The organism is Achromobacter sp. JCM 18799 (assembly GCF_055395645.1).
On the sequence record NZ_AP043866.1, the window covers coordinates 4209919 to 4264997 of the forward strand.

The window sequence follows — 55079 nt, forward strand, 5'->3', positions numbered from 1 at the left end:
TGCCCGCCGGCCTGTCAGCGGACGGACTGCCGGTGGGATTGGAAGTCGACGGGCTGCCAGGCGAGGACCGCAAGGTGCTGGCGGTCGGGCTGGCGCTGGAAAGCGTGCTGGGGCGCTTGCAGGGGCCGGGACGTTCCGGCGGCTGAGAGGCGCCTCATGCCAAAAAAAATCGCCAGCCCGTTTCAGGGGCTGGCGATTTTTCTTCGCGACTTGCCGTGTTGCGTCGGCGCTAGCCTTTCAGGCAGGTGCTCATGAAGGTCTTGCGCTTGTCGCCGGTCAGTTGCTGCGAGGTGGCCTTGGCGTTGCAGTCCTTCATCTTCTGCTGCTGCGGCGTGAGTTCCTTGGCGGGCGCGGCGGTTTCGCCCTTCAGGCAGCTGCTCATGTAGGCCTTGCGGTCATCGCCCTTCTTGCCTTCGGCGGACTTGTTGCAGTCGGCCATGCGCTGCTGCTGCGGCGTAGGCGTCTTGGCGGTGGCGGGAGCTGCGGGCGTCTGGGCAAGGGCTGCGCCGGCGAAACAAGCGGTCAACAGAAAGGCCGAGGCCAACTGGCTGGTACGGGAAAACATGGATTCCTCCCTTGGCGCCCGCGCGCCTGGACTCAGTCGCAAAGGCGGGCCGCACGATCCGCCGGCCCAATCGCCGGCCCGGTCATGATCGAACAAACCCGAACCCTGCGCAAGAGTGCGGAAAGTCAAGAATCGCCAAGGCCTTACACGCCCCTGAAACCGCTGCAGGCTTCCCCCGTGGACATGCCCCCCACGCAGGCGAATTTGCGACCAATCCAAGCACCCTGTTACCCATTCATCCCTTTGCCCCGTTGTGTACATGGCGGGAAAGGTGTGAGATAAGCATGCCCCCAAGGTAGAGGAGGCATTGACCGCCCTGCGGACCCGAACGGCATCCGACTCCGCGGCTGCACAGGAGACCATGATGAAACTTGCCCTTGCCTGGTTCGCGCTGCTTGCCGGCCTGTCCGGCGCCGCCGGCGCGCAGAGCCTGGTCTACGGCGTCACGCTGGGCAACGTCCAGGCCGTGCGCGACGTCAACCAGAACGTGTCGGCCATCACCGGGCTGCTGTCCAACCAGTCGGCGCGGCACATCAACAGCGCCATGCTGACCTTCGTGCTGTACGACGCGCAGGACCGCGAGATCGGCCGCGTGCGCGACGACGTCATCGGCCCGCTGGCGCCCGGCCAGATCAAGCAGATCCGGGCCGTCACGCCGCTGCAATTCACCCGCGTCACCGCGCTGGACGTCGACGCCCGCTAGACGCCCGTTACGGCCCGCCTGCCAAAAAAAACCCTGATTACTTCAGGGTCTAGACAGCGTGGCGCAAGGTCAAATATGGGAAAATTCGGTTTGTCGACTCAATAAAAGGGGCTTCCACACGAAGCCCCTTGTTGCGTGCGCCGACACGCCAGCACGCCTGGCTCCAGCTACGAGGAAGAAAAGATCATGTTTCCAAAAAGACTTACCGAAGGCTATCAATCTTTCCTGGGGGGCCGTTTCCCTTCGGAAAGCAGCCGATACCAGAAGCTGGCCGAATCGGGACAAAACCCGGAAATCCTGATCATCGGGTGCTGCGACTCCCGCGTGTCGCCCGAAGTCATCTTCGATGCCGGCCCCGGCGAGATGTTCGTCGTGCGCAACGTGGCGAACCTGGTCCCGCCCTGTGACCCTGACTCGGAATCCTCATACCACGGCACCAGCGCCGCGATCGAATTCGCGGTCAACGGCCTGAACGTCAAGCACATCGTGGTGCTGGGCCATGCCTCCTGCGGCGGCATCCGCTCCTTCTTCGACGACGCCAAGCCGCTGACCAAGGGCGATTTCATCGGCAAGTGGATGTCGCAGATCGAGCCCGTGGCCGAACGCCTGGGCCCCGGCACCGGCGACCGCCAGGCCAACCTGAAGCGTCTGGAACTGGCCGTGGTCGAGCACAGCCTGAACAACCTGATGACCTTCCCGTCCATCCGCCGCCGCGTGGAAAAGGGCGAACTGGAACTGCACGGCACCTACTTCGGCGTGGCCACCGGCCTGCTGTACCTGCGCGACCCCGCCACCGGCGAATTCAATCCCTGCCTCGAGGCGCCTGCGGCCGCGGCCTGAGGTTGGAGCGCGGGCGTGCCTTACACCCGGTACGCCTGCGCCAGCCTTTCGTAGTTGTTCTTCAGGATGATGCCCGCGTAGTACACGTGTTCGCGCATCAGATCCTCGGCCCGCGCACCGTCGCGGGCGATGATCGCATTGACGATGCGGTGATGGTCGTCATGCGACCGCAGGATGATGCCGTGGTCTTCCCACAGGATGATCCGGTCCGAGGCATAGGGAATCGCCTGCGCCTGCGTCGCGAAGCGCCGCACCCAGGGGTTGCCCGCCGCTTCCAGGATGCCGTTGTGCAAGGTGATGTTCACCTGCTGGTACGGCAGATGGTCCTCGGCCAGCAACACGCCCTTGCCCAGTATCCGGTCGCCTTCGTCCAGGCAATTCTTCAGCACCGCCACGGCATCGTTCGATAGCCCGCGCAAGGCCGCCTGGCGGCAGGCCAGCCCTTCCAGCGCCGCCCGCACCTCATAGGCCGCCACGATTTCGCCGATGTCATAAGCGCGCACCGTGTAGCCGCGCTTGGGCAGATGCTCCAGCAGACCTTCATTGCCCAGCGTCGCCAGCGCCGCGCGCACCGGCGTGCGCGACACCCCCAGTTTTTCCGCCAGCGGGATTTCTTCCAGGCGGGCGCCGGGGCTGAACTTGCCGTGCAGCACCCAGTCCCGCAGCGTGTCGGTAACGTGTTGAGATAGCGTGTCCATAGCCGCATTGTATACATGAAGAATACATAGGGGCGCCAGGCACCGCACGGGTTTTCGGAGAATCTCCGTAAAACACGATGTATATCAAGCAACACCTCGGGTAATCACCTATACCTGACACCCACCCATGTATACATAATCGCAAAAAATTCAAACCAGCGGCTCGGTCGCGCCCCAGGCGGACAGCACGCCACCAGGAGACAAAATGTCCAATGTATCCACGCCGGCCGGCACGGGCCCGGCTCCCCGTCTTGCGCTCGTCACGGGCGGCGGCGGCGGGATAGGCGCCCGCATCTGCCAGGAACTGGCCAGCGCCGGCTTGCGCGTCGTGGTCTCGGACGTGGACGCCGGGCGTGCCCGCCGCGTGGCCGACGAACTGGGCGCGCCGCACGCGTCGCACGCCTTCGACGTCAGCGACGAGTCCTCGGTCGAGAACGCGTTCGAACAGATCGAAGCGCAGCATGGCCCCATCGCCGTGCTCGTCAGCGCCGCCGGCCTGCTGCTGTTCCAGGAAAACGGCGAACGTCCGCTCATCAAGGACACCTCGCTGGACATCTGGGAACGCAGCTTCGCCGTGAACGCCCGCGGCGTGTTCCTGTGCGGCCGCGCCTACCTGCGCCGGCGCGAGGCCGCGCCGCTGGCGCACGGCCGCATCGTCACGTTCACCTCGGTTGCGGCACAGTTGGGCGGCTACCGCTCCAGCGCCTCATACATCGCGGCCAAGTCCGCGGTGCTGGGCCTGACCAAGGCCATGGCGCGCGAATCCGCTCATCTGGGCGTCACGGTCAACGGCATCGCGCCGGGCCTCATCGACACCGACATGCTGCGCAGCACCGTCACCAGCAGCGGCGCGCTCGCTGCCGCCGCGCAAGCCATTCCGTTGGGCCGCATCGGCACCGTGGACGACGTGGCCGCCGCCGTGCGCTTCCTGGCGTCGGAGGAAGCCGGCTACATCACCGGCAGCGTCATCGACGTCAACGGCGGCTACCGCATGCAGTAAGGCATTCCGGCGGCCAGGCCGGCAACGCAGCAAAGCGCCCCACCCAAACAAAGGCGCGCATCAAAAAAGAACGGGAGACAAAGATGAAGAAAAGCAGTCGCTACGCAGCCGCCGCCGCGCTATGCGCATGGGCGCTGAGCACGGGCGCGCAGGCCCAGCAGGAGCCGGGCATCACCGACAAGACCATCAAGATCGGTCTGTTCGCGCCCCTGTCCGGCAGCGGCATGGCCTACGGCTTTGACGTGCTGAACGCCGCCAAGATGTGGTACGCCAAGGTCAACAAGGAAGGCGGCGTGCACGGCCGCCAGATCGAACTGGTGATCGAGGACGACCGCTGCAACGCCAACGACCTGGTCGCTGCGGTGAAGAAGCTGAACGAGCAGGACAAGGTGTTCCTGCTGAACGGCGGTTCCTGCTCGGCCGCGGTGGTGGCCTCGCGCGAATACGTGGAGCGCGAGAAGGTGCCGCTGGTCATGCTCAACGCCTCGGGCGACGGCGCGCTGTATCCGCCGTCCAAGTACATCTATGGCGCCTTCTCCATTTCCCAGCACGCCGTGGGCGGCTCGATGGTGCAGTTCGCGGCCGAGCACCTGAAGGCCAAGAAGATCGGCTACATCAACCATGACGACGCCTACGGCGGCTGGAACCTGGAAGCCGCGCAGGCTCAGGTCAAGCAGCTGGGCGACCCATCGCTGCAAGTCCAGTCGGTGAACCCGAACATCACCGACGTGACCGCGCCCATGCTGAAGATCCGCGCCGCCAACGCCGACGTGCTGCTGCTGACGACCTACGCCCGCCCCGCCGCGCTCATCATCAAGAAGGCGCAGGAACTGGGCTGGAACAAGCCCATCGTCCTGGCGGTGAACGGCACCGCCGACCTGAAGCAGCTGGTCGAGAACGTGGGCAACAAGGACGCCTTCAAGAACGTCTACATCCAGGAAGTGCTGTCCGACGTGCCGGGCGGCGCCAAGCTGACCTGGGTGTATGACATGTACAAGCAGGCCTACCCCGACCTGGCCGCCAAGCCGGGCCACCCGCAGACCTACATGCCTTACGGCCTGCCGCCCGCGATGGCGGTGGTCAACGCGCTCAAGGCCGCCGGCCCCCAGCCCACCCGCGAGAAGGTGCTGCAGGCGCTGGAAACCATGAAGTTCGACTCCGGCGTCATGGCCGGTCCGATCGAATTCGGCCCGAACGACCGCGCGGCGCAGGAATCCGCCATCTACATCAAGTTCGACGGCACCAACATGTCGCTCGTGCCTGGCGCCTTCAAGAGCGTCTGGCAGTACCAGAAGTAAACCAGCGGCCCGCCATGGGCCTGGCCCGCGCGTTGGCGCAGCAGCGCGCGGGCTGCCGGAGAACATCATGAGCTTTGCCGATATCTGGCTGTTCCTGCAGCAGGGGGTGCTGTCGGGACTGGTGACGGGCAGCGTGTACGCGCTGCTGGCGGTCGCCGTAGTCATCATTTTCAAGACCACCGACGTGCCCAATTTCGCCCAGGGCGAGATCTTCATGGTCGGCGGCTACATCGCCCTGTTCCTCACCCTGGTGATGGGCTGGCCCTATCTCGTCGTCATTCCCATCACGCTCGCCGCCGTGGCCGTCCTGTCCGGCCTGTTCCAGCGCGTCGTGATGGAACGCGTCATCGCCTCCAAGGGCGTGGGCGTGCAGATGGTGATCGCCACGCTGGGCCTGGCCTATGCGCTCAAGGGGCTGGTGCGCCAGACCGGCCTGGGCGACACGCCGCGCTCGCTGCCGCCGCTGGCCTCGACCGACGCCATCATCATCGGCGACGCGGTGCTGACCCAGCTGGACCTGGTGATCTTCGCGGTCGCAGTGGCGGTGATGCTGCTGCTGTTCGGCATGTTCACCTATACCCGGGTCGGCCGCGCCATGCGCGCCGTGGGCATGAATCCCAAGGCCGCCCGCCTGGTGGGCGTGAACCTGACCCGCATCCGCATGCTGGTGTGGGCCCTGGCCGGCTTGATATCGGCGGTCGCGGCGCTGCTCATCACGCCCAAGATCCTGATCACGCCCGACATCGGCCACATCGCCATCCTGGCCTACGCCGCGGCCATCGTGGGCGGCATCACCAGCCTGCCTGGAGCGGTGGTGGGCGGCTTCGTGATCGGCGTGGCCGAGAACCTGGTGGGGCTGTTCATTTCTACCAATGCCATCGTGGTCGCGCCCTTCGTGGCCATCATGGTCGTGCTGCTGCTGCGTCCGCAAGGGCTCCTGGGCGGCAAATTGCAGGTGAAGAAAGTATGAGCAAGAAAATCGACCATGCGCTGCTGGCGCTGATGGCCATCGTGCTGGCGATCCTGCCTTTCGCGGCCAGCGGCTATGTCATCTATGTGGTGAACCTGCTGATGGTGTTCGTGGTGCTGGCGCTGGGCCTGCATCTGGTCATCGGCGAAACCGGGCAGTTCGCGCTCTCGCACGCGGCCTTCTACGGCGTGGGCATCTATACCGCCGGCCTCATCAACAACCTGTGGCATCCGCCCTTCTTCATTTCCATCATCGCGGGCGGGCTGCTGGCAGCCGCGCTGGGCTATGTGATCGGCGCGCTGGCGCTGCGCATGCGCGACATCTACCTGGCGCTGTCCACCTTCGCCTTCGGCGAGGCGATGCAGTGGGTGTTCCTGAACTGGCAATCGGTCACCAATGGCTCGAACGGCTTCCGGATCTCGCCGGCCACGCTGTTCGGCTATGAACTGGTGTCGGACGCGAAGGCCTATCCCTTCGTGGTGCTGATCGCCGCGCTGCTGCTGTGGGCCACCGTCGCCCTGTCCCGTTCGCAGCTGGGTTCGGCGTTTCGCGCCGTGCGCGAGAGCGACGTGGCGGCCCAGGCCATGGGCGTGAACGTCAACGCCATCAAGCGCACGGCCTTCACGCTTTCCGCGGCCTACGCCGGCATCGCGGGCGGCATGTACACGACCTTCGCTTCCTTCATCCACCCTGAGAGCCTGGGCTTCCAGACCACCATCCTGATCCTGACGATGGTGGTGGTCGGCGGCATCGGTTCGGTGCGCGGCGCCATCGCGGGCGCGCTGGCCTTCGGCCTGATCTCCGAGCTGCTGCGCCAGGCGTTGTCGTTCCAGGAAATCATCTACGGCGTCATCCTGATGGGTTTCATGATGTTCGCGCCCAAGGGCCTGTTCGCAGGCCGCGGCGCGCGCGGACGGGCTCCGGCGCCGGCCGCGCCCTTGCCTTCCGCCACGCGCCCGGCCGCGGCCAAACCGACCCAAAGGAGCGCCGCATGAGCAGCCATCCCTATCTGGACGTGCAAGGCCTGACCGTCAAGTTCGGCGGCCTCACCGCCATCAACGGCCTGTCCATGCAAGTGGAGCGCGGCCGCATCCATGCGCTGATCGGACCCAACGGCGCCGGCAAGTCCACCACCTTCAATTGCATCTCGCGCTACTACCGTCCCAGCAGCGGCAGCATCTTGTTCGACGGCGCCGACATCACCCGCAAGAAGCCGCACGAAATGGCGGCGCTGGGTGTGGCGCGCACCTTCCAGAACCTGGAGCTGTTCGGCGCGCTGAGCGTGCGCGAAAACGCGCTGCTGGGCACCTATGCGCATGGCGCCGACAACGCGGCCAAGCTGCTGCGCCCCGCGGCCGCGCAGACGCGCGAGCGCGTCGAACACCTGCTGGAGCGCGTCGGGCTGGCCGACTTCCTGGACACGCCGGCGTGCAGCCTGGACTTCGGCCGCCAGAAGATGCTGGAGCTGGCGCGCGCCCTGGCCATATCGCCCAAGCTGCTGTTGCTGGACGAGCCCGCGGCCGGCCTGCGCAATCGCGAAATCGAAACGCTGGACCGCCTGCTGACGGAGCTGTGCGAACGCGACGGCATCACGGTGCTGCTGGTGGAACACGTCATGCAGCTGGTGATGTCGATCTCGCATCGCATCACCGTCATGTCCTTTGGCGAGAAGATCGCCGAAGGCACGCCCGCTCAGGTGCGCAGCAACCCGCGGGTCATTGAAGCCTATCTGGGCAAGGGAGCCGCCGGTGGCTGATCATCTGCTTGAAGTCGACGCGGTATCGGCCGCCTACGGCAATATCCGCGCCCTGCAGGACGTATCGCTGAAAGTGCCGCAGGGCGCCATCGTGGCGCTGCTGGGCGCCAACGGCGCGGGCAAGTCCACCACGCTGAACGTGATCTCGCGCCTGGTGGCGCCCACCGCGGGCAGCGTGCGCTTTGCGGGCGAACCCATACACCGCCTGGCAGCGGACGCCATCGTCGGGCGCGGCATCGTTCAGGTGCCGGAGGGCCGCGAGATCTTCCGCGACATGAGCGTGCGCGAGAACCTGGAGATGGGCGCCTACCTGCGCACCGACCGGGGCGCGGTGCGGCAGGACCTGGACATGGTGTGCGACACCTTCCCGCGCCTGCGCGAACGCTACGAACAAAAGGCCGCGACGCTGTCCGGCGGCGAACAGCAGATGCTGGCCACGGGCCGCGCCATGATGGCGCGCCCGCGCATGATCCTGCTGGACGAACCGTCCATGGGCCTGTCGCCGCTGGTGGTCGAACAGATCTTCGACATCGTGCTGCGGCTGAACCGCGAGCAAGGCATCACCATCCTGCTGGTGGAGCAGAACGTGAAGCTTGCGCTGTCGGTGTCCAGCTACGCGTACATCCTCGAAAACGGCGAGATCGCGCTGGAAGGCGAGTCCGCCGCGCTCGCCAGCGACGAAGGCGTGCAGCGCGCCTATCTGGGCGCCTGAGGCGCCGAAAGGACCGACCATGATATCGATGCAAGACAAGCGGGTGCTCGTCACGGGCGCGGGCCGCGGCCTGGGCGCGGCCATCGCGCAGGGCTTCGCCAGGCAAGGCGCGGCCGTGATCGTCGCCGACGTGGACGCCGCACTGGCCGCCGCCACCGTGCAGGCCATCCGCGCCGCGGGCGGCAAGGCCGCGGACGCGGTGCTGGACGTGACGGATGCCCCCGCCGTGCGCGACTTTGCGCAACGGTCCGCCACCGAACACGGCAATCTGGACATCCTGATCAACAACGCCGGGATATCGGCGCGCGCCCCGTTCGACGATCCCAAGACGCCCGAGATCTGGGACCGCCTGATGAGCGTGAACCTGCAGGGTACGTTCAACGTCACGCACGCCTTCGTCGAACAGTTGAAGGCCACGCGCGGCGCCATCGTCAACCTGTGCTCCATCGTGGCCTACGGCTGCAGCATCTCGACCGCGGGCTACGTGGTGTCCAAGGGCGGCGTGCGCTCGTTCACCGAGGTGCTGGCGCGCGACCTGGCGCCGCACGGCGTGCGCGTGAACGCCGTGGCGCCCGGCCTGATGGAAACCGAGATGACGGCGGGCCAGCGCGCGCAGGCGCAGGGCACGGATTGGTACATGCAGCGCGCCCCCATGGCGCGCGCGGGACGGGCCGACGAGATCGTGGGTCCGGTTCTTTTCCTGGCCTCGGACATGGCCAGCTACGTGAACGGCGTGGTGCTGCCCGTGGACGGCGGCTACCTGGCCGTGTGAGGAAACATCATGAATCAGGGCACGGCATTGGTCACGGGCGGCGCCAGCGGCATGGGTCTTGCCATCGTGGAACGGCTGGCGCGCGACGGTTTTCGCGTCGTGATGGCCGACCGCAACGCGGAACTGGCCGCGAAAGAGGCCGAATCGCTACGGGCGCAAGGGCTGGACGTGGAACACCGCGTGGTGGACCTGACGGACGAAGCCGCCACCCGCGCGTTGGCCCGGTCGCTCGCGCCGCTGGCCGCATTGGTCAATAACGCGGGGCTGTTCGACGAACGCAAGTTCTTTGAAGTGGGCAGCGCCGACTACCGCCGCGCCTTTGACGTCAACCTGCTGGCGGTGGCGACCTTGACGCAGGAGGCCGCGCGCGACATGGCGCCGGGCGCCAAGATCGTCAACATCGCCTCGCGCGCCTACCTGGGCGCAAAGAATCATCCGCACTACGTGGCCTCGAAAGCGGCCTTGGTCGGCTATACGCGGGCCTCGGCCATGGAACTGGCCCCGCGCGGCATCCTGGTCAATGCCATCGCCCCCGGGCTCATCGATACACCGCTCTTGCGCAACCTCACGCCCGAACGCCTTGCGGCCCAACTGGCCCTGCAGCCCACCGGCCGCGCCGGCCAGCCGCAAGACATCGCCTATGCCGTGTCCTTCCTGGCCGCGCCGCACATGGACTTCATCACCGGCCAGGTCATCTTCGTGGACGGCGGCAAATCGCTGGGCGGATCGGGAGCATAGGCAGCATGGAAGGCATTACTTGGGACAAGGAAGTCGACGCGCTGGTGGTCGGCTCGGGCGCGGGCGGCATGGCCGCGGCCCTGACGGCGCGCGAGGAAGGACTGGACGTGCTGCTGGTGGAAAAGACCGGCCGCATCGGCGGCTCAACTGCGATCTCCGGCGGCGCGCTGTGGATACCGCTGAACGCGCAGACGGACGCCGCCGGCCATCCGGACAGCTACGAGAAGGTCTGGACCTATCTGGAACAAACCGTGGGTACGGCGGCGCCCGACGACATGAAGCGCGCCTACCTCGAAGCCGGACCGCGCATGATGGATTACCTGGTGTCGCGCGGCATCCTGGACCTGGCCGCGCGCACCGCCTCGCCCGATTACTACCCCGACCTGCCCGGCGCCGCGATGGGCGGGCGCTCGCTCGACCCGCTGGAGTTCGACGGCCGCAAGCTCGGCCGCGACTTCCGCATGCTGCGCGATCCCCTGAAGGAATTCACGGTGCTGGGCGGCATGATGGTCAACATCACCGATGTGCGTCATCTGCTGCGCGCCACGCGTTCATTTGCGGCCTGGCGTCACAGCATGAAGCTGGTGCTGCGCTATGCCGCCGACCGTGCGCGCGGCTATCACCGCGGCACCCGGCTGCTGCTGGGCAATGCGCTGGCCGCGCAGCTGTTCCACGGCATGCTGGCGCGCAGGATCGAGTACTGGCTGGACACACCCGCGCTGGCGTTGCACCGCGACGCGGCGGGCCGCGTGCAGGGCGTCGCGGTCCGGCGTAACGGCAAGACGCTGAACATCCGCGCGCGCCGCGGCGTGGTGATGGCCACGGGCGGCTTTCCCTGGGATCCGGCGCGCCGCGCGCAGAGCTATCCCCAGCCCACCGGTCTGTGGTCCATGTCGCCGCGGGACAACGCGGGCGACGGCATCCGCCTGTCCGAAGCCGCCGGCGCCGCGCTCGGCTCGGGCCACGCCAGCCCCGCGTTCTGGGCGCCGGTCTCGCTGCTGGAATCCGCGGACGGCAAGCCCCTGCATTACCCGCACCTGGTGTGGGACCGGGCCAAGCCGGGCCTCATCGCGGTCAATGGCGCGGGCCAGCGCTTCGTGAACGAATCGGCCTCGTACCACGAGTTCGTGCAGGCCATGTATCGCAGCCATGGCACGAAGCCCAGCATTCCCGCCTTCCTGATCTGCGACCAGCGCTTCATCGACACCTGGGGCCTGGGCCTGGCGCTGCCGGGGGGCCGGCCGCGCCAACATCTGATCGACGCCGGCTATCTGCTGCAAGCCGGCACGCTGGCGGCGCTGGCGGCCCGGCTGGGCGTGCCCGCCGATGCGCTGCAGGCCACGGTGGAACGCTACAACGCCCACGCGGCCCAAGGCCAGGATCCGGATTTCGGCAAGGGATCGACCGCCTACAACCGTTACCTGGGCGATCCGGAACACGCTCCCAATCCCTGCCTCGCGCCGCTGGCCGCGGGTCCCTACTACGCAGTCAAGGTCTATCCCGGCGACATCGGCACCGCTTGCGGCATCGCCGCCAATCCGCATGCCCAGGCCCTGGACGGCGCGGGCGCGCCCATTGCTGGCCTCTACGTGGCCGGCAACGACATGCAGTCGGTGATGGGCGGCGCCTATCCCGGCCCCGGCATCACACTCGGTCCCGCCCTGACCTTCGGCTGGATCGCTGGACAACATCTGGCCCATGCACAACACTGACGCCTCTCCACCGACAAGGATCCTCATGAAAATCTTCTACTCGCCCGCCTCGCCCTTCGTGCGCAAATGCATGGTCATCGCCCATGAGCTCGGCCTGGCCGACCGCATCGAGAAGCTGCCGAGCGCGGCTGGCCCCGTCGCCCGCGACCAGACCATCATCCCCAGCAACCCGCTGGGCCAGGTGCCCACCTTCATCACCGATGACGGCCAGACGCTGTACGACAGCCGCGTGGTCTGCGAATACCTGAACGAGCTGGGCGGCGGTTCGCTGTTCCCGGCCGGCAAGACGCGCTGGCAAGTGCTGACGGAACAATCCATGGCCGACGGCATGCTGGGCGCGGCGCTGCTGGCCCGCTACGAAACCGTGCTGCGTCCGGAAGCGCTGCGCTGGGACGGCTGGGTCGAGGGCCAACTGGGCAAGGTCCGCGACGGCCTCGCGCTGGTGGAAAAGAACGCCGCTGCGCTGGCTGGCCGCCTGGACATCGGCACCATCACCATCGGTTGCGCGCTGGGCTATCTGGACTTCCGCTTCCCCGACCTGGACTGGCGCGCCGGCCACCCCGCCACCGCCGCCTGGTACGAAACCTTCAGCCAGCGTCCGTCCATGCAGGCCACCAAGCCCTGACCCGGTTTGGGCAGGCGCAGGGCCGGGAGAACCCGCCGGGCTCCCTGGCCATCACCTGCCTTGGTACGGCGCGGCCCCGAGCAGCGTCGCTAGGCCCCTGACGCGTGCAGGGGCCTTTTTTTTCGCCCGCATCGCCCCCAGCTGTTACAGTGAAGTCGGCAGGCGGGCCGATCCGCCGGCCATCACCAGAAGAGGCCCAGCATGAACGTCGCTGCGATCTCCGCCATCCACCGGGCTGACGCGCCCTATCCCGCGCGCTCCGCCGCGTTGGACGCCGCCCGCGCATTTCCCGAAACCCAACGCGTGGCCCATGTCCACGCGGCCCGGGCTGCGGCCGCCGGCCACGCGGCGCAAGCCGGCCGCGAACGCGCCAGCCTGCCATTGCCGCTGACCTCCTTCGACGCCTCGAACGCGGACGCGCTGCGCGACCTGCACGCGGCATCGCGCATGCGCCGCGCCGTTGAGGATTTCGCCGCGCAGCCCGACCCCGTGGCCCAGCGCGCCGGCTCCGCCAACGACCTGGGCACGATCGAAGGCCTGATGCCATTGCAGGCCTATCGCCTCGCCATGGGTAATCCGCAAGTCCAGGAACTGCAGACCGCCGTGGCCATGAAGGCGGCGGGCCTGGGCGTTCCCAAGGTCGCCAACATCGGCGCGACCGAGAACGTCACGGACAACGCGCGCTACCGGCCGGGTTTCGCGCCCTGACCAAAAAAAACCGCCTGACAAAAAGCATCAGGCGGTTCTTGATTCGGGAACGGGCCGCGATCAGTGGAAGAATTCCGCGATCATGGTCGCACCCAGGAAGGTGCCGGCGTTGGCGGCCAGGGACACCACCACGATCTTCCAGCCCAGCTTGCGGAACGCCGGCAGGTCCTTCAGGATCGACAGGCCGGCCATGGCCAGGATCACGGTCGTGAACGGCAGGAAATTCACCTTGCCGACCATCGCGATGATCTGGTCCGAGTACGGCAGCACGCCGGGGCAGCCCGCGGTCATGGCGATCAGCGACAGCACGAACACGGCCGGCAGCTTGGGCACCACGCGCAGCACCAGGTCGGTAATGACGACCAGCAGGATGATGATGCCCATGCCCGGCAAGGCGTCGGCGAACGGCACGTTGTAGCCCAGGCGGTTGCCCACCAGCGCGAACAGGCCGCAGATGACATAGGCGGTCAGGCGGTCGCCGAAGCCCATCTTGACGCCGTGCGCCGGCGCATCCTGCGTGACCTCGTCATCAGCGGCGGCGGTCTCGGCCTTGCCGCGCGAGAAGCGGCCCAGCACGGGCTCCAGCTTGCCATACAGGAAGATGGTGGTCGGCAGCGAGATGAAGAGCGTGAAGTACACGCCCACCACAGTGGTCAGCAGGTTGGCGGCGGCGGCCAGCGCGGCCACCTGGTGCGCGACTTCGGGCGTCTGCTGGGATGCGATCGCGCCCACGCCTGCGGCCATCATGCTGCCCGAGCCCACGCCGGCGCCCATGGCGAGCGAGCGCGGATCGAAGATGTTCAGGCTGGTGATGAAGCCGGCCATCAGGGCCACGAACAGCGCGCCGATCACGGTGCCGGTGATGTATTCGGCCATCACGCCGCGGCCTTCGGGCGAGTTCATGCCGTAGCGTTCGCCGATGATGGCCAGGCTGGGCTCGCGGCCCACCGAGAAAGTGGCGCCGATGGCCTCGCGCTTGATGCCCAGCAGCAGGGCCAGCGGCAAGCCGACGGCCATGGTGCCGAAGAAGTGGCCGAACTCCTGGAACACCAGGGCCCAGCCGGCTTCGCGCACCTGCGGCAAGGCGCCACCCACCATCAGGCCCAGCTTGGCCAGGAAGGGCAGCAGCGCGTATTGCAGATAGCCGCTGATGCGGGTCTGCATGGCGGTGTCAATGTTCAGGCCGGCCGGCATGCGCTGGCCGAAGGCGGCCACGATGGCGCCGATGAAAATCGCCCACAGCATCGGCTGCAGGATGATCTTGCCCGGCCCCACGTTGAAGGTGGCGCTGCCGATCGCTTCAGAAATGACGACCACCAGCAAAATGGCGGCGAGCATGCGGATGCGCCCGGATAGCGGCATGGAAGGCGCGGCCAGGCTTGCGCTGGCGTGAGACATCGGATTCCCCTGATGAACGTGAATAGTCGTCGTGGCTGCCCGCCGCAATCCCGGCCGGCCGGCGCCCGCAATGGGCGTCGCAGCGCGGCGGCGGCGACGGCGCGCGCAGCAGGGCCGATTTTCGCCGGCGGCCTTACGCGCAACCATGACAGGGCTGGCGCAGAAACGTTGCGTAAAATGCAACGGATAGGCTTTTCCAGGGAAAATTTTGCATGATCTCGCACCATGCAAGGGTAAACCCTAGATTGTATCTGTGGATCTGCCGCCGCACTCCCGCCACGGAGCCCTCGCCATGGACGAAAAACTCGACGCCCGCCGCACCCACTATTTCATGCAGGTCATGAGCCGCGGCTCGGTGCGCGGCGCCGCCGAAGTGCTGGACATGGACCCGTCCGCCGTCAGCCGCGCCATCGCCGCGCTGGAGCGCGATTGCGGCATCGCCCTGTTCGAGCGCCGCGGGCGCGGCGTGGTGCCGACCGACGCCGGCCATATCCTGGCGCGCTACATCAAGCGCCAGCAGGACATCCAGGAGAGCTTCTTCTCCGAGATCGACAGCCTGCGCAAGGCCGAACGGGGACACATAGACCTGGTGCTGGGCGAAGGCTTCGTGGAGCTGATGTTCGAGCGCGTGCTGCCCGGCTACTGGCGCAGCCACCCGGAGGTCACCCTGGACATCGACGTGGCGCGCACCTCCGAGATCGTGCAGCGCATCGTGGATGACCGCGCCTATATCGGACTGGTGTTCCAGCCCCCCAACGACGCCCGCCTGCGCACCCATTACTCACGGCCCGAGCCCATCCGCGCCATTGTCCGCGAGGACCACCCGCTGACCCTGCTGCGCCGTCCCCTGCTGCTGACCGATCTGGCCGACTATCCCGGCGCGTCCATGCAGGAGGGTTTCGGTGTGCGCCAGCACATCCAGGCCGCCGAAATCAGCGAACAGGTCAGGCTGCGCAACGTGCTGACCACCTCGTCCTTCAAGGCGCTGTGGCAGTTCGCCGCCGCCGGCATCGGCTACGCGCTTACGCCGCCCATCGCGGTCACGGCCGACCTGCGCGCCCAGCGCCTGGCCAGCTTGCCGCTGGCCAACCCCATCCTCAACCAGGGCAGCCTGCACGTGCTAAGCCGCGCCGGCCGCCATGTGTCCCCCGCCGCGCGCGAACTGCTGGACCACATCGTGCGCGGCATCGGCGCCCCCGCCGGTCCGGCGTCTGATACGGTCGGGTAAGGCGGATCTGCATCTGTCTCCGCGGACGGCGCCGGCCTACATTTGCAGCATCGCCACGACGCCAGGAGGTCTACATGCTCAGTTTCTTGCGCACGGTCAAATCCGTGCTGTGGGGATTCTTCGGCGTGCGCCGCGGGCGGGGCTACGATGCCGACATCGCCAACAACAAGCCGGCGCCATTGATATTGACCGGGCTGCTGATGGCGGCCTGTCTGGTGGTCATTCTGGTCGTGGTAGCGAAGTGGGCGGTGAACGCGGCGTTGTAGACGCGGCCCGTAGGATGGGTGAAGCGCGGCAAAATCGGAACAAGAACCCCGACAACAAACGCGCGCAACCCATCATGCAGCAATCAAATCACGCCTGCGGATCATGGAACGCAGGCGGCATGATCTTATTACCAGAATGACTTAGACGGTCGCCGCAGCTGCCTGTTACGGTTATGAACCCCTTTCCCCTGCCGCATTGCGCCAGGCGAGCGCAAGGGCTCAGACCGAGAAGACTTCAAGGGCAGTAGACATGTACGTGTATGACCCCGTCGACCAGCAGCTCGTCGAGCAACGCGTGGCGCAATTCTCCGACCAGACGCGCCGCTTCCTCGATGGCCAACTAACGGAAGATGAATTCCGCGTTTTGCGCCTGCAAAACGGCCTGTACATCCAGCGCCACGCGCCCATGTTGCGCGTCGCCATTCCCTACGGCATCCTGGCGTCGCGCCAACTGCGCACGCTGGCGCACATTGCCCGCAAATGGGACCGCGGCTACGGCCATTTCAGCACCCGCCAGAACATCCAGTTCAACTGGCCCAAGCTGGAAGACGTGCCGGCCATCCTGGCCGAACTCGCCACGGTGCAGATGCACGCCATCCAGACCAGCGGCAACTGCATCCGCAACACCACCACCGACCACTTCGCCGGCGTCGCGCCGGACGAGCTGGTGGATCCGCTGGTGTGGTGCGAGATCATCCGCCAGTGGTCCACGCTGCATCCCGAATTCGCCTTCCTGCCGCGCAAGTTCAAGATCGCGGTCAGCGGCGCGGTGCAGGACCGCGCGGCCGTGGGCGTGCACGACATCGGCCTGCAAGCCGTCGAACGCGACGGCAAGCTGGGCTTCCGGGTCTGGGTCGGCGGCGGGTTGGGCCGCACGCCCATCGTCGGCAAGCTGATCAACCCCTTCGTCGAATGGCAGGACCTGCTGACCTATCTGCAGGCCGCGCTGCGGGTCTACAACCTGCACGGCCGCCGCGACAACAAGTACAAGGCGCGCATCAAGATCCTCGTCAAGGACCTGACGCCGGAAGTCTATGCGCAACAGGTGGACGAACAGTGGCAGCTCATCAAGGGCGGCCCCGACACCATCACCCAGGAATTCGTCGACAGCATCAAGGCCCGCTTCGTCTGGCCGCAATACGACGCCACTGCCGCGCAGGACGTGGACAACACCGCCGCGCTGGCCGCCGCCGATCCGCGCTTTGCGCGCTGGCTGCGCACCAACGTGCATCCGCACAAGGTGGCCGGCTATGCCGCGGTCACCGTGTCGCTCAAGCCCACCGGCGTGCCGCCGGGCGATATCACCGCCGACCAGATGGACGCGGTGGCCGACCTGGCCGACGACTACGGCTTCGGCGAGCTGCGCGTCTCGCACGAGCAGAACCTGATCCTGGCCGACGTGCGCCGCGCGCGCCTGCATGAACTCTGGACCACGTTGCAGGCGCTGAACCTGGCCACGCCCAACATCGGGCTGCTGACCAACATCATCGCCTGTCCGGGCGGGGATTTCTGCGCGCTGGCCAATGCCGTCTCCATCCCCGTGGCCGAAGCCATCCAGCGCCAGTTCGACAACCTCGACTATCTCTTCGAGATCGGCGAGCTGGACCTGAACATCTCGGGCTGCATCAACTCCTGCGGCCACCATCACGTGGGCCATATCGGCATTCTTGGCGTCGATAAGGCCGGCGAGGAGTGGTATCAGGTCACCATCGGCGGTCGCCAGAACGGCGCCGCCAAGCCGCTGCCCGACATCGAATCCACGCGCGGCGGCGGCGCCGCCATCGGCCGCATCATCGGCCCCTCATTCGCGCGCGAGCAGGTCGCGGGCGTGGTGGACCGCCTGATCCGCACTTACCTGGGCCTGCGCGACAGCGAAGAGGAACGCTTCATCGACGTGGTAGACCGGGTCGGCATCGATCCCTTCAAGCAGGATGTCTACTCCGATCCCGCCTTCGCCAAACCCGCGCAGCAAGCCGAGGCCGCCCATGTCTGAAATCTATCCGCACGACGCCCCCGGCCCGCACCTGATCCGCAACGGCCGCCTGGAAGCGGACGCCTCGCGCGCCTTCACGCCTGAACCCGAGGTTCCCGCCGAGGGCCAGGTGCCTGGCGACGCGCCGGGCTGGATCGTGCCGCTTTCCGTCTGGAAGACCTCGCGCGCCACCCTGCGCCGCCACCAGCATCCCGTCGCGGTCCTGCTCGACCCCGACGCGGATCTGCGCGACCTGGCCGAAGCCGACGGCACCCTGGACCCCGCCGGCATTGCCTTCATCGCCGTGGATTTTCCGGTCTACACCGATGGCCGCGGCTATTCGTTGGCACAGCTGCTGCGCACGCGCTACCAGTGGCAAGGCGAACTGCGCGCGGTCGGCGACGTGATGATCGACACCATCCACTACCAGGCGCGCGTTGGCTTCGACAGCTTCCTGGTCAAGCCCGGCCACGATCCGCACAAGGCCCTGGAAGCCTTCAGGACTTTCACGGTGCATTACCAGAAGACCTACCGGGTGCCGACGCCGGCAGCCGCCTAGGCAGCCGGAAACCCCGGCAACGCCCAGCGCTGCGTCCTGACCTCGTCCTGCGCCAGCTGGGCGCGGATCAGGTCGGCGATATTGCGCTGGCGCGCCGCCTGCATGCGGCTGATCAGGCTGGACACGCTGACGGCCAGGCGCGGATATCCGCCTGCATCGCACAAGGCCACGCCCACGCCCAGCACGCCGGGCACCGCCGCGTTGCCCACCACCGACCAGCCGCGTCCGCGCGTGTTCTCCACCAGGCGCCGCATCTGCGCCACCGTCATGCCGCCGTAGGCGCGCAACGCCTGCTCGTTCTGCGCAATCACCTCTTCCGACTCGTCAGGCGGCAGCGCGGCCAATAGCGCCAGGCCGGCCGCCCCCACGCCCAGCGGCTGGCGGTGCCCCACCGTAACCGCCAGCACCTGCACGGGATAGTTGCCCACTTCACGGTGCAGGCAGAGCGAATCGTTGCCCGCGCGGCAGATGAGAAAAGCGGAATCGCCGCTGACGTCGCTGATCTGCCGCAGCACCGGCCGCAGGCTGCGCACGGCCTGCGCATGCGGATCGCCCGCCATCATCACGCCCAGCTCGGCCACGCGCCAGCGCGGCGCTTCGGACTCGCGCAGGGCGTAGCCCTCCTGAACCAGCACGTCGAGATAGCGGTAGGCCGTGGTCCGCTGCATGCCCGCCGCACGCGCGATGTCGACCACGTGCATGCCCGCCGCCCCCGCCTGCCGCAGCACGCCCAGCACGCGCAACCCGCGGCGCAACACGCGCGGCCCCGTGTCTTCGGATTCTAGTTTGTTCATTTTTTGGACAGCTTGCGTTGATGAGGCCTCTATCAAAGCCCAATATGAAGCCGGGCAGACGCAGATTTGTCCAAATATTAGACAAACAGGACGGAGACAACAATGAAGATCCAAAGCAAGCGGTGGGCCGCCGCGGCGGCCGCCCTGGGCGCGCTGCTCGCGGCCCCGGCCCTGGCGGCCCAACCCTATCCCGAGCGTCCCGTGACGCTGGTGGTCGGCTACGCCGCCGGCGGCGCCACTGACATCGTGGCGCGCCTGATGGCGAAGTCCCTCGCGGAAGAACTGGGCCAGACTTTCGTGGTCGAGAACAAGACCGGCGCCAACAGCAACATCGGCGCGGAAATCGTCGCGCGCGCCGCGCCAGACGGCTACACGCTGTACGTCGGCTCCATCGCCAACACCATCAACCGCACGCTGTACAGCCAGCTCAACTATGACTTCGTGAAGGGCTTCGAGCCGGTGGGCCTGTTGGCGACCATTCCGAACATCCTGGTGGTCAATCCCAAGCTGCCGGTCAAGACCGTGCAGGAATACGTGGCTTACGCCAAGAAGAACCCGGGCAAGCTGACCTGCGCCTCGTCGGGCAGCGGCTCGTCCATCCATCTGTCGTGCGAACTGTTCAAGATGCAGACCGGCACCGACATCCTGCACGTGCCGTACCGCGGCAGCGGCCCGGCCGTGGCCGACTTGCTGGGCGGCCAGGTGGATTCCATGTTCGACAACCTGCCCTCGTCGCTGCCGCACGTGCAGGCCGGCAAGCTGCGCGCCATCGGCGTCACCTCGCCGCAGCGTCTGCCGTCCGCGCCCGACACGCCCACCCTGGCCGAATCCGGCTTGGCCGGCTTCGACGTGGAATCCTGGTTCGGCGTGATGGCGCCGGCGGGCACCCCCAAACCCGTCGTCGAACGCCTGAACCAGGCCATCAACAAGGCGCTGGCCAGCCCGGCGCTGCAGGCGTCCTACCAGCAGTCCGGCTTCTACGCGCCGCAGCAGCCCAACACGCCCGAGACCTACGCCAGGAAGATCGCCAGCGAGATCGATAAATGGGGCAAGGTCGTCAAGAGCGCCAACCTCAAAGCCAACTAGGAACACCAGGATGTACCCGATAGATTTCTTCTTCCGCGCTGCCGAGCAGTATCCGGACCGCATCGCGCTGGACGGGCCCGAAGGCCAGGTCACGTACTCACGGTTGGCCGCCGACACGCGGGCGCTGGCCGCGGCCTTGCAGGAACTCGATCCTGCGCCGCAAACGCGGGTGGCGATCTGCGCCGGCAATTCCGCTCGGCACATCCTGGCGCTGCTGGCCGTGCTGGCCAGCGGCAAGGTGTGGGTACCGCTCAACTACCGCAGCACCGAGCGCGAGATCGGGCGCATCCTGGACGCCACCGAGCCGTCCATCGTGATCGTGGACGGCGTGGGCGCGCCGCTGGCGCCCGAGGCCCAGGCGCCGCAAGGCCGCCACCACATCCATCTGGAAGACGCGGCGGCGCCGCTGGCGCTGGACGCGCTGCTGGCCCGCTGCGCCGGACGCGAACCGCAACGCCATGCGCTGCCGCGCGACGCCACCCAGGCCATCAAGTTCACCGGCGGCACCACCGGCCTGCCCAAAGGCGTGATGCAGCCTTACCACGCGTGGAACGCGGGCATCATCAACCAGATCATGAACTGGGGCCTGACCCACGAAGACCGCTACGTCGTGGCCGCCCCCATCACGCATGGCACCGGCACCTACCTCTTGCCGGTGCTGGCTTGCGGCGGCGCCCATCTGCTGCTGGATGGCGTCACGCCTGCCAGCATCACCGCCGCCTTCCGCGAACGCGGCGGCACGCTGAGCTTCATGCCGCCCACGCTGATCTACATGATCATGGCGCAACCCGGCGTCTCGCGCGCCGACTTCCCGCGCCTGCGCAACCTGATCTACGGCGGCGCGCCCATGCCCGTGGAAAAGATCGACCGGGCGCGCGACTTCTTCGGCCCGGTGCTGGGCACCACCTACGGCCAGACCGAGGCGCCGCAGATCATGACGGTGCTGCGGCCCGCCGATCTGGAAGCCCCGGAGAACCGCGCCTCGGTCGGACGCGTCACCTGGCTCAGCGACGTGGCCATCATGTCGCCCGACGGCGCGCTGCTGCCGCGCGGCGAGATCGGCGAGGTCGTGGTGCAGGGCGACCTGGTCATGTCCGGCTACTGGCGCCTGCCGGAGAAGACCGCCGAAACGGTCGTGGACGGCTGGCTGCATACCGGCGACACCGGCCTGATCGACACGCGCGGCTATCTGTTCCTGAAGGACCGGCTGCGCGATGTGATCATCACGGGCGGCTTCAACATCTACCCGGTGGACGTGGAGAACGCGCTATCCGCGCATCCCGCGGTGTACGAGTGCTCGGTGTTCGGCCTGCCCGACGACAAATGGGGCGAAGCCGTTCACGCCGCCGTGCAGTTCCATCCCGGTGCGCAGGCCAGCGCGGACGAGTTGAAGACCCACGTGCGCGCCCTGCTCGGCCCCGTGGCCACGCCCAAGCAATTCCACATCCATGACAGTCTGCCGCGCTCCAGCGTGGGCAAGGTGCTGAAAAACGCCGTGCGCGACGCGGCCCTGAAGGAGACCCCATGAAAACGCCCGAAACCCGCCTCTGCGCGCATCACCTCACCGGCATGTCCTACCGCGACGTGGATCTGGTCGAAGACCTGATCGGCAAGAAGACCTTCACCGAAGTCATGATCATGCAGATCCTGGGCCGCGAGGCGCGCCCGGTGGACTTGCGCATCGTCGACGCGGTGCTGGTCACGCTGATGGAGCATGGCCTGACGCCCAGCGCCATCGCCACGCGGCTGATCTACATGAGCGCGCCGGAAAACCTGCAGGGCGCGGTGGCGTCCGGGCTGATGGCGGTGGGCAGCCAGTTCGTCGGCACCATGGAAAACTGTTCGCGCCTGCTGGACCGCATCCACCAGGCCGACGATGGCCGCACGGAAGCCCTGGCGATCGCCCGCGAATTCCGCGAATCGCGCAGCGCGTTGCCCGGCTTCGGACACCATCTGCACAAGCCCGACGACCCGCGCTCGATCAAGCTGCTGGCGCTGGCCGAGGCCGAACCAGAGCTCAAGGGCGACTCGCTCAAGGCGCTGCGCCTGCTCTCGGCCGCCATCGACGAGACCTACGGCAAGCACATCACCATCAACGCCACCGGCGCGGTGGCGGCGCTGCTCAGCGAGATCGGCGTGCCGACCGAACTGATGCGCGGCTTCGCCGTCATCTCGCGCGCCGCCGGCCTGGTGTCGCACGTGGCCGAGGAACAGCAAAGCCCGTCCGGGCGCTACATCTGGGAAACCATCGACCACGCCATACCCTATGTGGGCCGTGGCAAGACGCATCAGGACGCAGAGCAAGCGTAACGGCACAGCCGCATGGACGGGGGAATGGCCGGCGAGTACGCCTGGCCGCTCCTCCGGCAGCGCTCAACCCAGGTTCGGCGCCAGGGTGCGCTTCAGGTCTTCGATGCTGCGGCCGCTGCGGGCCGCGTAGTCCTGCAGCTGGTCTTCGCCGATCACGCCCACATTGAAGTACTGCGACTGCGGGTGGCTGAAGTAGAAGCCGGACACGCTGGAAGCCGGGTACATGGCGTAGCTGTCGGTCAGCATCATGCCGATGTCGGCGCCGTCCAGTACGCGGAACATGTCGGTCTTGATGACGTGTTCCGGGCAGGCCGGATAGCCGGGCGCGGGGCGGATGCCCACGTATTTCTCGGCGATCATGTCCTCGTTGGACAGGGCTTCGTCGGGCGCGTAGCCCCACAGGTCCTGGCGCACGCGGGCATGCAGGCATTCGGCGAAGCCTTCGGCCAGGCGGTCGGCCAGCGACTTGAGCATGATGCTGGAGTAATCGTCCAGCGCCTTTTCGAATTCCGCTTCCTTCTTTTCGATGCCCAGGCCCGCCGTGACGGCGAACATGCCGATGTAGTCCAGCTTGCCGCTGGACTTGGGCGCGATGAAGTCGGACAGCGACTTGTTGCTGACGCCTTCGCGCTTGGCGCCCTGCTGGCGCAGGTTGCGATAGGTGAACAGCACCTCGCTGCGGGTCTCGTCCTTGTAGACCTCGATGTCTTCGTCGTTGATGCTGTTGGCCGGATAGAAGCCCACCACGCCGTTGGCGGTGAGCCAGCGGCCTTCGATGATGCGCTTCATCATGGCCTGGCCGTCGGCGTAGACCTTGCGCGCCTGCTCGCCCACGACCTTGTCGTCCAGGATGGCCGGGAACGGGCCGAACAGGCTCCAGGTCTGGAAGAACGGGCCCCAGTCCACGTACTTGGCGATCTCGGCCAGGTCGTAGCTCTTGAACGTGCGGCGGCCGATGAACTTGGGGCGCGGCGGCGTGTAGTTGTCCCAGTCGATAGCGGGGCGCGAGGCGCGCGCTTCGGCCAGCGGCAGGATGGGCGTGGCCTTGCGGTTGGCGTGGCGGCGGCGCACCTCTTCGTATTCCTGGGCCAGATCGGCCAGGTAGGCTTCCGACTGATCCGACATCAGGCTGGTGGCCACGCCCACTGAACGGCTGGCGTCCGGCACGTAGATCACCGGGCCTTCGTAGTTGGGCGCGATCTTCACGGCGGTATGCACGCGGCTGGTGGTGGCCCCGCCTATCATCAGCGGCAGCTTGCGGCTGCGGAAGTATTCGTCGCGCTGCATTTCGCTGGCGACGTAGGCCATTTCTTCCAGGCTGGGCGTGATCAGGCCGGACAGGCCGACGATGTCGGCGTTCTCTTCCTTGGCCTTTTCCAGGATCTGGGCGCAGGGCACCATCACGCCCATGTTCACGACTTCGAAGTTATTGCACTGCAGGACCACCGACACGATGTTCTTGCCGATGTCGTGCACGTCGCCCTTGACCGTGGCGATGACGATCTTGCCCTTGGCGCGCACGTCGCCGCCGGCGGCCGCGATCTGGCGCTTTTCTTCCTCGATGAAGGGAACCAGGTGGGCCACGGCCTGCTTCATGACGCGGGCCGACTTCACCACCTGCGGCAGGAACATCTTGCCCTCGCCGAACAGGTCGCCCACCACGTTCATGCCGTCCATCAGCGGGCCTTCGATCACTTCGATCGGACGGCCGCCGCGCGCGGCGATCTTCTGGCGCACTTCCTCGGTGTCCTCGACGATGAAGGCGGTGATGCCGTGCACCAGCGCGTGCGACAGGCGGGCCTCGACCTCAGCGTTGCGCCAGGTCAGGTCTTCTTCCTTCTTGGCGCCCGAGCCCTTCACGCTGTCGGCGAACTGCACCAGGCGTTCGGTCGGCGTGCGCTCGTCGTCGGCGTCCGTCTTGCCCACGGGCTCGGCGCGGTCCAGCACCACGTCCTCGACCAGGTCGCGCAGCTTGGGATCCAGGTCGGCGTACACGCCCAGCTGGCCGGCGTTGACGATGCCCATCGTCATGCCTTCCTTCACGGCGTAGTAGAGGAACACCGTGTGGATCGCCTCGCGCATCGGCTCATTGCCGCGGAACGAGAAGCTGACGTTGGACACGCCGCCCGAAATGCGGGCGTAGGGCAGGTTTTCGCGGATCCAGCGCGTGCCTTCGATGAAGTCCACGGCGTAGTGGTTGTGCTCGTCGATGCCGGTCGCGACCGCGAAGACGTTGGGGTCGAAGATGATGTCTTCCGGCGGGAAGCCTTCTTCCTCGACCAGGATCTTGTAGGCGCGGCCGCAGATTTCCTTGCGGCGCTCCAGCGTGTCGGCCTGGCCGAGTTCGTCGAACGCCATCACCACCACGGCGGCGCCGTAGCGGCGGCACAGGCGCGCATGGTGGCGGAAGGGCTCCAGCCCTTCCTTCATGGAGATCGAGTTCACCACGGGCTTGCCCTGCACGCACTTCAGGCCTTCCTCGATGACTTCCCACTTGGAGCTGTCGATCATGATCGGCACGCGCGCGATGTCGGGCTCGGAGGCGATCAGGTTGAGAAAGCGCCGCATGCAGGCCACCGAATCCAGCATGGCCTCGTCCATGTTGATGTCGATGATCTGCGCGCCGTTCTCGACCTGCTGGCGGGCCACGGCCAGCGCCTCGTCGTATTTCTCTTCGCGGATCAGGCGGGCAAACATCTTGCTGCCCGTCACGTTGGTGCGTTCGCCCACGTTGACGTAGAGCGTGTCTTCGTCGATGTTCAGCGGTTCCAGGCCCGACAGGCGGGTCTTCACCGGAATGTCCGGCACGGCGCGCGGGGTCAGCGACATGACCTTGGCCGCGATCTCGCGGATGTGGTCCGGCGTGGTGCCGCAACAGCCGCCCGACATGTTCACCAGGCCAGCACGCGCGAACTCCTCCAGCAGCGCGGAGGTGTCGGCCGGGGTTTCGTCGAAGCCGGTTTCGGCCATCGGGTTGGGCAGGCCGGCGTTCGGATAGACGCAGACGTAGGTGTCGCAGATGCGGGCCAGCTCGGCCACGTAGGGGCGCATCAGCGCCGCTCCCAGCGCGCAGTTCAGGCCGATGGTGATGGGGCGCGCGTGGCGCACCGAGTTCCAGAAGGCTTCCACGGTCTGGCCGGAAAGGATGCGGCCGGACGCGTCGGTCACCGTGCCCGAGATCATCACGGGCAGGCGCACGCCGCGCGCCTCGAACACTTCCTCGGTGGCGAAGATGGCCGCCTTGGCGTTGAGGGTGTCGAAGATGGTTTCGATCAGGACGATGTCGATGCCGCCGTCCAGCAGGCCGTTGAGCTGCTCCACATAGGCGACGCGCAGTTCCTCGAAGGTGACGTTGCGCGCGCCCGGATCGTTCACGTCCGGCGAGATCGAGGCCGTCTTGGGCTGCGGGCCCAGCGCGCCGGCCACGAAACGCGGCCGCTCGGGCGTGCTGTAGGCGTCACAGGCCTCGCGCGCCAGGCGCGCGGACACCAGGTTCAGTTCGTAGGCCAGTTCCGGCAGCTCGTAGTCGCCCTGCGCGATGGTCGTCGCGCCGAAGGTGTTGGTCTCGATGACATCGGCGCCCGCTTCCAGGTATTGCCGGTGGATCTCGGAGATCACGTCCGGGCGCACCAGCGACAGCAGTTCGTTGTTGCCCTTGACGTCCTTGCCGTGGCCGGCGAAGCGCTCGCCGCGGAAGTCCGCCTCGCCCAGCTTGTAGCGCTGGATCATGGTGCCCATGGCGCCATCCAGAATCAGGATGCGCTTGCCCAGCAGGCGGGCGAATTCACCGCCATGGGTATAGGCTTCGGGCGGGTAAGGCAGGCGGGGATACGACACGGGCAGGTCCGGATGGAGTTGGCGATGACGGCGCAATGTGGCGAAAAAGCGAAAAACGCCGCAAAAACAAGCCCTGATCGTAACAAAATGGGCCTATCCGCGCCTCCCGGTGATACAGTTTCGGCCCCGAACCGGTGCTTTCGGCGCACAGGGCAGGCAAGAACGCAACACTTGCCGCACCGCGCGCGAAAGGTAAACGGGAAACAGGAAGAACCTCCCAGGGCTGCCGCCCCACAAGGCGCCGGCAACCCCTGGCTCCAGCCTGTGCTGCCCCCGCAACGGTCCCCATGCGCGCAATGCGCCCATGGCAGCCCGATACCGGCCTGTTCGATCGCAAGGAAGTCCATGCATTGCCGCCAGGCCTACACCGGCCCGCCGCGGCTTGGGCATCCTCCCCATCGTGAATGGCCTGCGGGGTCGCGGGTCGCATCGAGGTTACGTAGATGAAAACCCGCTCCATCCGGCGCTATGCCGGCGCCCTGCTCTGCTCCGCCCCGGCCATCGCCGCCGCCCAGCAAGCCGCCTCCTCCACTCCCCAGCTCGACGCCATCACGGTCACCGCCCAGCGCGTGCCGACCGACGGCCGCACGCTGCCGGTGTCGATCTCGGTCATCACCGCCGAAGACATCGCCGCGTCCAGCGCCCGCACCATGCAGGACGTGCTGTCGACCCAGGCTGGCATCCACCTGATCAACACCAGCAGCTCGAGCGACAACTCCATCGTCGACCTGCGCGGCTTCGGCATCACCGGCGCCAGCAACACGCTGATCCTGATCGATGGCGTCAAGCAGAACACCAACGACCTGTCGGCGCCCAGCCTCGGCGTAGTGCCGCTGGACCAGGTCGAGCGCATTGAAATCGTGCGCGGCAGCGGTTCCGTGCAGTACGGCGGCGGCACCACCGGCGGCGTGATCAACATCATCACGCGTTCCGATTTCACCAAGGAGCCAGTCGCCGCCCGCGCCACCGCCACCTTCGGCAGCTATGGCCTGCGCCAGTACGACGCGGCCGTGTCCATGAACAATGAAAAGGTCGGCGTCGACGCCTACATGCAATCGCTGCACAGCGACGGCTACCGCGACCACAGCGGCGAGCGCCGCGAGGGCGGCGGCGGCGGCATCACGTTCCGCCACGACGACGGCTCGATCCGCCTGTACGGCCGCACCACCACGCAGAAGCTGGAGTTGCCCGGTCCGCGCACGATCAACCCCAAGACCGGCCTGAACGAGTACCAGGACGATCCGCGCGGCTCGAAGAACGACGTCGATTACGTCAAGACCACGACCACTACCTTCGGCCTGCAGCTCGAGCAGGCGATCGGCGCCGGCACCCTGTACGCCGACCTGTCGACCCGCGAGAAAAAGCTCGACGGCCTGACCTACGACGGCTTCGGCGACATCCTGCGCGACCAGAAGCTGGAAGAGAACATCGCCAGCGTGCGCTACCGCCTGCCGATCAACGGCGGCCACAGCATCGTCTTCGGCGCCGACGGCCAGGAAGCCAAGACCACCGCCAACCAGAACGCCTACTACGACTTCCAGCCCTCGAAGTGGCAGTCGCGCCAGCACCAGTACGGCCTGTTCGCCGAAGGCCAGGTGCGCGCCACCGACAGCACCTACGTGACGGCCGGCGTGCGCCGCCAGTACGCCTCCGACGACCTGGACGTGATCTCTGGCTCGGGCACGGCGTCGGACCGCAGCAACCACCTGACCGCCTGGCAGCTGGGCGTGCGCCAGGACCTGCCCGCCGGTTTCGGCGTGTACGGCAAGGTCGGCCGCAGCTTCCGCCTGCCCAACGCCGACGAACTGCTGTCGGTGCAGACCCCGCTGGCGCCGCAGACCTCCACCGACAAGGAAATCGGCGTGACCTGGCAATCGGCCAGCAGCAGCGCCCGCCTGTCGTACTTCCGCTATGACCTGACCAACGAAATCCAGTACAACCCGCTGGCTGATGGCATCTGGGGCCCGGGCACGGGAGCCAACACCAACCTGGACCCGACCCGCCGCCAAGGCATCGAACTGGAAGACCACACCGCGATCTCCAGCAGCTTGTCGCTGGACGCCAACCTGACCTGGATGGAAGCGCAGTTCCGCTCCGGCACCTACGCCGGCGTGGACCTGGCGGGCAAGACCGTGCCGCTGGCGCCCAAGTGGCTGGCCAACGCCGGCGTGACCTGGCGTCCCACCGATGCGTTCCTGTGGAACGTGACGGCGCAATACGTGGGCAAGTCGCGCATGGACAACGACCAGGCCAACCAGTTCGCCAAGGAACTGGACGCCTACGTACTGTTCAACACCAAGGTGGCCACAAGTTCACGCGCAACATCGAAGGCGCCATCGGCGTGAACAACATCTTCGACCGCCAGTACGCCACCTACGGCATCCGCGGCGGCAATGCTTCGTTCGAGATGCTGGGTCCGGTCGCCAATTACAGCCTGTACCCCGCCCCGGGCCGCAATTTCTACGCGTCGCTCACGCTGCGCTACTGATCGCGGCATTCCGATATAGTCGGCGTTCCCCGCTGGCTATATCGGCTTCCTGCATGCCCCTCGCACGTACCCACCCTCGCATCGCTCCGGGGCTGTTTCTGGCCCTGGGCGCGCTGCTGTCCGCGGGACTCGCCGCAGCAGGTCCGGCGACGGATACCGGGGCGGGTTCCGCCGCCGGCGCGGTCATCCAGATCCGCGACGACCAGGGACGCCAGGTCTCGCTGGCCGCTCCCGCCCGGCGCGCCGTCACCCTGGCCCCGCACGCCACCGAGCTGGTCTTTGCCGCCGGTGCGGGCGACGGGCTCATCGCCACCATCCGTGGCAGCGACTATCCGCCCGCCGCCCGCCAGTTGCCCATCATCGGCGACGGCACCCAGCCCGATCCCGAACGCGTGGCTGCCGTACGTCCGGACCTGCTGATCGCCTGGCAGCCCGCCGCCGCCGCGCCGCTGGCGCGGGTGATGGACAAGCTGGGCGTGCCGGTGTTCTACAGCGACCCGCAGACCCTGGCCGCCATCCCCGACGCGGTCGAACGCATGGGCGCGCTGTTCGGCACCGAAGCGCAGGCGCGGCCTGCCGCCCAGGCCCTGCGCGCGCGCCTGGACGCCCTGGCCGTCCGCTATGCCGGCCGCCGCCCCGTGCGCGTCTTCGTGCAGGCGGGGCTGGACCCCATCTACACCTTGAACGACAGCAGCATCGTCAGCGACGCCCTGCGCGTCTGCGGCGGCGTCAATGTCTTCGGCCAGGCGCCCGTGGTGGCGCCCCAGGTCACGCTGGAAAGCGTGCTGGCGGCGCGCCCCGAGGCGGTGCTGGCCGGCATCTCCCGCCCCGAGGACGGCGCCCGCAACCTGGCCGCCTGGCAGGCGCTGGGACTGCCCGCCGCGCGGCTGGGGCATGTGTACGGCGTGGATGCCGACGCGCTGTACCGCCCGGGTCCGCGTTTGATCGACGCCGCCGAGGCGATCTGCGCCGACCTGGACCGCCTGCGCTGAACGTGTCCGCACCACGATCTGCAAATAGTGGAACGCCGCATTTCACCGAGCACGTCTGCCGCGCGGCGCCGTGCTTTATCATTCGTCCAACGTATCGCCAGTCCCCGCGGGTCTCGCATCGTGCGCACCCGCCCTTTGAACCTCCGCCATGACCACTCAAGACACTCTCACCATCGCCGGCCGCGCCTACTCGTCGCGCCTGCTCGTCGGCACCGGCAAGTACAAGGACTTCGAACAGACCCGCGCGGCGTTGGACGCCAGCGGCACCGAGATCGTCACCGTCGCCATCCGCCGCACCAATATCGGCCAGAACGCCGGTGAACCGAACCTGCTGGACTACGTCCCGCCGTCCAAATTCACGCTGCTGCCCAACACCGCCGGCTGCTACAGCGCCGACGAGGCCGTGCGCACGCTGCGCCTGGCGCGCGAACTGCTGGACGGCCACGACCTGGTGAAGCTGGAAGTGCTGGGCGACCCGCAGACCCTCTTCCCCAACATGCCGGAGACCCTGAAGGCCACCAAGACCCTGGTGGACGACGGCTTCAAGGTCATGGTGTATTGCACCGACGATCCCATCCAGTGCCGCATGCTGGAAGACCTGGGCGCGGTCGCCGTGATGCCGCTGGCCTCGCTGATCGGCTCGGGCATGGGCATCCTGAATCCCTGGAACCTGCGCCTGATCATCGAGCAGGCCCGCGTGCCCATCGTGGTGGACGCCGGCGTGGGTACCGCGTCGGACGCCGCCATCGCCATGGAACTGGGCTGCGACGCCGTCCTGATGAACACCGCCATCGCCGGCGCGCGCGATCCGATCCTGATGGCCAGCGCCATGAAGAAGGGCGTGGAAGCCGGCCGCGAGGCCTTCCTGGCCGGCCGCATGCCCAAGAAGCTGTACAGCGGCGCCCCCAGCTCGCCCAACGAAGGCCTGATCACGGCGGGCGCCCCCAAATGAACGGCCGCCAGCAGGCCGCCAGCGGCCGCCCCATCCCCAACGCGCTGACCATCGCTGGCGTCGACCCCTCCGGCGGCGCCGGCATCCTGGCCGACGTCAAGGCCATGAGCGCGCTGGGCGCCTACGGCTGCGCGGTGATCGCCGCGCTGACCGCGCAGAACACCCAGGGCGTCACCGGCATCTCGGCGGTCCCGCCCGCTTTCGTCGGCCAGCAGGTCGACACGCTGTTCGCGGACGTGCGCATCGACGCGGTCAAGATCGGCATGCTGGGCCAGCAGCCGGTGATCCAGGTGGTGGCCGAGAAGCTCGCCAAGTGGGCACCGGCCCACGTGGTGCTGGACCCGGTGATGGTGGCCAAAAGCGGCGACCTGCTGCTGGAACGCGACGCCGTGGGCGCCATGCGCGAGGCCCTGCTGCCGCAGTCCACCCTGCTGACGCCCAACCTGCCCGAAGCCGGCGTGCTGCTGGAAGAGCGTCCGGTCGAGACCGTCAAGGAAATGCGGCGCGTGGCCGAACGCCTGCGCAACAAGCTGGCGCATTCAGGTGAGCGCTGGGTGCTGGTCAAGGGCGGCCACCTGCCCGGCAGCGAGACCATCGACCTGCTGCATGACGGCGACCGCATGATCGAGCTGCCCGGCCACCGCATCGAGACCGTCAACACCCACGGCACCGGCTGCACGCTGTCGGCGGCGCTGGCCGCGCTGCTGCCGCAAACCGGGGACGTGCCCGAGGCGGCGCGCCGCGCCAAGGCCTACCTCACGGAGGCCATCCGCCACGCCGAGCGCCTGTCGGTGGGTTCGGGCCACGGCCCGGTGCACCACTTCCACGCCTGGTGGTAGATCCGGGCGGCGTCTGAAACATCTGTCGGCGGGGTCGGGCGTCACAGTACGCTACGAATCGGTACAATGGTCTGTTGATTCCTCTGTTTTTTCTGACCGTCATGAACGCTTCGACCCTGCCCGACGTAGAACAAGCCCGCTTCAACATGGTGGAACAGCAGATCCGCCCGTGGGACGTTCTGGACGCCAACGTGCTGCAAGCGCTGTTCGATGTGCGCCGCGAACAATTCGTTCCGCCGGCCCTGCGCGCGCTGGCGTTTTCCGACCTGGAACTGCCGCTTGAGATCAACGCGGTCAACACCCGCCAGAACATGCTGGCGCCCAAGGTGGAAGCCCGCCTGGCGCAAGAGCTGCTGCTGACCAAGTCCGACTGCGTGCTGGAAATCGGCACCGGCTCCGGCTACCAGGCCGCGCTGCTGGGCTACCTGGCGCAGCAGGTCACCTCGGTCGAAATCGACAGCCGCCTGGTGACGTTCGCGCAGCAGAACCTGCAGATGAACAACGTCACCAACGTCAAGGTCGAAACCGGCGACGCCCGCAACGGCTGGGGCTCCACCGAATACGACGCCATCCTCGTCACGGGTTCCGTGCCGACCGTCCCCGACGCGCTGAAGTACCAGTTGCGCGTGGGCGGCCGCCTGGTCGTGATCGTGGGCCAGGCGCCCGTCATGACGGCCTGTCGCATCACCCGCACCACCGCGGCCAGCTTCGAAACGGTGAACCTGTTCGAAACCGTCATCAAGCCGCTGCGCGGCGTCACGGTATCCCAGTTCAAGTTCTGATCCCCAACCCTGCCGCCCGGCGCCTGCCCCTCTGACAGGGCCGCCGCGCCCCGGGCGGCCCGGCGTATCGTTGACCACCATGCGTTTCCGATTGCTAACGGCTTTACTGGTTTTTACCTGCGCCGCAAGCGTCGGCCCGACGCTTGTCCGCGCGCAGAACCTGATCCAGATCTGGCAATCGGCGCTGGGCAATGACCCGATCTACGCCGCCGCGCGCGCCAACTACCGCGCCGGCCTGGAAAAAGAACCCCAGGCCCGTTCCCTGCTCCTGCCCCTGATCTCCGCCGAAGCCGGCGGCGCCTACCAGGAAACCCGCAGCACCCGCGGCATGGGCATCGCCTACAGCGGCGGCCGCGGCGTCTGGGACCTGTCCCTGACCCAGCCGCTGTTCGACTGGGGCCGCTGGCAGAATTTCGAGCAATCCAAGCTGGTCGTCGCCGACGTCGAGGTGCAGCTGCAACAGGCCTATCAGGACCTGCTGCTGCGCGTGGCCGACGCCTATTTCAACGTGCTCTACGCCCAGGACACGCTGACCGCCACCGAGGCCGAAAAGGCCGCCGTGGCCGGGCAGCTGGAGTCCGCCAAGCGCAACTTCGAACTCGGCAACGCCACCATCACCGACACCTACGAGGCGCAGGCGCGCTACGACCTGGTGGTGGCGCAGGAACTGCGCCTGCAGAACGACCTGGAAGTCCGCCGCGACGAACTGGCCAAGATCATCGGCACGGCTCCCGGCGCCTTGTCCGAACTGCCCTATGGCGTGCAGCTGCCCGCGCCGCAGCCCGCCCGCGTGGCCGACTGGAGCAACCAGGCGGAGTCCTCCAGCCTGGACGTGTTGCGCGCGCAGCTCCTGACGCGCATCGCCGGCCGCGAGATCCAGATCGCCAAGAGCGGCCATTACCCGACCCTGAACCTGCGCGCCAGCAGCGGCAGCGCCAGCGACGCCGTGATGCGCAATGCCGCGCCGGGCAAGCCCATCGACAGCACCATCGGCGTGGTGCTGTCGATCCCGCTGTACTCGGGCGGCGGGGTCTCGTCGCAAGTGACTGAAAAGGTCCAGCTGGAACAGAAGGCGCGCCACGATTACGAGGCGGCGCGCCGCCAGGCCGTGCAAGCCGCACGCCAGTACTACACCGGCGTCACCAGCGGCCTGGCGCGCATCCAGGCGCTGGAGGCAGGCGAAAAATCCAGCCGCGCCGCGGTCGAAGCCAACCGCACCGGCTACGAGGTCGGCGTGCGCATCAACCTGGACGTACTCAATGCCCAGCAGCAGCTCTACGCCACCCAGCGCGACCTGGCGCTGGCGCGCTACAGCACGGTGCTCGCCAGCCTGCGCCTGAAGGCCACCAGCGGCATCCTGGCCGAGGCAGACCTGGAAGCGATCAACCGCCTGCTGCGGGAACCGCGCTGAGTCCGCGAAGGGACTCGGTTTACTTGTTCTGGATTTTCTTCACGAGCGCCGTGGTCGAGCGCTCGAACTCGAACGGAATCGCCACCGCGCGGCCGCCCCAGGTCTTGACCAGGGCGGTCTCGGGCAGCTTTTCCATGTCGTAGTCGCCGCCCTTGACGATCAGGTCGGGCTTGAGCTGGCCGATCAGGGCCTCGGGCGTGTCCTCATGGAAGGACGTGACCACGGTCACGAAGCCCAGCGCGGCCAGCAAGGCGGCGCGGTCTTCCATGCGGTTCAGCGGGCGTTCGGCGCCCTTGCCCAGGCGGCGCACCGACTCGTCGGTGTTCACCGCCACCACCAGGGTCGCGCCCAGCTGGGCGGCCTGGTCGAGGTAGGTTGCGTGGCCCCGGTGCAGGATGTCGAAGACGCCGTTGGTGAACACCAGCGGCCGCGGATAGCGGCCGGCGGCGACGGCGGCGACGCATTCGTCGCGGGACAGGACCTTGGATTCAAAACGGGCGGCAGGCATGCGGCGATTGTATCGCCCCGGCTCAGGCGCCGCCCAGGATGATCTGCTTTTCCTTCGGCACGATCAGCGCCGTCATTTCCTTGCGGTAGCGGTTCAGGTCCTTCACCGTTTCGAAGCTGCGGTCCATCAGCTTGGACAGGATGTGCAGGATGCGCGTGGCGACCTTCTGCTCCCAGACGCCGTCAAAGCGGATCTGCGTGTCCAGCCAATGCTCCAGCCAGCCAGGTTCCGGCAGGCGCGACTGCACCGTGTCGTTGGGGAACAGGTCCTTGTTCACGTGCAGGTTGGTCGGGTGCAGGGCCTGCTGCGTGCGGCCGGCCGACGCCATCAGCACGCCGATCTTGGAGAACGCCAGGCGGGCCTGCTCGCTCGTGTCCTGGCCGCGGTCGTGCAGCGCGCGGCGCATGTACTGCAGATAGGCGCCGGCGTGGCGGGCCTCGTCCTGGGCCACCGTCTTGTAGATGGCCTTGATGACCGGCTCCGTGTGCCATTCGGCGGCGCGGCGGTACCAGTGGTTCAAACGGACTTCGCCGCAGAAATGCAGCATCAGGGTTTCGAGTTCGGGCGCGGCGTCGAATTCGAAGCGCACGTTGTGCAGTTCTTCCTCGGTGGGCACCAGGTCCGGACGGAAGCGGCGCAGGTATTCGATCAGCACCAGCGAATGCTTCTGTTCTTCAAAGAACCACACCGACATGAACGCGCAGAAATCGCTGTCGCCGCGATTGTCGCGCAGGAACATTTCGGTGGCCGGCAAGGCGGCCCATTCCGTGATGGCGTTCATCTTGATCGTGTGGGCCTGCTCGTCCGAGAGCTTGCTGCGATCGAAGTCGCCCCACGGGATGTCATGCGCCATGTTCCAGCGCACGGCTTCCATGGTCTTGAAGAGTTCAGGATAAAGCATGGTCTGCCCTTGTATTCGTCCCGCTAGTGGGGCTATAGATATAGAAATTAAGAATGGCGCGCGCGCTGCCGGCGAGGGCGCTGCATTCATCCACCGCAGCGCTATTTTTCGCCGTGTACCGCGAAGCTATGATGACCGTTTCATGAATGAAACATGACAGATACCGTCTAGATCATCGCGCCGCCTATCGGGTCAAGGCCCATATCGCGACCCCGATGGCAACCGCGGCCACCCCAACCAGCGCTGCAACCAGCCGGTTGTTCTGTTCCTGGGCCCGCCGCAACTGGATCATCTCGGCCAGCAAGGCGGGCGAGACGTTGGGACGGCTCAGGTGGTCATGGACCAGCCTGGGCAAAGCAGGCAGCATTTGCGACCACTGCGCGGCTTCTTTTTCCAGGCTCTGCCGCAGCCCCTTGAATCCGACGCGCTGACGCATCCAGCGTTCCAGATAGGGCTTGGCGGTCTTCCAGAGATCCAGGTTGGGATCGAGCTGGCGGCCCAATCCTTCAACGTTCAGCAGGGTCTTCTGCAACAGGACCAGCTGCGGCTGGATCTCCACATTGAACCGGCGCGAGGTCTGGAACAGCCGCAAGAGCACCTGCCCCAGCGAGATCTCCGACAACGGCCGGTCAAAGTACGGTTCGCAGACGGCGCGCACGGCGCCCTCCAGCTCTTCTTCGCGCGTATCGGGCGGCACCCAGCCCGATTCAATGTGCAGTTGCGCCACGCGGCGGTAATCGCGGTGGAAGAAGGCCAGGAAATTCTGCGCCAGGTAATTCTTGTCGAACTCGGACAGCGAACCCACGATGCCGAAGTCCAGGGCGATGTAGCTGCCCAGCGTTTCCGGACGGTCCGACACGTAGATGTTGCCCGGGTGCATGTCGGCATGGAAGAAGCCGTCGGTGAAGACCTGCGTGAAGAAGATCTCCACGCCGGTGCGCGCCAGCGTCGGGATGTCGATGCCGGCCTGGCGCATGCGCTCCACCTGGCCTACCGGCATGCCGTACATGCGCTGCATAGTGAAGACCGTGGACGCCGTGTATTCCCAGATCACCTCGGGCACGATCAGCATGTCGCCACGGCCGGACTCGGGGCCGAAGTTGCGGCGCAGCTGGCTGCAGTTGGACGCTTCGCGCACCAGGTCCAGCTCGTCGTGCAGATACTTGTCGAACTCGGCCACCACTTCGCGCGGCTTCAGGCGGCGGCCGTCGGCGCCCAGGCGCTCGATGATGCGCGCCACCACTTTCAGCAGCGACAGGTCTTTCTCGATGATGCTGAGCATGCCCGGACGCAGCACCTTGACCGCGACCTCGCGGCCGTCGTGCAGCACGGCGAAGTGCACCTGCGCGATCGAGGCCGAGGCCACCGGATCCACTTCAAACTGCGCGAACAGCTTCTCGGGCGGCGCACCCAGCGCCGCCTCGATGCAGGCAGCGGCCTGCGCCGAGGGGAACGGCGGCACGCGGTCCTGCAAGAGCGCCAGTTCGTCGGCGATATCGGCGGGGATCAGATCGCGGCGGGTGGACAGCACCTGTCCGAACTTCACGAAGATGGGCCCCAGCGATTCCAGCGCCAGGCGCAGCCTCAAGCCGCGCGGCTTGCGCGGACGCGTGCCCAGGCGGATCACGCGCAACAGGCAGGTGGCCAGCGGATGGTTCAGGCTGGAGAGCACCAGCTCATCCAGGCCATAGCGCAGCGAAACCAGAATGATGCGGAAAAGGCGCAGCAGGGGGAACATGTATCAGGCGCCCCGCTTTGCGCTGGCGGATGCCAGGCGGGTTTGCAGCGCGGTGGCCGAACGGGCCAGCGCATCGGCGCGGGCGTTCAACTCGGCCAGGTCCAGGCGCCACTGTTCCAGCGCCGGTCGGCTGGCCAGCATGCCGCTTTCCTCGGACAGGTATTCGGACACGTTCTCGGCCAGGCGCAGGCTGGCCGTGCGCGCGCCGCCGGCGGCCGCGCGCGCCCCGCCCACCAGGCGCAGCGCGGCGATGTCGCCCACCACCCGGGCCAGCGCGTCCTCCGGATCCCAGCGCAACTGCTTGGAGAGGTCCGACACCACCTGCGCCAACGCCGCGTCGCCCGAAATATGGGTCGCCTCGGCGAAATCGGGGCGCTCGCGGTCCGCGCCCAGACGCGGCAGCGGCAGTTTTTCTGGCGCGACCGTCAGCGTCACGTCGGGCACCACGGCCGCATCGGCCTGGGCCGCCAGCCCTTCGCTGTCGATGGTGAGGCCCAGGCTGAAGCCGCCCAGCGCGAAACGCACCGTCTTGCCCGCATGCCGCACCAGGCGCGCGCGCGCCCAGTCCTCGCGCCGCAACAGGGCGTTGAGCGCGCTTACAGCCAGTCGCGAGGGGGTGGGCAGGAACGGAAGAGGCAGCATGGCGGTCTGCAACGGCCCCGATTGCGGGGGTTGCGGAAGTTAATGGGTAAATCGGGAGTGTAACGGGTTAGATGGATGGGTGTTTTGCGCAAGCACATGGAAAAACCGGCCCTGTGAGGGCCGGTTCAAACAGATGCCTTGCGGCATCCGCAACGGAGGTGGGGATCGGCCCCGGCCGGCCAGGCTTAGCTGGCGAGATCCACCGGGATCTGCTGGATGCCTGCGAGCAGCCAGCCGCCATTGGCAGGCTTGAACAGGTTCCAGACTTCCTCGAAGCGGAAGGCCTCGGCGCCCGGCGCTTCGCGCAGCATGCCGGAGAAGCGCACGCTGGCCAGGTGGCCGTCGGACACGGTTTCGATGCCCAGCATTTCAGCGTTCAGCAGGACCACTTCGGTCTTGTTGGGCGCCGCGCCGCGCTCGGCCAGCTGCGGCTTGAGCTCGGTGATCAGGTCGTCGGTCAGGAACTCGCGCAGGCCATCGGTGCTGCCGCTGTCCCAGACGGCCTGGATGCGCACGAACTGCTCCTTGGCCTGCTTCAGGAAGTTGGGCGTGTCGAAGTCACCCGGCACGAACCAGTTGTTGTCGTCGCCCATCTTGGGCATCGCGGCCGGCGCCGCGGCGGCGGCAACCGGAGCCGCTGCTGCGGGAGCCGCCGGCTTCAGCGTTTCGCGCCACATCGGCTGCTGTTGCTGCTGGCCCGGCGCGTTGTTGGCGCCACCGAACGCGCCCTGCGTGGCAGTGCGCGGACCGGCGCCGCGCAGGCGGCGGATGATGAACATGACGGCGAACACGACCGCGGCGATCAGCAGCGCGGAGCCGAGGAACTCGGCGAAAGCGCCCGACAGGCCCATGCTGGAGAGCAGCGCGGCGATACCCAGGCCGGCGGCGATGCCGGCGATGGGGCCGAGCCAGCGCGAAGCGCCGCTCTTGGCGGCGGCGCCCGCGGTTGCTGCGCCGGCCGTGGCCGCGCCGGCGGCTGCCGGAGCAGCGGTGGCGCCCGCCGTGTTGTTGGCGGCGGCCGGCGGCGTGGTCGCCTGGCGCTGCTGGGTCACGTTGGAGGATTGTCGGCCGACGCTGCTGCCGCCACCGGCACGGCGGGCTTCGGCGTCAAACGACGCCGTCACCAGTGCCGCGCCGGAAACGGCGATCAGCGCCGCGGCGACAAACCGCGAAAGACAGAATTTGGACATAGGTTTGCTCCCTCGTACTCGCGCCCCTGCCGCCCCGAGCAGCAGGAAGTCCCACGGACCGCGGGACCTTCGTCGCGACTTTTCTTACATTAATCTGAATGCCGTAAGAATAACGGACAAGACGCCGCCCCACAAGTTCCCGCAGGGCGGCGAAAAATCCGGATGGCCGGCGCGGATCAGCCCAGCTTGACGCCTTCGTGCAGAGCGGCGATGCCGGCGGTCAGGTTGAAGTACTGCACCCGTTCCAGTCCGGCCGTGCGCAGCATGTCCGCCAGGGTTTCCTGGTCGGGGTGCATGCGGATGGATTCGGCCAGGTAGCGGTAGCTGGCTTCGTCCTTGGCCACCTTCTTGCCCAGCCAGGGCAGCACATTGAAGGAATACCAGTCGTAGGCGGGGGCCAGCGGCTTGGCCACGCGCGAGAATTCCAGCACCAGCAGCTTGCCGCCCGGCTTCAGCACCCGGGTCATTTCAGCCAGGGCGCGGTCCTTGTGGGTCATATTGCGCAGGCCGAAAGCCACGCTGACGCGGTCGAAATAGCCGGTGGGGAACGGCAGGCGCTCGGCGTCGCACACGGCGGTGGGCACCAGCAGGCCGGCATCGGTCAGGCGGTCGCGGCCCACGCGCAGCATGGAATCGTTGATGTCCGTGAGCCAGACCTCGCCGGTAGGACCGGCGCGCTTGGCGAACGCTTTGGCCAGGTCGCCCGTGCCGCCGGCGATGTCCAGCACCTTCATGCCGGGGCGGATGGCGGCGCGGCCGATGGTGAACGCCTTCCAGACGCGATGCAGCCCGGCCGACATGAAATCGTTCATGACGTCGTAGCGCTGGGCGACCGAGTGGAAGACTTCGGCGACTTTGCGGGCCTTTTCGCCTTCCGGCACGGTCTGGAAGCCGAAATGGGTCGATTGCGAGGCGGAATCCGCAGAATGTTGCGATTCGGAGGGGTTTTGCATGGTGAATTCCCGATATATCGTTCAATGGTAGCCTATCGGGCTCCCGCGGGCGGCCGGCGGACGCAGACGATGATGCCCGGCGGTCACATACCTGAAATATTGCGGCCATACTATCGCAATGTTCGCGCCGCGCCGGCGCTCAGAAGTGTGCCCAATCCGCCATGTCCAGCACCATCCTCGTCGTCGAAGACGAACCCGCCATCCAGGAACTGATCGCCGTCAACCTGTCCTTCGCCGGACACAAGGTGCTGCGCGCCTTCGACGCCGACCAGGCCCAGACCCTGATCCGCGCCGAGCTTCCCGACCTGATCCTGCTGGACTGGATGCTGCCCGGCACCTCCGGCCTGGCCATGGCGCGCAAGCTGCGCAACGACGAGCGCACCCGCGCCGTCCCGGTCATCATGCTGACCGCCAAGGGTTCCGAACAAGACAAGGTGGACGGCCTGGAAGCCGGCGCCGACGACTACATTACCAAGCCCTTCTCGCCCAAGGAGCTGATGGCGCGCATCAAGGCCGTGCTGCGCCGCCGCGCGCCCCAGCTGACCGACGACGTGATCGACGTGGGCGGCCTGAAGCTGGATCCGGTGACGCATCGCCTGTCGGGCAACAGCCAGTCGCTGCAGATCGGCCCCACCGAATTCCGCCTGCTGCATTTCTTCATGACGCACCCCGAACGCGTGTTCTCGCGCTCGCAGCTGCTGGATCAGGTCTGGGGCGACCACGTCTTCGTCGAAGAACGCACGGTCGACGTGCACATCCGCCGCCTGCGCAAGGCGCTGGAACCCAGCGGCCACGACGCGCACGTGGAAACGGTCCGCGGCAGCGGCTACCGGTTTACTGCCCAGCTCCCGACGCGGTAAAACTCCCGCACGATGATCTGGCTGCGCACTCTTTTCCTGGTCGCCCTGTGGGCGGTTGCCGCATTGCTGGCCCAATGGCTCATAGGAGACCCGGCGGGCTGGATACTTTTCTCCTTCGCGCTGGCCGCCATGCTGCTCTGGCGCAGCTGGCGCCTGCACCTGGTGTCCCACTGGGCCAACCATCCCGATACCTCGCCGCCCGCTTCGGTCGGCCCCTGGGACGATATCCTCGCCCCCTTGTACCGCTACACCCGCGCCCGGGCCCGCGAACTGAACGAAACCCAGAACACCATGCAAGGCATGCTGGCCGCGGCGCAAGCGCTGCCGGACGGCGCGGTGACCCTGAACGAGGATTTCCAGATCGACTGGTGCAACCGCATGGCGCGCCAGCACCTGGGCCTGCGCCTGCCGGCCGACCGCGGCCATAACCTGTTGAACCTGCTGCGCGCGCCGGAATTCGTCGAATACGCGCACCGCCCGTCCTGGCCCGAACCCATCCTGGTGCGCCTGGGCCAGCAAGGCCAGGAACGGCTGATGATGATGCAGTTGACGGCCTACGCCAGCAACCAGCGCCTGCTGATCACGCGCGACGTCACCCAGATCGAACGCCTGGAAACCACGCGCCGCGACTTCGTCGCCAACGTCTCGCACGAGCTGCGCACGCCGCTGACGGTGCTGGCGGGCTTTCTGGAAACGCTGCGCGACATGCCCGCCGACGCCCTGCCCGCCGAACAACGCGAGCAGTACATCGACATGATGCATGAACAGGCCCAGCGCATGCAGGCCATCGTCGAAGACCTGCTGACCCTGTCCACGCTGGAATCCTCGCCGGGCAGCGACCCGCGCGCGGTCAACATGGGCGCGCTGCTGCAGAAGGCGCGCCAGCAGATCGAGGCCCTGTCGGGCGGCCGCCACGTGCTGGAATGGCATATCGACGAATCGCTGGACGTGCTGGGCGCCGAAACCGAGCTGACCTCGGCCCTGTCCAACCTGCTGACCAACGCGGTGCGCTACACGCCCGACGGCGGCACCATCACCGTGCGCTGGGCGCGCGAGGAAGACGGCGGCGCGCGCTATAGCGTGCAGGACACCGGCATCGGCATCCCCGCGCGCCACCTGCCCCGCCTGACCGAGCGCTTTTACCGCGTGGACCGCGGCCGCTCGCGCGCGGTGGGCGGCACCGGCCTGGGGCTGGCAATCACCAAGCACATCGCCATGCGCCATGACGCCGAACTGCTGATCACCAGCGAACCCGGCAAGGGCAGCGTGTTCGCCCTGCGCTTTCCGCCCGACCGCATCGCCATCGACAGCCCGGCCTGAGCCTGCGCAAGGCGGCTGCCGCCATGCGCGGGCCCAGGCGCCGCGCGAATGGTAAATTTCCTGCCATGCGCATCCTGGTCATCGAAGACGAACCCAAACTGGCCGACTACCTCAAGAAGGGATTGTCGGAGCAAAGCCACGTCGTGGACCTGGCGCGCGACGGCGTGGACGGCCTGCATCTGGCGCTGGAAGGCGTCTACGACCTGATCGTGCTGGACGTGATGCTGCCGGGCGTGGACGGCTTCGGCGTGCTGGCCGCTGTGCGCGAACAGAAGGACACCCCCATCCTGATGCTGACCGCGCGCGACGCCGTCGAGGACCGCGTGCGCGGACTGGAAGGCGGCGCCGACGACTACCTGGTCAAGCCTTTCGCCTTTTCTGAACTGCTGGCGCGGGTGCAAGCGCTGCTGCGCCGCGGACGTTCGCAAGAACCCACCCTGCTGCGCCTGGCCGACCTGGAACTGGATCTGGCCCGCCGCCGCGCCCAGCGCGGCGGCCGCCGCCTGGACCTGACCGCCAAGGAATTCAATCTGCTGGCCCTGCTGCTGCGCCGCCAGGGCCAGGTACTGTCGCGCACCACCCTGGCCGAACAGGTCTGGGACATGAATTTCGACAGCGACACCAACGTCATCGACGTGGCGGTGCGGCGGCTGCGCAGCAAGCTGGACGACCCCTACGACACCAAGTTGCTGCATACCGTGCGCGGCATGGGCTACGTGCTGGAATCGCGCCCCGCGGATAGCCGCCCCGCATGAAGCCGCTGCGCATGCGTTCCATGCAGGCGCGGCTGACGCTGCTGCTGGGCGCCATCGCCTTGCTGGTGTCCAGCCTGGCGGGGGCCACGCTGTTCTGGGCCCTCAAGCGCGAAGTGGAACGCCAGGAGATCACCGAAGTCAGCGGCAAGCTGGAATTGATCGATCACCTGATCGACATGCAGAACAACGCCCGCGGCCTGAAGGACCTGGCCGCCACCTTCGACGACATGCGCGCGGGCGAAGGCCAGCTGGGCATCTGGATCGTCGATGCGCACGGCCATTCCGTGTACGGCGGCCCCGCTCCCGAAACGCTGGCGACGGGCGACGGCAGGCAGGTCGTGCTGCAGACCGCCGACGGCGGCCGCATGCGCGGCCTGCGGGTCGCCATGAATGACCGCATCCTGCCCGGCGCGCAACTGACCGTGGCGGTCAGCACGCGCACCAGCTCGCAGTTCCTGTACGCCTACGGCACCGCGCTGGTGCTGATCTGCGCGCTGTGGGTGGGCGCGACCGTGGTGTTGGCGGCCTGGGCGGTCAGGCGCAGCATGGCGCCGGCGCGCAGGCTGTCCGAACAGGCCGCCAGCATCCAGCCCGACAACCTGGCGCGGCGCCTGCCGCTGGAGGACACGGACCGCGAACTGCATGACCTGGTCCGCTCCTTCAACCGCACACTGGAGCGCCTGCAGGCCGCGTACCAGCAAATGGAAGGCTTCAACGCCGACGTGGCGCACGAGCTGCGCACGCCGCTGGCCACGCTGATCAACGGCACGCAGGTCATGCTGTCGTCGCCGCGCGACGCGGCCGAACTGCGCGACGCGCTGGAATCCAATCTCGAAGAACTGGAAGACCTGAAGACCCTGGTCAACGACATGCTGTTCCTGGCGCGCGCCGACCGCGGCGAACGGGCCGCGGATCTGGCGCCGGTGTCGCTGGCCGCCGAAGCGCGGCGCGTGGCTGAATACTACGAAGCCACGCTGGAAGAAAGCGGCGTGCATCTGCGCTGCCTGGGCGACGCCACCGTGGCCGCCAACGCCGGATTGGTGCGGCGCGCGCTGGCCAACCTGATTTCCAACGCCATCAAGGCCACGCCTCGGGGCGGTGAAATCGTGCTGACCTGCTCGGTTTCACCCACCGGCGCGCGGGTGGAAGTACGCAACCCCGGCCCCCCCATCCCGTCGGCCGACCTGCCCCGCATCTTCGACCGATTCTTCCGCTCCAGCCAGGCGCGCGCGCCGCGCAGCGAGGGCCATGGCCTGGGCCTGGCCATCGTGCGCGCCATCGCGCGCATGCATGGCGGCGAGGTCGATGCGGCTTCGGGCGCGCACGGCACCGTGGTCGGCATCACACTGCGCGCGCCGGACGGCCACACGTCTCCGGCCAACATTACAGAATCGTAATGTGCGGGACAGAATGGGGTCACTCCCGTTCTTCTACAGTACGCTTGCAACCACATCGTCCCGCAACGGAGCATCATGAACCTTACCCGCCTCACGCGCCGCCTGGCCCTTGCCGCAGCCCTGTGCGCGCCCGTATTCGCCACCGCCCAGACGCCCGTCAAGGTCGAGGTCTGGAAGACCCCGACCTGCGGCTGCTGTGAAGACTGGGTCAAGCACATGCGCGACAACGGCTTCGCCGTCACCACCCATGACGTCCAGGACACCGGCCCCATCCGCCGCAACGCCGGCATGGCCAACTATGGCTCGTGCCACACCGCCGCCGTCGAAGGCTATGCGATCGAAGGCCACGTGCCGGCCAGCGACGTGCGCCGCCTGCTGCTCGAAAAGCCGGACGCCGCCGGCCTGGCCGCGCCCGGCATGCCGCTGGGCTCCCCCGGCATGGACGGCCCCGAATACGGCGGCCGCAAGACGCCGCACGACGTGGTGCTGGTCGACAAGCAGGGCGGCGCCAAGGTCTTCCAGGCCTATCGTTAACGCGAATCTTCAGGTTCTGTTCGGGCATCGCTCTTTGTGGCGATGCCCGAATCATTTGCGCGCCTGAAACAATTCATCCATGCCGCCTCAATGGCTACTCCTTGCACTGCAGCAAAAATGGGCCACAATCAATAAAACGGATTCCTCACCCACCCCTCAGGCTGTCATGGCACAAATCGTCCTGTTCGAGAACATCCACCCGAGCGCCCGCGCTGTTTTTGAAGCCGCCGGCTACTCCGACATCGTCACGCATGCCGCCGCCTTGCCGGCGTCGCAACTGAGCGACGCCCTGCGCGGCGCTCAGGTGGCGGGGATCCGTTCTCGCACGCACCTGGATGCCGCCCTGCTGTCCGGCAACCCCGACCTGCGCGTCGTGGGCTGCTTCTGCATCGGCACCAACCAGGTCGACCTGGACGCCGCCATGCAACGCGGCATTCCGGTGTTCAACGCGCCGTTCTCGAACACCCGCTCGGTGGCCGAACTGGTGCTGGGCGAAGCCATCCTGCTGCTGCGCCGCATTCCCGAAAAGAACGCCCGCGTGCACCTGGGCCACTGGGACAAGAGCGCCGCCGGCGCGTTCGAGACCCGCGGCAAGACGCTGGGCATCGTGGGCTACGGCAACATCGGCTCGCAGATCAGCACGCTGGCCGAAGGCCTGGGCATGCGCGTCGTCTATCACGACGTCGAAGCCAAGCTGCCGCTGGGCAACGCCCGGCCCGCCGCCACGCTCAACGAGCTGCTGGAGCAGGCCGACGTGGTGACCCTGCACGTGCCGGGCGGCAAGACCACCGAAAAGATCATGAACGCGGACACCATCGGCCGCATGCGCCGTGGGGCCATCCTGATCAACGCCTCGCGCGGCACCGTGGTGGATATCGACGCGCTGCACGCGGCCCTGAAATCCGGCCATCTGGCCGGCGCCGCGCTGGACGTGTTCCCGACCGAACCCAAGGGCGCGGACGAACCGCTGGCCAGCCCGCTGATCGGCCTGCCCAACGTGATCCTGACGCCGCACATCGGCGGCAGCACGCAGGAATCGCAAGAGAACATCGGCCGCGAAGTGGCCGAGAAACTGGTGCGCTTCCTGCAGGCCGGCACCACCAAGGGCGCGGTCAACTTCCCCGAACTGCCCTATCTGGAACCCGCCGGCGGCACCCGCATCCTGCACGTGCACCGCAACGCCCCGGGCGCGCTGGGCACGCTGGACAACCTGATGGCGCAACACGGTTTGAACATCGTCAGCCAAACCCTGCAGACCCGCGGCCAGATCGGTTACGTGATCACCGACGTGGAAGGCGAAGTCAACGACGTCGTGATGTCCACGCTGCGCAGCCACCCCATCACGGTCCGCTGCGACCGGCTGTAAACCACCGCCGCCATGGCGGGCGGCGCGTCATGCGCCGCCCGCCAAACGGCTCAAGGCTCCGCCGCGGCGGCCGCCAGGCATTCCGCCATCTTCTCCTGCACGCTGCCGGCATCGAACGGCAGCCGGCCTATCAGGCCGATCTCGCGGTGGAACGCCGCCTCCCCCAGCGGCAACAGCCGCAAGCCCGTCATGTCCAGCCGCCGCAGCTGCGGCAACAGCGCCACGCCCAGCCCCAACCGCACCATGTTGGCGATGGCGTCGATCTCGTCCAGCTCGACAGCCTCGCGCACCGGGATGCGCTGCTTCTTCAGGAACAGGTCCACCACGCGCCCGCCGAATGACGCACGGTCGTAGCGGATGAAGGGCTGGCTTGCCAGCAGTTCGCGCCAGGGCGCGACCGGCATGGACGCGGGCATGGCCAGCATCACCGGTTCGCGCAGCAACGGCTGCCAGCCGAGTTCTGGCGGCAAAGCGAAGGGCGGCTTGATCAGTATCGCCATGTCCACCTCGCCCGCATCCACCTGTCCCAAGAGCGACAGCGAGACACCGGGCACGATGCGCACCCGCACGTCCGGATAGACCGCGCGGAATCCGCCCAGCGCGCGCGCCAGCAGGTCCTGCTGCACGGACGCGATGGCGCCGATGCGCAACAGGCCGCTGACATGGCCCGCCCCGCCGGCGGTAATCATGCGCTCGGCCATGGCGACCAGCTCTTCCGCCTGCGGCAGCACTTCGCGGCCATGCGCGTTCAGCACCGCGGCGCGCGCGCTGCGGTCGAATAACGGTCCGCCCAGGTAGTCCTCCAGGCGCTTGATCTGGGCGCTGACCGCGGACTGGGTCAGGCCCAACCGGGTGCCGGCGCCGGTAAAGGTGCCGTCCCGCGCCACGGCGATGAAGGCCTTGAACTCTTTGATCACGATCAATTATTTCGATGCTAACTAGCAAAAAATATCGTTTTTCAATCAAAAAAACAATACCTAAACTACCCATCGATGCTAGGCCGTCCCAACTTGCGATGGCCCGCAATCTGATTGATCATTTTTTCTTTGCCTGACCCGGAGCCTTCCATGACCGCTCAAACCAACCTGCCGCCGTTCCACCTCGCCTTCCCGGTCCGCGACCTGGCCGAAGCCCGCGCCTTCTATGGCGAAAAACTGGGCTGTCCGGAGGGCCGCAGCTCGCCCGAATGGATCGACTTCAACTTCTACGGCCACCAGATCGTCGCCCACCTGGCGCCCAGCGAATGCGGCCACAAGGCCACCAGCGCCGTCGATTCCCACAATGTGCCGGTGCGCCATTTCGGCGCCGTGCTTTCCATGGAACAATGGGAAGCGATGGCGAAGCGTCTGACCGACGCCGGCACCGAATTCGTCATCGAGCCCTACATCCGCTTCAAGGGTGAAGTCGGCGAACAAGCCACCATGTTCTTCCTGGATCCGTCGGGCAACGCGCTGGAATTCAAGGCGTTCAAGAACCTGGATTCGCTGTTCGCCAAGTAATCCGTCTCTACAGGTTTCGTGTCGTTGAACGCAAATTCAGAACCTCCTTCTCCGGCCGAAACCTCCTGGCGCATCCTGCCGCAGGGTGACCGCTGCCTGATCGTTTCCTTTGGCGACCAGATCGACGCCGACGTTGGCAGGACCTGTCTGGCCGCGGCCGGCAAGCTGCGCGACGCGCGGCTTCCCGGCGTGACCGACGTGGTGCCCTCCTTCGTCGCGGTGGCGGTGCATTACCGCCCCGGCGCCAGCGGCGGCCCCACTTATCCGCAACTGGCTGAGCGCATCGGACAGCTGTTGTCCGAAGGCATCGCCGCGGACATCCTGGGCGGACGCGAGATCGACATCCCGGTCTGCTACGGCGGCGAACACGGCCCCGACCTGGCCGAAGTGGCCGAGGCCGCCGGCCTCACGCCCGAAGGCGTCATCGCACTGCACAGCCAGCCCCGCAGCATGGTCTTCATGCTGGGCTTCGCGCCCGGCCACGCCTATCTGGGCGTACACGACGAAAAGCTGAATATCCCGCGCCGCGCCTCGCCGCGCACCGCGGTGCCGTCCGGCGCCGTGGCGGTGGCCAACCGGCAGACCGTGATCTACCCGAACCGCCTGCCCGGCGGCTGGAACATCATCGGCGCCACGCCGCTCACCATGTTCGACCCGGCCCGCGAACCCGCCGCCCTGCTGCAGCCCGGCGACTCGGTCCGCTTCGTGCCCATCAGCCCCGAGGAATTCGACCGCATCCGGGGAGCCCGGCCATGAGCGTGACCGTGATCAAACCCGGCATGCTGTCCAGCTTCCAGGACCGCGGCCGCGAGGGCTACCAGCACCAGGGCATCCCGGCCGCCGGCGCCATGGACGAGCGCGCGCACCGGCTGGCCAATGCCCTGGCTGGCAACCAGGACGAACACGCCACGCTGGAAATGACCCTGACGGGTCCGACCCTGCGCTTTGACGCGGCCGCCTGTTTCGCGCTGGCCGGCGCCGACCTCGGCGCCACGCTCAACGGCCAGGACATCCCGGTCCACCGCCCGCTGGTGGCGCGGGCCGGCGACACGCTGGCCTTCGGCGCCCGGTCGGCCGTGGGCGTGCGCGGCTATCTCGCGGTGCACGGCGGCTTCGCGCTGCCCCGCGTCATGGGCAGCGAAAGCACCTACCTGCGCAGCGGCTTCGGCGGCTTCCAGGGGCGCGCGCTGGCCAAGGGCGACCAGGTGCCGCTGCATGCGCCGCTGGCCGCCGGCCGCGACCTGGATGCCTTGCAGGAAGCGCTGTGGAACCAGCGCGTCTACCTGCCCGCAGCGCTGGGCGCCAAGCGCCGCGAGTTCATCCGCTTCCTGCCGGGCCTGCACTGGGAGGAATTCTCCCAGGCCACCCGCCAGGCCTTCGGCGGCGGCGCCGAATTCCGCATCAGCCCGCAGTCCGATCGCATGGGCTACCGCCTGCTGGGCCCCGCACTGACCATGAGCCAGCCGCGCCAGATGCTGTCGGAAGCCGCCTGTTTCGGCACCGTGCAGGTGCCTTCGGGCGGCGAGGCCATCATCCTCATGGCCGACCGCCAGACCACTGGCGGGTACCCCAAGATCGCGCAGATCGCCACGGTGGACCTGCCCGTCCTGGCGCAGTGCGCGCCGGGACAGACGCTGCGCTTCCAGCAGATCGAACTAGAAGAGGCGCAGCGCCTGGACGGCGAGCGCGAGCGCGCCTTCACGCAATTGCAGGACGCGCTGGCGCCGTTGCGCGCGCTCCTGGCCTAGAAAGGAATTTGCCATGACCACCCGCATCGACATGAACTGCGACATGGGCGAAAGCTATGGTGCCTGGACCATGGGCAACGACGCAGCGGTGCTGCAGTTCGTCAGCTCCGCCAACATCGCCTGCGGCTTCCATGGCGGCGACCCGGCCACCATGCGCAAGACCGTGGCGGCCGCGCTGGCGCGCGGCGTGGCGCTGGGCGCGCACCCCAGCCTGCAGGATCTGGCCGGGTTCGGACGCCGCATCATCCAGATCACCCCCGATGAAGCCTACGACATCGTGGTCTACCAGATCGGCGCCTTGGCCGGCGTGGCCGCCTCGCAAGGCGCGCGGCTGCACCACGTCAAGGCGCACGGCGCGCTCTACAACATGGCCGCCAAGGACGAAGGGCTGGCTCGCGCCATCTGCCAGGCCGTCAAGGACGTGGATGCCTCGCTGATCCTGTACGGACTGGCCGGCAGCAAGCTGATCGACGCGGCCCGGGCCATCGGCCTGGCCGCCGCCAACGAAGTCTTTGCCGACCGCTCCTACCAGGACGACGGTTCGCTTACCCCGCGCAGCCGCGCCGGCGCGATGATCGAAGACCTGGATCAAGCGGTGGCGCAGGTGGTGCGCATGGTGCGCGAAGGCAAGGTGCGTTCGGTCGACGGCAAGGACGTGGCGGTGCAGGCCGATACGCTGTGCATCCATGGCGACCAGCCGAACGCGCTGATCTTCGCCGACGGCATCCGCAAGGCGCTGGAACAGGCCGGCATAGAAGTCCGCACCCCGCCGAGGGGATAGGCGCGGCCGGCTCAGGCGCGGCCGGCTCAGGCGCGGCCGGCTCAGGCGCGAGCGTAGCGCGGCTGCGGTTCTTCCGCGTCCTGCAGCGCGGCCTGGCGATATGCCTGCGCCACGCTGGGCAGCACGTCCGCCAGATAACTGCGCGTCAGATTGGCGGCACGCTCGACGTCGCGGCCGGCCAATGCTTCGATGACGCCGTTGGTGCAGGTCTGGATGCCGGTGAACGGCAGCGCCTGCCTGGCCAACAGGTAGCGCAGCGGTTCGATCTGTTCGTAAAGCTTGCTGAGCATGCCGGCAAGCGGGGTATTGCCCGTGCTGCGGGCCGCAGCCAGATAGAACGCGCAGGCCGAGGCAATGGCGGCGCGCCCATCGCCCGAGGCCAATGCCGCCCCGACGGCGGCGTCATGGAAACGCAGTTCGGCCAACAGCGGCGCCAGATCGGCCGCATCCGCCGCCTGGCGGATGCAATAGGCCTCGAGTTCGGCGCGCAGTTGGTACAGATGGCGGATCTGGGCCTCGGTGTACAGGGTGACCCTGAAGCCCTTGCGCTGGATATGGGTGACCAGGCCGCTCAACTCCAGCAGGCGCAGCGCTTCGCGGATCGGGCTGCGGCTGGTGCCGAAACGCTGCTCCAGCTCCTGTTCGCGCAGCGGCTGGCCCGGACGGATGGTGCCGTCCACGATCAATTCACGAATCTGTTCCTGCAGGAAATACGGAATCGTGGCGGGCGCTTTGACGTCCAATCGGCTCCCCTTGTACTGCGCAATGCATGGTATGAGACCTAGTGAAGATACTAGAAATTTCTTGAAACATAAATAAGAAAATTGTTGCAGAGCGCCATGCCGCCCTGCCTTCAGTCCCAATCGTCCCGGTACACGAACTTCGGCATCTGCCAATTGAAGCGCAGAGCCAGCAGGCGCACCGCCAGGCCCGCCGCCAGCGCGATCGGCACCGCGGCATTGGCGGACAAGCCCAGGGCTTGCGAACCCAGATACAGTCCGCCGGTCACGAAGGACACGCTGGCATAGAGTTCCTTGCGGAACAGCAGCGGCACCTCGTTGCACAGCACGTCGCGCAGCACCCCGCCGGCGCAGCCGGTGATCATGCCGCTGATCAGCACCACCGTGATCGGCAGCTGCATCAGCTGCGCCACCTGGCAGCCGATGACCGTGAAGGCCACCAGGCCCAGCGCGTCCGCCAGCAGGAACAGGCTGCGCAGGCGCCGCATGACGGGCGCGATCAGGGCCGTAAAGATCGCCGCGCCCGCCGTCATCCACAGGTATTCGGGATGGACAACCCAGGTCAGCGGGTAATGCCCCAGCAGCACATCGCGCAGCGAACCGCCGCCCAGCGCCGTCACGCAGGCGATGATGCAGACGCCCATCCAGTCCATGTCGCGCCTGCCGGCCGAGAGCGCCGCGGTCATCGCTTCCGCCACGATGGCGACGAGATACAGCGTGTGCAGCAAGACGGGAGACAGATCCGGGAACATGGGCAGACAGGGAGTGGAACTGGCCCCATTGTATTAAGCCGGCGGCGCGGCGGGCGGCCATTGCCTGCGCGCCCGCCATCCCTTACGCTCGACTTTGCGTTGATATCTATCAAGTCCCCCTCCGCGCAGCCGCGGGACAATGGGGATAAGGCCCGCGAGGGCGGAACGGCTGGAGCGCACGCACGCGGGAGTCGGCAGTCCAGCCACAACCGGGAGAGAACGTATGACACAGCAAACTGGCCCCATCCTATTGGCGACCGACCTGAGCGCGCGCGGCGACCGCGCCCTGGACCGCGCGCTGCAGCTGGCCAAGGAACTCAACACCAAGCTCATCGTCCTGCATGTCATGGAATCCCATGCCACGCCGGCCCGCCTCACCACGCCCGTGTGGCGGCGCCTGTCGACGGACCACAAGGCGCTGGCCGAGCGCGAGCTGGCCGAGGACCTGGCTGCCGCCGACGTGCCGACCGAAGTGGTGGTGGTCAGCGGCGATCCGCTGGTCCGCATCATGGAAACCGCCGACAGCTACGGCTGCTCGCTGATCGTCACCGGCACCGCGCGCGATGAAACCCTGGGCCGCCTACTGCTGGGCACCACGGTTGAAAAGCTGGCCCGCCAGGCGCGCCAGCCCGTGCTGGTGGTCAAGACCCGTCCGCGCCGGCCCTACCGCGACGTGCTGGTCGCCACCGACTTCTCCGCCGGCTCGCGCCAGGCGCTGCGCGCCGCGCTGCAACTGGTGCCGAACGCGGACCTGACCTTGTTCCACTCCTACGACGTCCCCTTCCAGGGCAAGAACACGCCGGATGACGCCATCACGCGCAGCTTCTACAAGGGGGCCGAGCAAAGCGCCCGGGACTTCATCGCCGAAACGCCCGAACTCGCCCAGGTTGCCGCCCCCAAGGTGGTGCTGGAATGCGGCCAGCCGGAAACCGTGCTGTCGGAATACTCGTTCAACCACCGGTCCGACCTGGTCGTGACCGGCACCCATGGCCGCACCGGCATTCTGCGCACCGCCATCGGCAGCGTGGCCGAACGGCTGCTGGAATCCCTGCCCAGCGACGTGCTGATCGTCAGGTTGCTCGGCGACGAATAAGTTCGTCCGGCCATGAAAAAACGGCGCCTCGGCGCCGTTTTTTCATGGCCCCGGCGCCAGGCGCCGGCTTCCGAGCCTAGGCCTGCTCGCCCTGCTTCTCCATGGTTTCTATCGTGCCGCGCAGCAAGTGCAGCAGCACCAGCCCCGGCAGCGCGATCACAACCGTCAGCAGGAAGAAGCCTGGCCAGCCCATCGCCTCGACCAAAGGAGGCGTGAGCGGGCCCGCCAGATACGTGCGGCCCACCGCCGACAGCGCCGACAGCAGCGCAAACTGGGTCGCCGAAAACTGCTGGCGGCACAGCGCCATCAACAGGCCGACAAAGGACGCCGTGCCCAGGCCGCCGCACAGGTTCTCGATGCCCACGCCCGCGGCCATCAGCCAGAGGCTCTTGGGGCTGACGGCGATCAGCCAGTAAGCCAGGTTCGATACCGCCTGCAGCAGCCCGAACGCCATCAGCGACCGGTACAGGCCCCAGCGCGACATGAGCGATCCGCCCGCCAGCGCGCCGATGATGGTGGCGGCCAGTCCCAGCACCTTGTTCACCGTGCCCACTTCCGTCGGCGTGAAGCCCGCGCCGCGGATCAGGAAGGTGGTGGACAAGGCCCCCGCGAACGCGTCGCCCAGCTTGTACAGCACGATCAGCAGCAGCACCGCCAGCGCCCCGCGCCGCGTGAAGAACTCGCGCAAAGGCTCGCCCACGGCCTCGCGCAGCGTGCGCGGCGGGCGGGCGACGTGCTCGGGCTCGGGGGCCCAGATGGTCGCCAACGCACACAGCAGCATCAGCCCGCCCATCAGCACATAGGTATTGCCCCAGCCTATCCACTGGTCCGCCAGGATCAGCGCCAGCCCGCCCGACACGATCATCGCCAGGCGGTAGCCCATGACCTTGATGGCCGCGCCCGCGCCGCGCTCATCCTTGCGCAGCACGTCCGTGCAATAGGCGTCGAAAGCGATGTCCTGCGTGGCCGACAGAAACGCCACCAGCACGGCCAGCAGGGCCAGCGTCTGCAGGGCGGAAGAAGGCGACAAGGCGCCCATCGCCATGATGGCCACGGCCAGCAGCAACTGCGTCAGCAGCATCCAGCCGCGCCGGCGCCCCAACAAGGGCGGCGCATAGCGGTCCACCAAGGGAGCCCACAGGAACTTGAGGGTATAGGCGCTGCCCACCAGGGTCAGGAACCCGATCTGCTGCAGCGGCACGTTTTCCACCGTGGCCCAGGCTTGCAAGGTGCCGCTGGTCAGCGCCAAAGGCAATCCGCTGGCAAATCCAAGGACCAGCAAGGGGGCCACGCGGGGGCTGGTGTAGACGTTGGATGCAGCGGTAATAACGGTCTCCTGATACGCGCCAGCGCGCCGGCCAGGCGCCGCAGACTTGCGGCATTCTAGGCCTTGGCGACCCTGCGTACAAATAGGAAACGTACCAAAACGTCAGGGCGACGCGAAGCGGTACACCGCCAGGGTGCTGCGCCAGCTGGGCAGCAGCTTGACCTCGCGACCTTCGTTGAAGGTGGCGCGTTCAAGGATGGAGAGGCGCAGTTCGCCGGCCAGCTGCTCGAAGTCGCGCAGCGTGCACAGGTGGATGTTCGGCGTGTTGTACCACTGGTAGGGCATCTGCCCCGTCACCGGCATGCGGCCGCGCAGGATGGCCCAACCGTGCGGCCAGTAACCGAAGTTGGGAAACGACACCACGCCGTAGCGCGCCACCCGCGCCATTTCGCGCAGGATGTGCTCGGTCCGGTGCATGGATTGCAGCGTTTGCGACAGCACCACGGTGTCGAACTGCTTGTCGTCGAACAGCGCCAGCCCGTCTTCCAGGTTCTGCTGGATCACTTCCACGCCGCGGCGCACGCAGGCGATGACGCAGTTGTCGTCCAGTTCCACGCCCGCGCCGCGCACCTGCCGGTGGTTGCGCAGATGCGCCAGTAGCGCGCCGTCGCCGCAGCCCAGGTCCAGGACGCGGCTGCCGGGCTCGATCCAGCTGGCGATGCGCGCCAGGTCGGGCCGCAGGACGCTGTGCGCGGGTCGGGGAGTCACGGGAGTCATGCGGAACGTCCTTCGGTCTGGGCGGCAACGCCGAGCCCGAGCTCGCGCGCGATGCGTTCGTAATAGCCGCGAACCACGGCATGGTAGCGGGCGTCTTCCAGCAGGAAGGCGTCGTGGCCATGCGGCGCGTCGATCTCGGCGTAGGTCACGGGGCTGGCGTTCTTCAGCAGCGCGCGCACGATTTCGCGCGACCGCTCCGGCGGGAAACGCCAATCGGTCGAGAACGATACCAGCAGGAAATCGGCCT

Annotated in this window: 56 protein-coding genes (2 of these 56 only partly in view); 39 read left to right on the plus strand and 17 right to left on the minus strand. The window is 67.3% G+C overall.

Annotated elements, in window-relative coordinates; translation table 11 throughout:
* A protein-coding gene (iaaH, locus tag ACZ5YA_RS19785; RefSeq protein WP_464091124.1) for an indoleacetamide hydrolase crosses the window boundary here: on the plus strand, positions 1-146 show its end. Its footprint begins 1330 nt before the window's first position; only the last 146 of its 1476 coding nucleotides appear in the window; its start codon lies beyond the left edge, outside the window; it ends in the stop codon at positions 144-146.
* An 83-nt stretch (positions 147-229) separates the two neighbouring features.
* On the opposite strand, the gene ACZ5YA_RS19790 is transcribed toward iaaH, so the two are convergent.
* Complete coding sequence (locus ACZ5YA_RS19790) at positions 230-565, minus strand: PsiF family protein (protein ID WP_464091125.1); 336 nt, start codon at positions 563-565, stop codon at positions 230-232.
* A gap of 364 nt (positions 566-929) precedes the next feature.
* On the opposite strand from ACZ5YA_RS19790, the gene ACZ5YA_RS19795 reads away from it, so the two are divergent.
* Entirely contained in the window at positions 930-1268 is a 339-nt protein-coding gene (locus tag ACZ5YA_RS19795) for an FxLYD domain-containing protein (RefSeq protein ID WP_059377542.1), read from the plus strand.
* 186 nt (positions 1269-1454) lie between these two features.
* A complete protein-coding gene (locus ACZ5YA_RS19800; RefSeq protein ID WP_054455866.1) occupies positions 1455-2108 on the plus strand; it encodes a carbonic anhydrase in 654 nt (217 codons plus the stop codon).
* A gap of 20 nt (positions 2109-2128) precedes the next feature.
* Here the strand turns inward: ACZ5YA_RS19800 and ACZ5YA_RS19805 are convergent, their stop codons facing one another.
* Complete coding sequence (locus ACZ5YA_RS19805) at positions 2129-2806, minus strand: GntR family transcriptional regulator (protein WP_013391284.1); 678 nt, start codon at positions 2804-2806, stop codon at positions 2129-2131.
* A gap of 205 nt (positions 2807-3011) precedes the next feature.
* Between ACZ5YA_RS19805 and ACZ5YA_RS19810 the strand changes: the two genes are divergently transcribed.
* The 11 genes from ACZ5YA_RS19810 to ACZ5YA_RS19860 all read left to right on the plus strand — a co-directional run bounded on the left by ACZ5YA_RS19810 (position 3012) and on the right by ACZ5YA_RS19860 (position 13097).
* Positions 3012-3806 (plus strand): SDR family NAD(P)-dependent oxidoreductase, encoded by a 795-nt coding sequence (locus ACZ5YA_RS19810; RefSeq protein ID WP_059377540.1) that lies wholly within the window; start codon positions 3012-3014, stop codon positions 3804-3806.
* Between the two features lie 83 nt (positions 3807-3889).
* A complete protein-coding gene (locus tag ACZ5YA_RS19815; protein ID WP_059377537.1) occupies positions 3890-5104 on the plus strand; it encodes an ABC transporter substrate-binding protein in 1215 nt (404 codons plus the stop codon).
* A gap of 67 nt (positions 5105-5171) precedes the next feature.
* The gene (locus tag ACZ5YA_RS19820) at positions 5172-6074 is read left to right on the plus strand and encodes a branched-chain amino acid ABC transporter permease (RefSeq protein ID WP_059377535.1); all 903 of its coding nucleotides are present in this window, start codon (positions 5172-5174) and stop codon (positions 6072-6074) included.
* Positions 6071-7069, plus strand: coding sequence for a branched-chain amino acid ABC transporter permease (locus ACZ5YA_RS19825; RefSeq protein WP_059377534.1), 999 nt, complete (start codon positions 6071-6073; stop codon positions 7067-7069). The genes ACZ5YA_RS19820 and ACZ5YA_RS19825 overlap by 4 nt, the downstream gene beginning before the upstream one ends.
* Positions 7066-7830, plus strand: coding sequence for an ABC transporter ATP-binding protein (locus ACZ5YA_RS19830; RefSeq protein ID WP_280015229.1), 765 nt, complete (start codon positions 7066-7068; stop codon positions 7828-7830). The genes ACZ5YA_RS19825 and ACZ5YA_RS19830 overlap by 4 nt, the downstream gene beginning before the upstream one ends.
* Positions 7823-8542 (plus strand): ABC transporter ATP-binding protein, encoded by a 720-nt coding sequence (locus ACZ5YA_RS19835; RefSeq protein WP_059377529.1) that lies wholly within the window; start codon positions 7823-7825, stop codon positions 8540-8542. Before ACZ5YA_RS19830 ends, ACZ5YA_RS19835 begins: the two co-directional genes overlap by 8 nt.
* Positions 8543-8561: 19 nt before the next feature.
* Entirely contained in the window at positions 8562-9314 is a 753-nt protein-coding gene (locus ACZ5YA_RS19840; protein ID WP_464091126.1) for an SDR family NAD(P)-dependent oxidoreductase, read from the plus strand.
* A gap of 9 nt (positions 9315-9323) precedes the next feature.
* Positions 9324-10052 carry an SDR family NAD(P)-dependent oxidoreductase gene (locus ACZ5YA_RS19845; RefSeq protein WP_059377524.1) on the plus strand — a complete coding sequence of 243 codons (729 nt, stop codon included), beginning with the start codon at positions 9324-9326 and terminating at the stop codon, positions 10050-10052.
* 5 nt (positions 10053-10057) lie between these two features.
* Positions 10058-11764 carry an FAD-dependent oxidoreductase gene (locus ACZ5YA_RS19850; RefSeq protein WP_464091127.1) on the plus strand — a complete coding sequence of 569 codons (1707 nt, stop codon included), beginning with the start codon at positions 10058-10060 and terminating at the stop codon, positions 11762-11764.
* A gap of 25 nt (positions 11765-11789) precedes the next feature.
* A complete protein-coding gene (locus tag ACZ5YA_RS19855) occupies positions 11790-12389 on the plus strand; it encodes a glutathione S-transferase (protein ID WP_059377518.1) in 600 nt (199 codons plus the stop codon).
* 201 nt (positions 12390-12590) lie between these two features.
* A complete protein-coding gene (locus ACZ5YA_RS19860; RefSeq protein ID WP_464091128.1) occupies positions 12591-13097 on the plus strand; it encodes a hypothetical protein in 507 nt (168 codons plus the stop codon).
* Positions 13098-13157: 60 nt separating this feature from the next.
* Here ACZ5YA_RS19860 and ACZ5YA_RS19865 read toward each other — a convergent pair whose 3' ends face one another.
* Complete coding sequence (locus ACZ5YA_RS19865) at positions 13158-14495, minus strand: DUF3100 domain-containing protein (RefSeq protein WP_059377512.1); 1338 nt, start codon at positions 14493-14495, stop codon at positions 13158-13160.
* 292 nt (positions 14496-14787) lie between these two features.
* Here ACZ5YA_RS19865 and ACZ5YA_RS19870 point away from each other — a divergent pair, with 292 nt between their 5' ends.
* The 4 genes from ACZ5YA_RS19870 (at position 14788) to ACZ5YA_RS19885 (ending at position 18520) form a co-directional block, all read left to right on the plus strand.
* Complete coding sequence (locus tag ACZ5YA_RS19870) at positions 14788-15723, plus strand: LysR family transcriptional regulator (RefSeq protein WP_059377510.1); 936 nt, start codon at positions 14788-14790, stop codon at positions 15721-15723.
* Positions 15724-15797: 74 nt separating this feature from the next.
* The gene (locus ACZ5YA_RS19875; RefSeq protein ID WP_059377509.1) at positions 15798-15989 is read left to right on the plus strand and encodes a DUF2970 domain-containing protein; all 192 of its coding nucleotides are present in this window, start codon (positions 15798-15800) and stop codon (positions 15987-15989) included.
* A 250-nt stretch (positions 15990-16239) separates the two neighbouring features.
* Positions 16240-17982 (plus strand): nitrite/sulfite reductase, encoded by a 1743-nt coding sequence (locus ACZ5YA_RS19880; RefSeq protein WP_059377508.1) that lies wholly within the window; start codon positions 16240-16242, stop codon positions 17980-17982.
* Positions 17975-18520, plus strand: a complete 546-nt coding sequence (locus ACZ5YA_RS19885; protein ID WP_464091129.1) for a DUF934 domain-containing protein — start codon at positions 17975-17977, stop codon at positions 18518-18520. Before ACZ5YA_RS19880 ends, ACZ5YA_RS19885 begins: the two co-directional genes overlap by 8 nt.
* Here the strand turns inward: ACZ5YA_RS19885 and ACZ5YA_RS19890 are convergent.
* A complete protein-coding gene (locus ACZ5YA_RS19890; RefSeq protein WP_251878765.1) occupies positions 18517-19314 on the minus strand; it encodes an IclR family transcriptional regulator in 798 nt (265 codons plus the stop codon). The two genes, ACZ5YA_RS19885 and ACZ5YA_RS19890, sit on opposite strands and share 4 nt — an antisense overlap.
* A 102-nt stretch (positions 19315-19416) precedes the next feature.
* On the opposite strand from ACZ5YA_RS19890, the gene ACZ5YA_RS19895 reads away from it, so the two are divergent.
* The 3 genes from ACZ5YA_RS19895 to ACZ5YA_RS19905 are packed head-to-tail and all read left to right on the plus strand — an operon-like array spanning position 19417 to position 22710.
* Positions 19417-20400 carry a Bug family tripartite tricarboxylate transporter substrate binding protein gene (locus ACZ5YA_RS19895; protein WP_306635085.1) on the plus strand — a complete coding sequence of 328 codons (984 nt, stop codon included), beginning with the start codon at positions 19417-19419 and terminating at the stop codon, positions 20398-20400.
* Positions 20401-20410: 10 nt separating this feature from the next.
* Complete coding sequence (locus ACZ5YA_RS19900; RefSeq protein ID WP_464091130.1) at positions 20411-21928, plus strand: class I adenylate-forming enzyme family protein; 1518 nt, start codon at positions 20411-20413, stop codon at positions 21926-21928.
* Complete coding sequence (locus ACZ5YA_RS19905; protein WP_059377495.1) at positions 21925-22710, plus strand: citryl-CoA lyase; 786 nt, start codon at positions 21925-21927, stop codon at positions 22708-22710. The genes ACZ5YA_RS19900 and ACZ5YA_RS19905 overlap by 4 nt, the downstream gene beginning before the upstream one ends.
* A 63-nt stretch (positions 22711-22773) precedes the next feature.
* On the opposite strand, the gene metH is transcribed toward ACZ5YA_RS19905, so the two are convergent.
* On the minus strand, positions 22774-26547 hold the full coding sequence (gene metH, locus ACZ5YA_RS19910) for a methionine synthase (protein WP_118933646.1): 3774 nt from the start codon (positions 26545-26547) through the stop codon (positions 22774-22776).
* Between the two features lie 443 nt (positions 26548-26990).
* On the opposite strand from metH, the gene ACZ5YA_RS19915 reads away from it, so the two are divergent.
* The 7 genes from ACZ5YA_RS19915 (at position 26991) to ACZ5YA_RS19945 (ending at position 34011) form a co-directional block, all read left to right on the plus strand.
* Positions 26991-28892 (plus strand): TonB-dependent receptor, encoded by a 1902-nt coding sequence (locus ACZ5YA_RS19915; RefSeq protein WP_464091131.1) that lies wholly within the window; start codon positions 26991-26993, stop codon positions 28890-28892.
* Complete coding sequence (locus ACZ5YA_RS19920; protein ID WP_464091132.1) at positions 28889-29035, plus strand: hypothetical protein; 147 nt, start codon at positions 28889-28891, stop codon at positions 29033-29035. Before ACZ5YA_RS19915 ends, ACZ5YA_RS19920 begins: the two co-directional genes overlap by 4 nt.
* 53 nt (positions 29036-29088) lie before the next feature.
* On the plus strand, positions 29089-30027 hold the full coding sequence (locus ACZ5YA_RS19925; protein WP_464091133.1) for a cobalamin-binding protein: 939 nt from the start codon (positions 29089-29091) through the stop codon (positions 30025-30027).
* A gap of 148 nt (positions 30028-30175) precedes the next feature.
* On the plus strand, positions 30176-30979 hold the full coding sequence (locus ACZ5YA_RS19930) for a thiazole synthase (protein ID WP_464091134.1): 804 nt from the start codon (positions 30176-30178) through the stop codon (positions 30977-30979).
* Complete coding sequence (gene thiD, locus ACZ5YA_RS19935; RefSeq protein WP_464091135.1) at positions 30976-31818, plus strand: bifunctional hydroxymethylpyrimidine kinase/phosphomethylpyrimidine kinase; 843 nt, start codon at positions 30976-30978, stop codon at positions 31816-31818. Before ACZ5YA_RS19930 ends, thiD begins: the two co-directional genes overlap by 4 nt.
* Before the next feature lie 101 nt (positions 31819-31919).
* Positions 31920-32600: a protein-L-isoaspartate O-methyltransferase family protein gene (locus ACZ5YA_RS19940; RefSeq protein WP_059377489.1), complete on the plus strand. Its 681-nt coding sequence runs from the start codon at positions 31920-31922 to the stop codon at positions 32598-32600.
* Between the two features lie 79 nt (positions 32601-32679).
* Positions 32680-34011 (plus strand): TolC family outer membrane protein, encoded by a 1332-nt coding sequence (locus ACZ5YA_RS19945; protein ID WP_059377668.1) that lies wholly within the window; start codon positions 32680-32682, stop codon positions 34009-34011.
* 19 nt (positions 34012-34030) lie between these two features.
* On the opposite strand, the gene rfaE2 is transcribed toward ACZ5YA_RS19945, so the two are convergent.
* The 6 genes from rfaE2 to ubiE all read right to left on the minus strand — a co-directional run bounded on the left by rfaE2 (position 34031) and on the right by ubiE (position 39943).
* Complete coding sequence (rfaE2, locus tag ACZ5YA_RS19950; protein WP_059377488.1) at positions 34031-34519, minus strand: D-glycero-beta-D-manno-heptose 1-phosphate adenylyltransferase; 489 nt, start codon at positions 34517-34519, stop codon at positions 34031-34033.
* 22 nt (positions 34520-34541) lie between these two features.
* The gene (locus ACZ5YA_RS19955; protein ID WP_054454988.1) at positions 34542-35420 is read right to left on the minus strand and encodes a ferritin family protein; all 879 of its coding nucleotides are present in this window, start codon (positions 35418-35420) and stop codon (positions 34542-34544) included.
* A 184-nt stretch (positions 35421-35604) separates the two neighbouring features.
* The gene (gene ubiB, locus ACZ5YA_RS19960) at positions 35605-37158 is read right to left on the minus strand and encodes a ubiquinone biosynthesis regulatory protein kinase UbiB (RefSeq protein WP_059377486.1); all 1554 of its coding nucleotides are present in this window, start codon (positions 37156-37158) and stop codon (positions 35605-35607) included.
* A gap of 3 nt (positions 37159-37161) precedes the next feature.
* A complete protein-coding gene (locus ACZ5YA_RS19965) occupies positions 37162-37800 on the minus strand; it encodes a ubiquinone biosynthesis accessory factor UbiJ (RefSeq protein ID WP_059377483.1) in 639 nt (212 codons plus the stop codon).
* A gap of 185 nt (positions 37801-37985) precedes the next feature.
* Positions 37986-38990, minus strand: a complete 1005-nt coding sequence (locus tag ACZ5YA_RS19970) for a Tim44 domain-containing protein (protein WP_464091136.1) — start codon at positions 38988-38990, stop codon at positions 37986-37988.
* A 176-nt stretch (positions 38991-39166) separates the two neighbouring features.
* The gene (gene ubiE / locus ACZ5YA_RS19975; protein ID WP_059377478.1) at positions 39167-39943 is read right to left on the minus strand and encodes a bifunctional demethylmenaquinone methyltransferase/2-methoxy-6-polyprenyl-1,4-benzoquinol methylase UbiE; all 777 of its coding nucleotides are present in this window, start codon (positions 39941-39943) and stop codon (positions 39167-39169) included.
* Positions 39944-40104: 161 nt separating this feature from the next.
* On the opposite strand from ubiE, the gene phoB reads away from it, so the two are divergent.
* The 6 genes from phoB (at position 40105) to serA (ending at position 46175) form a co-directional block, all read left to right on the plus strand.
* Complete coding sequence (gene phoB, locus ACZ5YA_RS19980; protein WP_006227196.1) at positions 40105-40803, plus strand: phosphate regulon transcriptional regulator PhoB; 699 nt, start codon at positions 40105-40107, stop codon at positions 40801-40803.
* A gap of 12 nt (positions 40804-40815) precedes the next feature.
* On the plus strand, positions 40816-42123 hold the full coding sequence (phoR, locus tag ACZ5YA_RS19985; protein ID WP_118933466.1) for a phosphate regulon sensor histidine kinase PhoR: 1308 nt from the start codon (positions 40816-40818) through the stop codon (positions 42121-42123).
* 65 nt (positions 42124-42188) lie between these two features.
* A complete protein-coding gene (locus tag ACZ5YA_RS19990) occupies positions 42189-42878 on the plus strand; it encodes a heavy metal response regulator transcription factor (RefSeq protein ID WP_054454998.1) in 690 nt (229 codons plus the stop codon).
* Positions 42875-44275, plus strand: coding sequence for a heavy metal sensor histidine kinase (locus ACZ5YA_RS19995; protein WP_118933465.1), 1401 nt, complete (start codon positions 42875-42877; stop codon positions 44273-44275). Before ACZ5YA_RS19990 ends, ACZ5YA_RS19995 begins: the two co-directional genes overlap by 4 nt.
* A gap of 75 nt (positions 44276-44350) precedes the next feature.
* The gene (locus ACZ5YA_RS20000; RefSeq protein ID WP_059377471.1) at positions 44351-44809 is read left to right on the plus strand and encodes a DUF411 domain-containing protein; all 459 of its coding nucleotides are present in this window, start codon (positions 44351-44353) and stop codon (positions 44807-44809) included.
* Positions 44810-44975: 166 nt separating this feature from the next.
* Entirely contained in the window at positions 44976-46175 is a 1200-nt protein-coding gene (gene serA / locus ACZ5YA_RS20005; RefSeq protein ID WP_118933464.1) for a phosphoglycerate dehydrogenase, read from the plus strand.
* A 50-nt stretch (positions 46176-46225) separates the two neighbouring features.
* On the opposite strand, the gene ACZ5YA_RS20010 is transcribed toward serA, so the two are convergent.
* A complete protein-coding gene (locus tag ACZ5YA_RS20010; protein WP_464092864.1) occupies positions 46226-47092 on the minus strand; it encodes a LysR family transcriptional regulator in 867 nt (288 codons plus the stop codon).
* A 150-nt stretch (positions 47093-47242) separates the two neighbouring features.
* On the opposite strand from ACZ5YA_RS20010, the gene ACZ5YA_RS20015 reads away from it, so the two are divergent.
* Genes ACZ5YA_RS20015 through ACZ5YA_RS20030 form a run of 4 tightly spaced genes read left to right on the plus strand, consistent with a single transcriptional unit; the run spans position 47243 to position 50203 of the window.
* Positions 47243-47674: a VOC family protein gene (locus tag ACZ5YA_RS20015; protein ID WP_006386852.1), complete on the plus strand. Its 432-nt coding sequence runs from the start codon at positions 47243-47245 to the stop codon at positions 47672-47674.
* Positions 47675-47698: 24 nt separating this feature from the next.
* Positions 47699-48430, plus strand: a complete 732-nt coding sequence (gene pxpB / locus ACZ5YA_RS20020) for a 5-oxoprolinase subunit PxpB (protein WP_280015238.1) — start codon at positions 47699-47701, stop codon at positions 48428-48430.
* Complete coding sequence (locus ACZ5YA_RS20025; RefSeq protein ID WP_464091137.1) at positions 48427-49422, plus strand: 5-oxoprolinase subunit C family protein; 996 nt, start codon at positions 48427-48429, stop codon at positions 49420-49422. Before pxpB ends, ACZ5YA_RS20025 begins: the two co-directional genes overlap by 4 nt.
* Before the next feature lie 13 nt (positions 49423-49435).
* Positions 49436-50203, plus strand: coding sequence for a LamB/YcsF family protein (locus ACZ5YA_RS20030; protein WP_464091138.1), 768 nt, complete (start codon positions 49436-49438; stop codon positions 50201-50203).
* Positions 50204-50244: 41 nt separating this feature from the next.
* On the opposite strand, the gene ACZ5YA_RS20035 is transcribed toward ACZ5YA_RS20030, so the two are convergent.
* On the minus strand, positions 50245-50946 hold the full coding sequence (locus ACZ5YA_RS20035; RefSeq protein ID WP_059377461.1) for a GntR family transcriptional regulator: 702 nt from the start codon (positions 50944-50946) through the stop codon (positions 50245-50247).
* Between the two features lie 110 nt (positions 50947-51056).
* On the minus strand, positions 51057-51695 hold the full coding sequence (locus ACZ5YA_RS20040) for a trimeric intracellular cation channel family protein (RefSeq protein ID WP_059377459.1): 639 nt from the start codon (positions 51693-51695) through the stop codon (positions 51057-51059).
* A 223-nt stretch (positions 51696-51918) separates the two neighbouring features.
* Between ACZ5YA_RS20040 and ACZ5YA_RS20045 the strand changes: the two genes are divergently transcribed.
* Complete coding sequence (locus ACZ5YA_RS20045) at positions 51919-52788, plus strand: universal stress protein (protein ID WP_059377457.1); 870 nt, start codon at positions 51919-51921, stop codon at positions 52786-52788.
* Positions 52789-52864: 76 nt separating this feature from the next.
* Here the strand turns inward: ACZ5YA_RS20045 and ACZ5YA_RS20050 are convergent, their stop codons facing one another.
* From ACZ5YA_RS20050 to metX, 3 genes are all read right to left on the minus strand, one after another.
* Entirely contained in the window at positions 52865-54115 is a 1251-nt protein-coding gene (locus ACZ5YA_RS20050) for a muropeptide transporter (protein ID WP_059377456.1), read from the minus strand.
* A 102-nt stretch (positions 54116-54217) separates the two neighbouring features.
* Positions 54218-54832, minus strand: coding sequence for a methionine biosynthesis protein MetW (metW, locus tag ACZ5YA_RS20055; protein ID WP_464091139.1), 615 nt, complete (start codon positions 54830-54832; stop codon positions 54218-54220).
* A protein-coding gene (gene metX / locus ACZ5YA_RS20060) for a homoserine O-succinyltransferase MetX (protein WP_181953334.1) crosses the window boundary here: on the minus strand, positions 54829-55079 show its 3' portion. Its footprint extends 1009 nt past the window's final position; 251 of the gene's 1260 nt are visible here — the last part of the coding sequence; its start codon lies beyond the right edge, outside the window; it ends in the stop codon at positions 54829-54831. The genes metW and metX overlap by 4 nt, the downstream gene beginning before the upstream one ends.

Excerpts from the sequence above, each read along its gene's own strand:
- ACZ5YA_RS19830 (WP_280015229.1), top strand. The coding sequence starts at position 7,066 with ATGAGCAGCCATCCCTATCTGGACGTGCAAGGCCTGACCGTCAAGTTC.
- ubiB (WP_059377486.1), bottom strand. The coding sequence starts at position 37,158 with ATGTTCCCCCTGCTGCGCCTTTTCCGCATCATTCTGGTTTCGCTGCGC.
- ACZ5YA_RS19870 (WP_059377510.1), top strand. The coding sequence starts at position 14,788 with ATGGACGAAAAACTCGACGCCCGCCGCACCCACTATTTCATGCAGGTC.
- phoR (WP_118933466.1), top strand. The coding sequence starts at position 40,816 with ATGATCTGGCTGCGCACTCTTTTCCTGGTCGCCCTGTGGGCGGTTGCC.
- ACZ5YA_RS19855 (WP_059377518.1), top strand. The coding sequence starts at position 11,790 with ATGAAAATCTTCTACTCGCCCGCCTCGCCCTTCGTGCGCAAATGCATG.
- ACZ5YA_RS20025 (WP_464091137.1), top strand. The coding sequence starts at position 48,427 with ATGAGCGTGACCGTGATCAAACCCGGCATGCTGTCCAGCTTCCAGGAC.
- ACZ5YA_RS19880 (WP_059377508.1), top strand. The coding sequence starts at position 16,240 with ATGTACGTGTATGACCCCGTCGACCAGCAGCTCGTCGAGCAACGCGTG.
- ACZ5YA_RS19915 (WP_464091131.1), top strand. The coding sequence starts at position 26,991 with ATGAAAACCCGCTCCATCCGGCGCTATGCCGGCGCCCTGCTCTGCTCC.
- ACZ5YA_RS19815 (WP_059377537.1), top strand. The coding sequence starts at position 3,890 with ATGAAGAAAAGCAGTCGCTACGCAGCCGCCGCCGCGCTATGCGCATGG.
- thiD (WP_464091135.1), top strand. The coding sequence starts at position 30,976 with ATGAACGGCCGCCAGCAGGCCGCCAGCGGCCGCCCCATCCCCAACGCG.
- ubiE (WP_059377478.1), bottom strand. The coding sequence starts at position 39,943 with ATGCAAAACCCCTCCGAATCGCAACATTCTGCGGATTCCGCCTCGCAA.
- ACZ5YA_RS19900 (WP_464091130.1), top strand. The coding sequence starts at position 20,411 with ATGTACCCGATAGATTTCTTCTTCCGCGCTGCCGAGCAGTATCCGGAC.
- ACZ5YA_RS19845 (WP_059377524.1), top strand. The coding sequence starts at position 9,324 with ATGAATCAGGGCACGGCATTGGTCACGGGCGGCGCCAGCGGCATGGGT.
- ACZ5YA_RS19860 (WP_464091128.1), top strand. The coding sequence starts at position 12,591 with ATGAACGTCGCTGCGATCTCCGCCATCCACCGGGCTGACGCGCCCTAT.
- ACZ5YA_RS19885 (WP_464091129.1), top strand. The coding sequence starts at position 17,975 with ATGTCTGAAATCTATCCGCACGACGCCCCCGGCCCGCACCTGATCCGC.
- ACZ5YA_RS19930 (WP_464091134.1), top strand. The coding sequence starts at position 30,176 with ATGACCACTCAAGACACTCTCACCATCGCCGGCCGCGCCTACTCGTCG.
- ACZ5YA_RS19945 (WP_059377668.1), top strand. The coding sequence starts at position 32,680 with ATGCGTTTCCGATTGCTAACGGCTTTACTGGTTTTTACCTGCGCCGCA.
- ACZ5YA_RS20030 (WP_464091138.1), top strand. The coding sequence starts at position 49,436 with ATGACCACCCGCATCGACATGAACTGCGACATGGGCGAAAGCTATGGT.
- ACZ5YA_RS19800 (WP_054455866.1), top strand. The coding sequence starts at position 1,455 with ATGTTTCCAAAAAGACTTACCGAAGGCTATCAATCTTTCCTGGGGGGC.
- ACZ5YA_RS19850 (WP_464091127.1), top strand. The coding sequence starts at position 10,058 with ATGGAAGGCATTACTTGGGACAAGGAAGTCGACGCGCTGGTGGTCGGC.
- ACZ5YA_RS19925 (WP_464091133.1), top strand. The coding sequence starts at position 29,089 with ATGCCCCTCGCACGTACCCACCCTCGCATCGCTCCGGGGCTGTTTCTG.
- ACZ5YA_RS19825 (WP_059377534.1), top strand. The coding sequence starts at position 6,071 with ATGAGCAAGAAAATCGACCATGCGCTGCTGGCGCTGATGGCCATCGTG.
- ACZ5YA_RS20040 (WP_059377459.1), bottom strand. The coding sequence starts at position 51,695 with ATGTTCCCGGATCTGTCTCCCGTCTTGCTGCACACGCTGTATCTCGTC.
- ACZ5YA_RS19890 (WP_251878765.1), bottom strand. The coding sequence starts at position 19,314 with ATGAACAAACTAGAATCCGAAGACACGGGGCCGCGCGTGTTGCGCCGC.
- ACZ5YA_RS19810 (WP_059377540.1), top strand. The coding sequence starts at position 3,012 with ATGTCCAATGTATCCACGCCGGCCGGCACGGGCCCGGCTCCCCGTCTT.
- ACZ5YA_RS19895 (WP_306635085.1), top strand. The coding sequence starts at position 19,417 with ATGAAGATCCAAAGCAAGCGGTGGGCCGCCGCGGCGGCCGCCCTGGGC.
- ACZ5YA_RS19865 (WP_059377512.1), bottom strand. The coding sequence starts at position 14,495 with ATGTCTCACGCCAGCGCAAGCCTGGCCGCGCCTTCCATGCCGCTATCC.
- ACZ5YA_RS20045 (WP_059377457.1), top strand. The coding sequence starts at position 51,919 with ATGACACAGCAAACTGGCCCCATCCTATTGGCGACCGACCTGAGCGCG.
- ACZ5YA_RS19970 (WP_464091136.1), bottom strand. The coding sequence starts at position 38,990 with ATGTCCAAATTCTGTCTTTCGCGGTTTGTCGCCGCGGCGCTGATCGCC.
- ACZ5YA_RS19790 (WP_464091125.1), bottom strand. The coding sequence starts at position 565 with ATGTTTTCCCGTACCAGCCAGTTGGCCTCGGCCTTTCTGTTGACCGCT.
- ACZ5YA_RS19905 (WP_059377495.1), top strand. The coding sequence starts at position 21,925 with ATGAAAACGCCCGAAACCCGCCTCTGCGCGCATCACCTCACCGGCATG.
- metW (WP_464091139.1), bottom strand. The coding sequence starts at position 54,832 with ATGACTCCCGTGACTCCCCGACCCGCGCACAGCGTCCTGCGGCCCGAC.
- ACZ5YA_RS19995 (WP_118933465.1), top strand. The coding sequence starts at position 42,875 with ATGAAGCCGCTGCGCATGCGTTCCATGCAGGCGCGGCTGACGCTGCTG.
- ACZ5YA_RS19840 (WP_464091126.1), top strand. The coding sequence starts at position 8,562 with ATGATATCGATGCAAGACAAGCGGGTGCTCGTCACGGGCGCGGGCCGC.
- ACZ5YA_RS20015 (WP_006386852.1), top strand. The coding sequence starts at position 47,243 with ATGACCGCTCAAACCAACCTGCCGCCGTTCCACCTCGCCTTCCCGGTC.
- rfaE2 (WP_059377488.1), bottom strand. The coding sequence starts at position 34,519 with ATGCCTGCCGCCCGTTTTGAATCCAAGGTCCTGTCCCGCGACGAATGC.
- ACZ5YA_RS19820 (WP_059377535.1), top strand. The coding sequence starts at position 5,172 with ATGAGCTTTGCCGATATCTGGCTGTTCCTGCAGCAGGGGGTGCTGTCG.
- ACZ5YA_RS19990 (WP_054454998.1), top strand. The coding sequence starts at position 42,189 with ATGCGCATCCTGGTCATCGAAGACGAACCCAAACTGGCCGACTACCTC.
- ACZ5YA_RS19875 (WP_059377509.1), top strand. The coding sequence starts at position 15,798 with ATGCTCAGTTTCTTGCGCACGGTCAAATCCGTGCTGTGGGGATTCTTC.
- ACZ5YA_RS19965 (WP_059377483.1), bottom strand. The coding sequence starts at position 37,800 with ATGCTGCCTCTTCCGTTCCTGCCCACCCCCTCGCGACTGGCTGTAAGC.
- ACZ5YA_RS20000 (WP_059377471.1), top strand. The coding sequence starts at position 44,351 with ATGAACCTTACCCGCCTCACGCGCCGCCTGGCCCTTGCCGCAGCCCTG.
- serA (WP_118933464.1), top strand. The coding sequence starts at position 44,976 with ATGGCACAAATCGTCCTGTTCGAGAACATCCACCCGAGCGCCCGCGCT.
- ACZ5YA_RS19805 (WP_013391284.1), bottom strand. The coding sequence starts at position 2,806 with ATGGACACGCTATCTCAACACGTTACCGACACGCTGCGGGACTGGGTG.
- ACZ5YA_RS19955 (WP_054454988.1), bottom strand. The coding sequence starts at position 35,420 with ATGCTTTATCCTGAACTCTTCAAGACCATGGAAGCCGTGCGCTGGAAC.
- ACZ5YA_RS19940 (WP_059377489.1), top strand. The coding sequence starts at position 31,920 with ATGAACGCTTCGACCCTGCCCGACGTAGAACAAGCCCGCTTCAACATG.
- phoB (WP_006227196.1), top strand. The coding sequence starts at position 40,105 with ATGTCCAGCACCATCCTCGTCGTCGAAGACGAACCCGCCATCCAGGAA.
- ACZ5YA_RS19795 (WP_059377542.1), top strand. The coding sequence starts at position 930 with ATGAAACTTGCCCTTGCCTGGTTCGCGCTGCTTGCCGGCCTGTCCGGC.